The following is a 57,329-nucleotide window of genomic DNA, read 5'->3' on the forward strand; positions in this document are numbered from 1 at the left end:
TTGCCTCTTAAACGACGAGCAATTTCAGTAGCAAGACGACCTAAAACTTTGTCGCTAGCATCGACTACATACCAGTCACGTTTGACTTCGTGTGTCTTGGCGCTAAATGTCTTCATTAAATAACTCCGTACCGCCTTATTGGTAATCTTTCAATCTTGGACGGGCGATTTTAACCAAAACCGTGCTAACCTACAAGTAAAATGCAATAAATTCTTGCGAGGTTTTACAATTTGGCTGAAAGATATACGTTTAATTGGGGATTAGCAAGCGTTCAACTGAATGACCAGCAATTAAATGGTTGTCTATAATTTCATCAATATCAGCTGTTGTTGCATAGTTATACCAAACCCCTTCTGGATAAATCACGATACAGGGTCCGACACTACATCGACCAAGACACGCAGATTTACTTACTCTTATTTTGCCAGGACCATGCAAGCCCAGCTCTAATAATTTTGTTTTCATGTAATCAAAAAACAACTCTCCGCCTGTGTTCGCACAACATTGCTTACCAGCAGCTTTCTGATTAGTGCATAAAAAAACATGCTTTGTATAATGGGTCAAAAGACTACTTACCTCGCTCCTCAATTTTAGTTTTTAATTTGAGCCCTGGTTTAAAGGTAACAACACGACGTGCTACTACCGGAATTTCTTCCCCTGTCTTGGGGTTCCTACCTGGTCTCTGTGGCTTGTCACGTAAGGTAAAATTACCAAATCCAGATAATTTAACATGCTGGCCATTTTCAAGAGCATGCCTTAGTGTTTCATAAAACTCTTCAACCATTTCTTTTGCATCAGGTCTGGTCAATTTTAACTCATCACATAAAGTTTCTGCAATCACGGCCTTACTTAGTGCATTCACGATTAGTCCCTCAATATAATGGCAAATTTTTCTTCCAGTTTCTTGATTATAGCACTGATTATCTCATTGATCTCATTATCGACCATTGTTCGTTTATCATCCTGCAAAGTAAGTGCAATTGCCAGACTTTTTTTACCTGCTGGAATTGTCTCTCCAGTATACACATCAAAGACATCAAAAGATTTTAGTAAAGCCTCATTAACGGTTTGCCGAACTAATTGCTCTATCTGTGCGGCACTCACTTCATTATTAACCAGCAACGATAAGTCACGACGGATCTGAGGGAATTTTGAAATTTGCTGATAACGTACTGCCTCTGTGTTAATCAGCGCACCCAATCGAAGCTCGAAAAGCACTACCTCGTCCGGACTATCCAGCGCATCTGCTATACGTGGATGCAACACACCACACCATCCCGCTTCCTGATTAGCAACCATAATCCGGGCTGACTTCCCTGGATGAAGTGCAGGATGTACATCAGCAATAAAATGGACTTCTGGTAATTGCAACGCAGCAAACAGTGCTTGCAAATCACCTTTTGCATCATAAAAATCAAACTTGGCGGTTTTTTCGCTCCAATTCATTGCTCCTTGCTCGCCAGTCAGTAATCCAGCTATGCATGCATGCTCCTGCAAAGAACCTTGCTGTAAATCAAAAACCACTCCATTCTCAAATAGCTTAAGTGCTGTTTGCTGCCGATGTGTATTGTAGACCATCGCAGCAATCAATCCTGGCCACATGCCTACCCGCATTTGCGATAATTCAGAAGAAATAGGATTTAATAATTGCATGGTAAGGTTTTGGGGATACAGCTCTTGTTGCAACTCGGGATCAACAAAGCTGTAGCTAATTGTTTCATTGTAGCCACGTGCAATAAAAAACTGGCTGCAACGTGCAGCTAGCGATTCTAAAGGATTGATATTTCCGGCCTGGACCGTGGTATTCATCTTAGCGCCAGGTAATTTATCATAACCATGTAGACGAATTATTTCTTCAATCAAATCAACATCTAAACTAATATCAAAACGATGAGAGGGGATATTAATCTGCCATGCTTCAGCTGTTTTTCTATCAACATCCATGCCCAAGCCTTGTAGCATTCTAACCATTTCCTCTTCAGCAACGGCCAATCCTGTTAGTTGTTGCACCTTGGCTGGATTGAACAGTATCTTATTTTTTAAGGGTAAGGCGGCTAACTCAGAGGCAGACGATACAGGGCCAGCATTTCCACCAACAATATCCAGCAATAGATCAGTAGCACGCTCAAGAGCCAACAACTGCAATGCTGGATCAACCCCTCGTTCAAAGCGCTGGGATGAATCAGTACACAACCCATAACTGCGTGCTATACCAGCAATTATTATTGGACTGAAAAAGGCACTTTCAAGAAAAATATCCGTAGTATGCTCCTGAACCGCACTATCCTCACCCCCCATAATTCCAGCCATTGCCAAGGCTTTTTTATTGTCAGCAATCACCAATACCCTGTCATGCAAATTAATTTGTTGCCCATCCAGCAATTGCAATGTTTCGTTTGCTTTAGCAAAACGAACATTAATATTCCCATCAATAGATTGCAAATCAAAGGCATGCATTGGTTGACCGAGCTCTAGCATTACATAATTAGTAATGTCGACGACTGGGTGGATAGGACGTAACCCTGCCCGGCGCAAACGCTCAGCAATCCAAATCGGTGTATGTGCCTGAGGATTAATACCACGAATTACACGCCCATAATATTGTGGGCAGGCATCCGAGTTGAGCAGTTTAATCGTCAATTGCTCATCGGTAGTCGGTAAACTAGTCTTTTCGGGTAGCGGTTGTAGAGGTAATGAAGTTAAAACAGCCACCTCACGTGCAACACCCAAAACGCTAAAACAATCGGCGCGGTTAGGCGTTAAATCGATATCGAGTACTTGATCGTCAAGTGCAAGATAAGTACGTAAATCCGTCCCTAACGGAGCATCTTCATCCAACTCCATAATACCGTCAGAATTCTCGGCAAGCCCCAACTCCGTAACAGAACATAGCATACCTTGCGATAATTCTCCGCGAAGCATTGATTCTTTAATTACTAAGCCACCCGGTAAATTAGCCCCAATTTGTGCGAGTGCTACTTTCAAACCTTGGCGCACATTTGCCGCGCCACAAACTACTTTTAACGGTTTTCCAGCGCCAGTATTAATTTCGCACAAGGTCAGTTTATCTGCCTGGGGATGAGGAGTCGTATTTAAAACTTCTGCGACAATGACCCCCGTAAAAGCACCCGCAACTGGAGTCACTGCATCAACTTCCAAACCTGCCATGGTCAGAAGAGACGCTAATTGCTGTCCATTCAAAGAAGGGTTTACCCATTCACGTAACCACAATTCACTCACTTTCATTGTAAATACCCGCCTAATATCCGGAGATTATCCAGTAGACCAACATTATTATGTGTGGCTGCTAGAACTGTTTTAAAAAAGTTAAGTCGTTTTCAAACATCATGCGTAAATCATCAATTCCAAAATACAGCATAGCCAATCTATCCATTCCCATACCAAAAGCCCAGCCTTGATATTCATCTGGAGAAATATTAACCGCGGCAAGCACATTCGGATGTACCATACCGCAACCCAAAACTTCTAGCCAACCTGTGAATTTGCATGAACGGCAACCCTTACCAAAACATTGCGTACACTCGATATCCACCTCAGCAGAAGGCTCTGTGAAAGGAAAATAAGATGGTCTAAAGCGTAAAGCCAACTCTCGTCCAAAGAAATCAGCAAAAAAATCCTGTAACAACCCTTTTAAGCCATTGAGCGTAGCCTGTTTATCAATAAGCAAGCCTTCTACCTGATGAAACATCGGTGTATGGGTGACATCTGAATCGCAACGGTAAACTCGTCCTGGGGCAATCAACCTTAAAGGTGGTTTCCGCTCTTCCATTGTCCGAATTTGGACGGGTGAAGTATGAGTGCGCAACAAATGCCCATCCCCAAAATAAAAGGTATCGTGCATGGCACGGGCCGGATGGTGCCCGGGAATATTAAGTGCTTCAAAATTATAAAATTCAGTTTCAATTTCAGGACCAGTGACAATATCAAAGCCTAACCGACTAAAATAATCATTAATGCGTTGCTTTACCTGAGTTACTGGATGTAAAGAACCATGCTGATTGGTACGGCCCGGCAACGTTACATCAATTCGCTCAGCAGCCAATTTTCTCTGCAACTGCGCTTCTTTTAAATGCAACATCTTTTCTTCAATGAGAAGGCTTATCTCTCGTTTAGCCAAATTAACTAACTGACCTACCTTGGGTTTTTCTTCTGCGGATAAATTAGCTAACCCTTTGAGGATTTCGGTGAGCTGTCCCTTTTTGCCCAAATAGTCGACACGAATCGATTCAAGGGCGGTAACGTCTTCTGCCTGAGCGATGGCATCAGCAGCTTGTTGCTGCAACGCAATGATATCTTGCATGATTAGAACCCACACGTAAAAAAGGAGGCCACAGCCTCCTTGTTAATTATCACGACAAAACTGATTAGGCAAGCGCAGCTTTCGCTTTTTCAGCTACAGCAGCAAAGGCGTGTTTATCGTATACAGCCATGTCAGCCAGAACTTTACGATCCAACTCGATACTCGCTTTTTTCAAGCCGGCAATCAAACGACTGTATGATAAACCACACTCACGAGCCTGTGCATTAATTCGAGTGATCCACAAAGCGCGGAACTGGCGTTTTTTCTGTCGACGATCCCGGTAAGCATATTGTCCAGCTTTGATAACCGCTTGTTTGGCCACACGGTAGGTGCGGCTACGGGCGCCGTAATAACCTTTCGCTTGATCTAAAATCTTCTTATGACGTGCTTTCGCCGTCACACCACGTTTAACTCTTGGCATTATTCATTCCTCCCCTTAACTACCGTGCAACATACGCTCAGCCAGACGCGCATCACATTGCTTCAATGTACCTGAAGCAACACGCAACTGACGTTTCTGTTTGCTGGTCTTTTTAGTCAGGATATGGTTTCTATAAGCGCCTCGACGCTTGATAATACCACTAGCTGTCTTACGGAAGCGTTTGTGCGCTCCACGATGCGACTTTAATTTTGGCATAGCATTGTACTCCGCATTTGTTCTGCTATTAATAACGATGCAGTGTAATCGATTAGCTCTTTATCTCACTTTGGGATGAATAATTGAGCCAAAATTTTACAACTACCTTATTTTTTCTTTGGTGCTAAAACCATCAGTAATTGGCGGCCTTCTCGTTTCGCTTGCTGCTCGATCACCGCATATTCAGCGGTATCCTGTTGCAAACGCTCCATGATTTTCATACCTATTTCCTGATGGGCCATTTCTCTACCACGAAATCGTAGTGTGATCTTGACCTTATCACCATGATTGAGGAAACGGACCAGGTTGCGTAGCTTGACCTGATAATCTCCCTCTTCCGTCGTCGGACGGAATTTTAACTCTTTGACTTGAAATTGCTTCTGCTTTTTCTTCGCTTCCGTTTGCTTTTTATTCAATTCAAAAAGAAATTTGCCATAATCCATAATGCGGCAAACGGGGGGGTTAGCTGTGGGCGAAATCTCCACCAAATCATAGCCACCTTCTTCCGCCGCTCGCAATGCTTCCCGCGTTGATACAACTCCCACCTGGTTGCCATCGACATCAATTAAGCGTACCTCAGGTACATTAATTTTTTCGTTAATTCGTGCGCGATCACTATCACGCTTATTCGATACGCTAATGGTTTAATCCTCCAAGTGGTTTATACGCGACCTTTTGCGCCAACTTCCTGACGCATGGTATCACAAATTGTATCAATATTCATCACACCCAAATCCACACCTTCTCTTGTGCGTACCGCGACAGAATTATTTTCAACTTCTTTATCGCCAATAATCAGCAAGTAAGGTACTTTTTGTAAAGTATGCTCGCGGATTTTAAAGCCAATCTTCTCATTTCTCAAGTCAAAATTTGCACGAAAGCCCTGCTTTTGTAAAATAGTTGTCACTTTAGCGGCAAAATCATGCTGTTTATCACTAATTGTCAATACGGCAACTTGCGTAGGTGCCAACCATAAGGGGAACCGACCCGCATAATGCTCGATTAAAATTCCCATAAACCGCTCAAATGACCCCAGAATAGCACGATGTAACATGACCGGTGTTTGTCGACTACCATCTTCTGCAACATATTGGGCATCAAGTCTGTCGGGCATAGAAAAATCGACCTGTATAGTACCGCACTGCCAAATACGCCCTAAACAATCAGCTAGCGAGCATTCAATCTTCGGCCCATAGAAGGCACCTTCCCCCGGAGCATCAACCCATTCAATCCCTCTACTCTGCATAGCAAGCTTTAATGCTTCCTCTGCCTTATCCCAAACCGCATCACTGCCTACCCGCTTTTCTGGGCGCAAGGCTAAACGGTATTTTATCTCTTTAAAACCAAAATCAGTATAGACTGATTGTACTAACTCAAGCATCATTGCTACTTCAGACTGAATTTGCTCTTCTGTACAAAAAATATGTGCATCGTCCTGTACCATGTTGCGCACACGCATTAAGCCATGCAAAGAGCCAGAAGGCTCACAGCGGTGACAGTTACCAAATTCAGAAAAACGCAATGGCAAATCACGGTAAGACCTCAGTCCTTGATTATAAACCTGTACATGGCAAGGACAGTTCATTGGTTTTACAGCATATTGGCGATTTTCTGTTTCTGTAACAAACATCTCATCGCGAAAATTATCCCAATGCCCTGATTTTTCCCACAAAACCTTATCAACCAACTGCGGTGTTTTAATTTCTTGATAACCAAAATCATACAAACGACTACGCATATATTGTTCAAGTAATTGATAAACAATCCATCCTTTAGGGTGCCAAAAAACCATACCAGGGGCAATTTCCTGAAAATGGAATAAATCCAAAGCCTTGCCTAATTTTCGATGATCACGTTTTTCAGCTTCTTCTAAACGATGCAAATAATCCGCTAACGCTTTTTTATCTATCCAAGCCGTACCATAAATACGTTGTAACATTTCATTACGCGCATCTCCTCGCCAATAAGCTCCTGCTACTTTAGTTAGCTTAAATGCTTTCAAATATGAAGTAGAAGGCACATGAGGACCACGGCAGAGATCTTCGAAATCGCCTTGTTTGTATAAGGAAAGCACTTCTCCCTCAGGAATATCGGCAATAATTTTAGCTTTATACTCCTCACCAATATTGCGGAAATAAGCGATTGCTTCATCACGTGGCAATACTCGACGGGTAATTGGATAATCCGCTTTGGCCAATTCTTCCATTTTCGCTTCTATACGTTCCAGATCTTCTGGAGTAAACGGTCTTTGAAAAGCAAAATCGTAATAAAACCCATCATCAATAACAGGTCCAATAGTAACTTGCGCGCTGGGAAATAAGAGTTTAACTGCCTGAGCCAATAAATGAGCTGTTGAATGACGGATCACTTCGAGGCTTTCTTCCTGCTGTTTTTCGGTAATAATCACTAAGGAGCAATCATCACGCATAAGGTAACTAGTATCGACCAACCGACCATCAACTCGTCCCGCAAGTGCAGCTTTTGCCAATCCAGGACTAATACTTTGAGCGACATCATAAACCGTTACAGGCTGTTCGAAATGTTTGACACTTCCATCAGGCAATTTAACGTTTGGCATTTTGTTATCCTTCCATCCATCAGGCAGGTAAAGTTTCAATCATAATTGCAATAACAACTGGTAGCTAGAGAATAATTTCAACGACAAAAAAAAACCCTGCGGGGCAGGGTTAAGTTGGTAGGCACGAGTGGGATCGAACCACCGACCACCACCATGTCAAGGTGGTGCTCTACCACTGAGCTACGTGCCTATTATTCGTTCTATACCGAGAATGGCGTTGATTATATAAAAGCTATGATTACAAAGCAAATAATTTTAATACTTACTGAATTTACTAGAAATTCAACGCTCTTCGTTAAAATTTGAATTTAATTTGGTCATTTAGTTAGATAAATTTCTCATTAAATCAAATTTGACCTCGATCTCGATGTTTTCTGTAAGTCTGACTTGTTAAGAGGAGGAAGGCTTGAATGGAACTGCTGATTATTCAAGCCATATTCAGGATGCGAGGTTAGCCGCCATGGCTAGACCACTTTAATAAAACATTGCCCTACTTTGTTCCATCACGTAGAGCAAAATTCCCTGTTTGGACACTATTGAAACAACTCCTTGTTTCTCATTCTATTATTACAGAACAATATAAAATTGCAACCATTAATTTCTAAAAGAAATATTTAGTTTCGTTTTGTTGCAAATTTGCAGGAAATCTTAGCCTTTGCTACACTGCGGCAATTCGGTTCCTCAGAAAGCGCGTTCATGGAAAAAGTCGATTTAACTAAACAATTTGCCTATCGCCTACGTGATGCCATGATTGCTGCCGGGTTTAATTCACAACGCTCTACATCAGGAGTATGTATTCATAAACTAGCGGAGATCACCGGATATTCACTGCAGATCTGCCGTAAATATTTACGGGGTGAAGCAATTCCAGAACCGACCAAACTTGTTGAGATTTCTTCGAAACTTAATGTTTCGCCTGGTTGGTTACTCTTCGGTGATCATCACCACGGCTCTCCACAGCCGGAAGATAGAATTACAATTAATAGGAATTTATTACATTATGTTTTTACTCAAGTAGGTGAACTATATACTAATTGCCTACTTGGGGATGAGCTTCCTGATTTCTTGCTGGAATTGATCAATGACGTTGGTCAAATCAATGCGACTGAAGAGCAATCAAAAAAAATCATTGATTTGGCTCTTTCCTCTATTAAACGATTTAGTCACTAGCATGGAGCAATTTAAGTATTAGTTATGGATATTCACAACGAGATAAGACCACATTCGCAACTACTAAAATTATTGTTTGCCTTTAAAAACAAAGTAGGGGCTGTATTCAAAGATATCCTCGGCATACATGAAATTAATCATATTGCCATCACTCGTGTTGGTATTGAACAAGAGATAGTCATTTTCTCTTCCACGCCAGCACTTGAATTTAATCTGTTTAGTAGCGGGCTCTGGCATTATGATCAAACCTATCATCCCGCCTGGTTTCGCTTAGGGGTACAAACTAGCTGGCAATCATTATATAGCCCGACTCGTTATGATGAACTTTATTATCTGAAACAGATCAAACATCATTATCCAATCGGCTCTTCTCTCGCAATCTGCCAGGACAATGTCTTTTACATTTATTCATTGGCCAGCAAACAATCTTGCTCCCAAACACAAGAAATTTTTACCAACCAATACGATGACTTTCGTAAAATTGGTTTATACTGCACTAATCAGCTGCAGGATCTTTTTAGAACTTGTGATAACTTGGCAAGCCTGTCTGAGCCCCAAGAACTTAAACAGCTAACACCTATGGACTCTCTGGTTTAGTCTTTATATTCTTCCTATCCATGCGGGCGTCAGGGATAGGCCTGATATTCTTGGGCATGACATCTCACAGGTCAAACAAAGTTGATTTTCTAATAGCAAATTAGGAAATGAGTAACGATTAATTATTTGCTTATATAGGAACAAAAACCAGGAATCAGGAAGAAATTTGTCATCACTGAGCCCTCAAAACTGGATTTAGAGGGCTAGCCGAAAGGTAGAAACTCTCAACGCTTTTTAAACCACCACTGTCTCTTGTAGTGTATCAGCCATATTAGCGTCAGCCTGACTGTGTTGATCAAGTATATGGCAATAGGTTTGACGTTTAACGGGATCTGTTTCTTTTGCACAACGTTCCTGAAAAGTATCGAGAACGCCGTTATCTGCGCTACCAGCAAATGAGAAAAAAGGAATTAAACAACTTATTGCTACTGCTGCTAATTTTTTCATCAATGACCCTTTTAATTGGTTAAGTTAGACTTAAAACACTTAAAGAGAGCACTACCTTATTTCAACACAAGACTAGTGTGCACTAAAATCTATTAAATTTAAATTTTTATTTTAGTTTTCTTCAAATGTCTCTATTAGCTTTTCCATTTTTATCTTTAGAAACAAAAGATTGCCCATAAATCTGTTACAAAAATCCTTGAGAGTCTGATAAAAACTTCTCATTGCAACCAATCATTCTTTCTATTGACGACGCGCATTGTAACACAAGAAACATCTTTTTCTCAAATCTTTCTTGTTTATTAAAAGCATTATTTGATTAAATTAAGGACACCCCTCTTGATTACCCTGCTTGCCTCGGGTGATGAGTGATAAAAGAAAAATCAAAAAATTAGACGAAAAATCATTCCATTAATATAAAAAAAGTTTAAAATTTTATTTTTTTGCACTGGATCCGACTCTTATGTATAAGCGACTTCTATTTTTATTATTCTTTACTCAAGCGGCAATAGCAGGACCATGGTTCACAGGTCCTTTGCTTGCGCCTGCCGGAAAAACGATTCCCGCAGGCCATTTCAATTTTGAACCCTATGCTTTTTATAGTGGCTATCCGAACGGATTTCGAAACATCGAAGTCATCCCTATTATCACGGCAGGAATCAATGATTTTTTAGATTTGCAAACATCCTTACCTTACGACTACAGTTGGGATCATGGACAACATGGAAATGATATCGGTGATTACAGTTTAGGTTTGGGTATCCAGGTTTTACGGCAAAAAGAAAATTCCTGGCTGCCCGATTTACGACTTGTCTTACAGGAAGTATTTCCTACAGGGCGCTTTGATAACTTAAACCCGCGAAAATTGGGCACGGATCAAACTGGTCTCGGCGCTTATCAAACATTTATTGGCTTGAATTTCCAACGGTTGACTCAATTCACAAACGAACATTATTTGCGTACGCGCTTGGGTTTAGTTGCAGCAAGATTCAGTGATGTCAAAGTCCGTGGAGTCAGCGTTTTTGGGGGCACCCCCTCAACGGAGGGTCGAGTCAACCTGGAAAACAGTTATGCGGTTGATTTAGCTGCTGAATATACATTGACTCAAAACTGGGTTCCTGTTTTTGAAGTATTGTATGTCCATAGTCCAGCAACCAATTTTGATGGTAATCCTGGATTCACCCCCGGAGGTACTGTTGCAGGCGTTGGCGGGAGAGCCGGCGATCAGGTTTCCTTTGCGCCAGCAATTGAGTATAACTTTACCTCAAATCTCGGTGTTATCGGCGGGGTCTGGTTTTCTATCACTGGTCCGCATGCGGCTAAATTTGTTTCGGGAGCAGTTGCGCTGAACTATTATATGTAATTGCCTCTCAATGGGTTTTTAAACATCAAGCGTTTACTCTTTCCATAGATGAGCGCTTGGCCCTCTGTCATAGTTACTAACTTAATCGATGTAAAACAAAGTGTAATCAGGTTGAAATTTATAAAGCAACTCTGGTTGAGCAAGGTGAGCAGGCTCTCCTGATTTTACAAAAAAACAAAATGTCCCTACTATAGAAATTTATAGACTCATCTCTAAGGATGGATGATGTTTCCATGGGCCCTTTTTTTTTTAGTAATGACTCTGCTAACTGCTTTATTCAGTTATAAAGGAACACCTTCTACCGCTACCTACATAACAAAAATTTTATTTTTCCTATTTCTACTCATTTTCCTGGTATTGATAGTCATGAGTGCTTTTGATTCGGCCCCACCGCTATCATTAGATCCTAATGGCAAAATGATTCCTTAAATGAAAGATGACTCACTCCATGGAGAACAAAATCAAAGCAATCATGGCAAACACCATTCCCAAGGTTTGTTTTAGTGACAAGCCCTGCTTTAAAAAAAGTATCGATAACAGTAATGTAATAACAGGATACATGGAAGTAATCAAAACAACAGGCATTGCTGGTCCCTTACGTAAGGCAATAATAAAAAAAATGCAAGCAACACCACTGGCAACCCCATTAAGAAGACCATAAAGACCTCCTTTCACAGATAGTTCCGGTTTGAAATTCAGCAATACAAGAGCAAGGACACCAGATACCAAAACTCCCAGACTGGAATAAAAAGTAATAGAAAGTGGATTAATAAAATTTGCCGCCCGGGCGCCCCAATACCCCCAAGCACCATAAAGACAAAGGGCAATAAGCGATGGATAATACCAAGAACCAATAGTCATCATAAATTTCGCTTTTACAAATCGCTAAACAGCCGATTTTCAATTCCAAAGACAAAGGCTGAGCATAACCGGGCAAGCAATAAAATAAAATCACTAGCGATAAAAATCTGGCAATTTATTTTCATACTTTTCAATTTACCTAAAAAATGAACCAGGATGATATTTTGCCAGCTTGAGTCGAAAAGCATTGGTTTACACTCATCGCAGCAGAGTTTACACGGTAGTATATGAAGGAAGTCATGCTTTTCGGCCAAGAGTAATACGCTCTAGCGTACCATCCATACTCATTTTCACAGGTTCGGTTTTGACTACCCCAGGCAGGATTATTGGAATTAAAGACAAATCAAGGTGGGTTTCATTTAAAAAACAAGTGTTTTCTTTACTAACCAAAAACTCTTTATCAATTAGATTCATTAAGAGGCTCTTAAAGGAAATAATTTGGCTTGCATCATGGGTGAAAAATTTACAATTTTCATATTCACGTTTTATTTCCTCAAGTAATTCATCGATAGTCTTGCCAGGATAGTGAGCCACTACTACAGCCAAAATAAGGACCTCAATACTAGCCAAACTATGCTGAAATCGATTTGGACTAAAAAGCCTATTTTCAGAAAGATCATTTCTCGAACTCATTATGGAAAACTGCAATACCAAAGTGCGTTCGAACCGTTTATTTTTTTTTAATATGGCAAAAAACATATCCGCTTGTGCTTCAGTGAAATATAACATGGCATTCCTGTAATTAATTTGAATCTCAAGCAATCTATGGCTATACAGTATAAATTTAGCAACGACTCTTAATTATTCGTTTTCTGCACCACAATAAACTGCCTATAAATTTTATTCGCGATACGTCTTAAAGGTACATGATTTGTATTGACCAATATAATGATAGAAATTTGCTCATCAATATGGCGAACCATCCAGCTACTATAACCCCGTATCGCACCATTCTTTTGGGCGACAAGCTTATTTCCAAAATAAGATACTTGCCAACCTAAAGCCCATGACCATCCTTTACGGCCAGAAGGCTTACCATCCTGTAAAAAAACTGGACTCCACATTTCCTGATAACTTGCTGATTGTAATAATTTTCCCTTTGTCATGGCTGCATCCCATTTCGCCATGTCGCTAATGGATGACACAATACCACCTGAGCCCCACATTTGCGACCAAGGTGTTCGATTTGAATTGGGAACTACCTTGTTATTGATTACCCGGTATCCAGCAGCTAAACCTGGAGGACTTAAGGTAGCAGGAAATCCTGTTTGCTGCATATTTAGTGGAGTAAATATGTTTTCCGCTAAAAAATCGCTCAGACTCCGCTTACTAACTTTCTCAATGACACGACTCAACAAAATATAACCAAAATTGTTGTATTTAAAATTAGTACCCGGCGAAAATTGCATGGGTTTATTAGCCAGTTTTTGCCAAATACGGAACCAAGGCAAATGAGATCCTTGATGTTGTGGAATACCACTGGTATGTGAAAGCAATTGCCGAATTGTTACAGCCTGCCATTGCTTAGGCGCACGCGGAAGGTATTTTAACACTGAATCGTCAAGATTAATTTTACCTTGTTGCACCAGGAGCATCACTGCAAATGCAGTGATTGATTTGGATACCGAGCCAATACCAAATAGTGTATCTGTTTTTACTGGCAGCCCTTGCAAATCAGCATAACCATACCCCTTCATCAATACGGGCTCACCTTTGTATAAGACTGCAAGGGCCAAACCAGGAATATGGTACTGTTGCATATCAGCTGCTACTAGCTGGTCAACGTTTTGCTCCAATAGGACTGAGTTTGGCACAGCTGCATTCGAAAAAAATGGCCAGACGGAAAATAAAACCAAAACAATAGCAATCACGCTTAATTTCTTATTATCCATGATCTTTGCCATAAAATATGGTCACACATCCCTCTGTTCAAAGATAGAAAAAACGGCAAATTATCCTGTCAATAAGATATCTGGTTCATTTGCCATAACTCTGCACAATTTTATTACTGGAAATTCTATTAAAATAAACCAGGTTTAAGCATTAAAAGGCCTTTTGCAATTTAGTAATTTTGTCAATATTATCATCAAAAACTTGACGTAATGATTCCAAATTTTCCTGATTTATGGCATTAAACTCTTCATCACTTAATTCCTCAGAAACAGTCATATTAACCAGTGTTCTGATGCTTTCTAGTGCTTGGCTTACTTCATCCTCCAAGATCAATAAATGTTTTTTACGATTCTCAATTACCTCGTCACTTTTTTCCAAAGCCATCGCTTCTTTTTTTACCCGGATCTCTGCCAATAAACCTTTAAGCTTTTGATCTAACCGTAAAATACTGTCATGCATTTCCTTGTCGACTGCATTAATAAATTTGGATGGTGCGGGTTGTTCGTCAATCATTATCCTCTCTCCAAAACTCTAAGGGGTTATTTATTATAAGCCTAGCGCATACGTTCTATTTCGCCAGTCAGATAAACAGTGTTATGATTGCATCTTTTTGACGCAATGCAAAACTATGTTATTACATTACCTATTTATCATGGGCATTTGTGTGGAAGCAATCACTGGTGCCATCGCTGCAGGTCGAAAAAAAATGGATTTTTTTGGAGTCATGTTGATTGCCTGTATTACTGCTCTCGGCGGCGGAACCGTACGCGACGCTCTTTTTAATACTCATCCGCTTACTTGGGTCGCTCATCCTGAATACCTATTATACACTTCAGCCTGTGCTTTTTTAACTATTTTTATTGCCCATTCCCTGGTTCGGATTATGAAGGTTTTCCTTATACTCGACGCACTAGGTTTATCAACTTTTGTGATCATCGGTACGCAGAAAATTCTTGCTAGCGGCCTTTCTCCAAGCATCGCCATCATTAGCGGCCTGATTACAGGTATTTGTGGTGGAATGTTACGCGACATATTGTGCAATGATATCCCGCTTGTGCTGCGTAAAGAACTGTATGCGGTTATTGCTTTGGCTGGAGCCTTACTATTTATTATTCTGGCTCATTTTCATGTGGCCCATGAGCTCAATGTTATCATTACATTAATTGCTATTTTCTCCGCTCGTCTACTGGCTATTTTCTTTCACATTGAAATGCCCAAGTTTGACTACTCAGAAAGTCTGCGCAAACGGCGGCGAAAATAATTCACCGCCGTTTGAGCAGTTTGCCATTCAAATTTCGCTAATTTCATGAATAACAACATCTTCCAAAGGCACATCTGCATGCCCCATGCGTTGTCCTGTCTTAACTTTCACAATAGAATCAACAACATCCATCCCGTCAATCACCTCACCAAAGACACAATAACCATACCCTTGTGGATGCTCCCCACTAAAATTCAAGAAGGCATTATCGGCGACATTAATAAAAAATTGCGCTGTTGCCGAATGAGGATCCATCGTTCTAGCCATAGCGATGGTGCCTCGTTTATTCGCTTTGGCTGATTTAGCTTCGTTAGCAATCGATGCGTCTGTTGGCTTCTGCGTCATCTCAGCAGTCAACCCCCCGCCTTGAATCATAAAACCATCAATTACACGATGAAAGATCGTATCATTGTAAAAACCCTTACGAACATAGTTGCGAAAATTTTCGGCAGTTTTAGGGGTATTTTCTTCATCCAACTGTATACGAATATCGCCTTTTGAAGTAGAAATTAAAATCATTATGTCTCCTATTATCTCTTAAAGATTATGACGCAAGTATTAGGTCGCGCATTTTAGCACAAACATCATGCATTACATGGATATTATGTATACTTGCCAATGCGGTGAACAAATTAGCCTTTTGTTTAGAAAGATGATGTAAAAAAGCGCGCGAGTGATTCCTGCAAGTGTAACACAAACAGCTTGCCATCACCGGTGATGTATCGTCTGCAAAACAGGCTTTCTTAATCTGAATACGCTCATTCTCATAACTACTGACAAATCTTAACCACTGCCCCTCGGGAAGAAGTTCACCACAATACAGAGCGCCGTGACGAGCATTACGGGTTGGTGCCACACAATCAAACATATCAATCCCTTCAGCAACAACATCCAATAAATCTTGCGGCGACATACCTACTCCCATGGTATAGCGCGGCTTATTCTCAGGCAGGTACTCCCTGACCCAACGAATTATTTCCACAGTAGTGGGCATATCAAAACCTACCGTTTCTCCACCAATCGCAATACCATCTGTATGCATGGAAGAGACAAAATCAGCACTTTCCCGTCGCAGCTCTTCGTAGATACCCCCTTGCACAATACCAAACAAAGCCTGGCTTGCACCATAACGAGAATTCGGGTATTGCTGATGATAGGCTATCGACTGTTTAAGCCAACGGTGTGTACGCACCATTATCCTCTGTACTTCTTCACGAGAACAACTGTCGGGGGTGCATTGATCAAAAGCCATAATGATATCAGCACCGATAATTTTTTGTGTTTCCAAAGACATTTCAGGAGTCATATGAATCAAACGCTGTGTACCTGGCAATTTGAAATGCGCTCCCTCTTCATCGATAGTACAAATCTCTTTATTCTTTGATAAAGAAAAAACTTGAAAGCCCCCACTATCTGTTAGCATGGGGCCTTGCCAACCCATAAAGCGATGCATCCCTCCCGCTTGCTCAATGATCTCCATGCCAGGAGCACAAAGCATATGGTAAGTATTGCCACCCAGGATTATCTGACTTCCCGCCTCTTGTAATTCGCGCGGGGTCATATTATTCACACCAGCTCGAGTGCCAACAGGCATAAATACTGGTGTTACAAAATCACCGTGGGGAGTATTAACACGTGTAACCCGTGCTTTGTTGAAAGGATAATTCTTAAGAACCTCGCAATGGAACTTATTCGTCATAGCTTGTTTTATCGATTGTAATGGTGTGCGATGATAGCCAAGTGGCCTCATATTTACCAGTATTTACTGGTCCTCTCGGCATTAAATCGCTGGTAAAAATACTTTATTGCCCACCTGACGGACTATTATTCGCGTTTCATAGTTTACCAGTTTGATAGTGTTTGGATTCACCGCATTGCAGTTAAACATACGCCATAGTATGAGCACGACCTAGCGTCAAGCTGTAAATACTATGGCAGTTAACATAATTTAATTTTCTAATCGGCGGATGATAAAAAAAGCGGCTACCAGCATAAATAAAAAATAAAATGCCGACCAGGCAGGCATGGAGAGGCCAAGCCAAGTCCAATTAACCTCAGCACAATCCCCTGCGCCCCAAAAAAGAGCATGTAAAACATCGCTCCAGGGAAAATACCGCACTAAGACTCCTAAATCAGGCATACAAGCCGGAGCTTGGCCGGCAGGCAAGGCTTGCAGCCACAGTTGGCGGCCAGCAAAAAATACACCGCCCAAAGCAAAAATAATTTGCAAAACAGCGATGATTTTACGCGGCTTAATCCGCTCTGCATAAATCCCTATCAGACCTAATATAAACAATAAAAAAACACACAGGCGTTGCATGAGGCACAAAGGGCAAGGCTGCAAATTCTTCACATATTGAAAATAAAAAGAACTTATAAGGATAAAAAAACTTAACCCTGCCAATAAAATTTGTCCCTGTCGATAAATAACTTTATTCATGTTCTGATGTCATATATTGAATAGCTTGCTTAAGATCGTCTTCGCTGCATTCTTGGCAGGTTCCCTTCGGGGGCATGGCGTTCAGTCCTTTAATAGATGAAGCAACAAGCCCATCCAATTTCTTTTGTTCAATTCGTGGTTTCCAATCCGCTGCAACTCGAAATTTAGGTGCACCCGCCACACCATCACGGTGACAAACCGAACAATATTTTTCATAAGTAGCCTGTCCAGGAGCCTCTTTGGCAGAACTGGCTTCTGCTTTAACAGGTTTTGCAGTGGAAGTAGGTGCGGGCTCTTGTCCTTCTACACGTACCTGGCCAATCGGTTTAATTCTTTGTTCAATTTGTTGGCGGTCAAAATCATCGCTAGCGTAAGCACTCAACGCTATAGCAATGAGCGAGATTGCAAAACTAAGACGCATAGGGATTACCTTTTCATACCTGAATATAAAAATCATACCGACAAGAAGATAGTATTTCCAGCCTGTCTTCACATTGTTCGACTATCTGCTATAGTTTTTTACCTCAATAACCAATTAGTCTTTCTTTCATAACGAGAGCATTGATGCAACAGACAAGACTTAGCAAACAACTGGGTATCCACTTTCCTCTTATTCAAGCACCAATGGCGGGAGGCGCGACAACACCATCCTTAGTTGCCGCCGTCTGTAATGCCGGGGCACTTGGTTCTCTTGGTGCAGGCTATCTAACCGCCAACGAACTTAGAGAGAGTATTCTAAAAATTCGTACTTTGACTGATAAACCATTTGCAGTAAATCTGTTCATTCCTGAAATAGCTGTAGCCAGCGAAAAACAAATTCAACAAGCTTGTAAAGTGATTACTAATGCATGCGCAGAACTTAAGCACAAAGTTAAACCCGTGAATCTTCCTTATACCCCTTCTTTCGAGGAGCAAATGAAAGTTATTGTGCAAGAAAGAATACCTATTTTCAGCTTTACTTTCGGCATACTTGCTCCACACTGGGTCACCCAATTAAAAAAAAATAATACTATCTTAATTGGAACTGCAACAACGGTCGAAGAAGCTTTGCTTCTCGAAAAATCTGGTATTGATATCCTGGTTGTGCAAGGTAAAGAGGCAGGTGGTCATCGCGGTACTTTCCTTGGTAAAGCCGAAGATGCTTTGCTTGAGCTTAGAGAACTATTATCTTTATTAAAGGCACAGGTAAAAATACCGGTTATTGCTGCAGGCGGTATCATGAATAATAAGCATATAGCTGAGATTCTCGCCCTTGGGGCTATGGGCATACAAATGGGAACCGCTTTTTTAACCTGCCTGGAATCAGGTATCCATCCAAAATATAAAGAAATTCTATTAACTTGTCGGAAAGACAATACTGTCCTCACCAGGGCATTTTCAGGGAAATTTGCTCGCGGCATAAGAAACAAATTTACCGAACGCTTAACAAACCAAGAGAACGCCATTCTTGCCTATCCAATACAAAATGCCTTAACAAGGAGCATGCGTGTTGAAGCAGCAAAACAAAATTGTACGGATTTTATGGCTTTATGGGCAGGACAAGCAGTTCATTTATGTCAAGAGAAACCTGCTGCTGACTTAATAAGAGAATTAACCAATGAAGTTATTGAATTTAACCAATAGTAATCTCCTTTCTTTTCCTAAGGAAATTATAGAATATGACCAGTTAGAAACACTTTATCTCGATCAAAATTGTATAAGGCACTTACCTGATAATATTTCTCAGCTCACCAGGCTTAAAAAAATAAGTCTCTATGATAACGATTTAAACGATTTACCCTCTTCTTTCTTTGCGATGGAAAACTTAGAGGCGGTGAATCTAAGTGCTAATAAAATTGTCTCTTTTTCAGAAAATATTTCGCAACTAAAAAATTTGCAAATTTGGGATATACAGCACAACCAATTAACCGAAATCCCTGAATCACTCGCTAATTTGAGCAAGCTAAGTTTTCTTTATTTAGGTGGTAATCAACTTCAAACACTGCCAAAAACTTTTGGAAACTTAAAAAATCTCCTCTATCTAAATTTAACTTATAATCAATTTACTTCGCTTCCCGATTCCCTGGGAAAATTAAGTAATCTTATTGAATTACGCCTATATAAGAATCAACTTCAAAGCTTACCTGATACTTTAAGCAAGTTAGCAAAATTGAAAGAATTGTATGTCATGGACAATCAACTAACCCAACTACCTTTATCCATCGGTAAACTAACCAATTTACGAAAATTAATGTTGGAAAATAATCAATTAAATTCGCTCCCTGCAAGCATTGGTGATCTTAAAAAACTCACTGATCTAGATCTGCGCAATAATCAAATAACTCATCTGCCCGAATCAATCGGTCAACTTAAAGCACTACGGTTCCTTGATTTGCGGGGCAATCAACTATCCGAACTTCCAGTCACGCTCCAGAAATTGAGCAAGCTTGAAAAACTTGATTTGCGATTGAATAAATCCCTGCTTTTGCCTGATTGGCTACCTAAATTAGCACAACAAGGATGTACTATTTTTGTATAACCAACTGAAATTGCTTAAAAAAAAACCAAAATTAAACGTTTGCTTTTCCTCTAAAATCTCGCTATGGTATGGGGCACTTTCTAGCTTGATGGTTAGCGCCTGCAAATGCAAGAAACGCCTGATTGCTTTGATTTCTCTCGATTATCCTCTGAGGAAATCGCCCGTTTGCTGCAGCAATTTAATCTACGCTTGACCGTTGAAGAAGCGCTCACTATCCAGAACCGCTTGTTAAAACGCCCCCCTACTTACGCCGAGTGCGTGTTATGGTCGATACAGGGTTCTGAACATTGCTCATACAAAAGCAGTCGCAAGTATCTGAATCAGTTTGTTACAACTGCCCCTCATGTCATTCTCGGACCCAAAGAAGATGCTGGAATTGTTGCTGTAGCTACCGATCATCAGGGCTTACGTTACGGAATTGTCGTGAGTCATGAATCACATAATCATCCTTCACAACTAGTTCCTTTTGAAGGGGCAGCAACAGGCGTAGGAGGCAATGTTCGAGATGTCTGCTGTATGGGTGCTGAAGTGATCGCCGTTGCAGACAGCTTGCGCTTTGGTGATATCAATCGTGCTAAAACGAAATGGATCCAAAAAGGCGTTGTCCAGGGTATTGCAGGTTATGCCAATCCCCTTGGTATTCCTAACCTTGCTGGCGATTTGTATTACGATGAGGCCTACAATGAAAATTGCCTGGTAACTCTTGTTACTTTAGGTGTCGTCCGAGAAGATCAAATAATCCACTCTTATGCCCCTGCCAATGCAGAAGATTATTATTTTGTCCTGATTGGCAAGCCCACCGATAACAGCGGTTTTGGCGGCGCTGCTTTTGCCTCTGCGACACTCAGTGCAGAACAGGAAGAGCAAAATAAAGGGGCGGTGCAAGAACCCAATGCTTTTTTACAACGTCACCTTCTTAAAGCCAATTATGCTTTTTTTAACTTGCTACGAGAACAAAACATGCTTGGCCGTGTTGGCTTTAAGGATCTTGGCGCCGGGGGAATAGCTTGTGCCAGTGTGGAGTTAGCAGAGGCCGGCGGCTATGGAGCAGAAATAGAGCTTGACTCGGTACCAACCAGCATGGCCAATTTATTACCTGCAGTAATCCTGTGTTCTGAGACCCAGGAGCGTTTCATGTGGGTAGTCCCCAAAGAGTTAGTTACCCCATTGTTGACCCACTATAATGAACGTTTTGCGCTTCCCGAAATCTGTAATGGCGCACAGGCCACAGTAATTGGTCAATTAAGAAATGATGGTTTATATGTTGTTAAATACAAAAATAAAAAGATTGTCTCTGCTCAGGCCAAAGATATCACCCAAGGCATTCTCTATGATCGCCCCTATTGCGCAAAAAATCAGATATGTACAGAACCAGAGCCCTTCGCAAACGACGACTTGAATGAGATTCTTCTACGTCTTTTGGCTCATGAAAATATTGCTTCTCGCGCAGCTGTGTTTGAAACTTATGATAAACAGGTACAAGGCCGCACAATTATAGAACCAGGCTGGGCTGATGCCGGCCTGATTGCACCTTTTAATGAAGATAAATACCCGGAGGAAATCCGTCTTACCGGTGTTGCCTTATCCATCGATCACAATCCTCGTTATAACAAAATTGACGCTTATTGGGGAGCAATTAATGCCGTGCTGGAATCAGTGCGTAACATTGTTGCAATAGGAGCTTGGCCACTTGCACTGACCGATTGCTTATGTTTTGGCAATCCAGAAGACCCAGTCCAAATGGGTGAGTTTGTGGACTCAGTACGAGGAATTGTCGCTGCCTGCAAGGCAGTCACCATGAGAGAAGCACCTGATGTGAGTCTGCCTATTATTTCCGGTAATGTTTCTTTATATAATGAATCTGCGCAAGGCTCTATTCCACCCAGTCCTATCATTAGTTGTATTGGATCGATGCCTGATTTCTCCAAAGCACTTAATTATGCTTTAAAACGCGCGGGTTCCGTTCTGCTACTATTAGGTGAGCGCAAGGATGAATGTGGTGGCAGTATTTATTATCAACTTCACCAGCAGCTTGGCAGCCAACTTCCTAAACCCGATCTAACTTCCTTCGCCAATGAAATTGCAGCAGTCTATTCAGCTATCCAGCGTGGTTTGATTTTATCCGCTCATGATATTTCCGAAGGGGGAATAGCCGTCGCACTGGCAGAAATGAGTTTTAAAAATAAAATTGGTGTGAATGTCTTTATTCCTGGTGATTTACCAACTAACAAAAAGTTATTCTCTGAAAGCGGTGGCTTTATCCTTGAGGTATCACCAGACCATTTAAGTGAATTGGAACAATTATTCGGTTCTTATCCTATTTCATATACAGCTATTGGAGAAACCACCGCAGTTCCTGTTCTGGCTTTCAATTCAGCGATTAATTTGCCTATTAGCATCGCCAGTAATGCCTGGGAAAATGGCTTAAGAGAGAGGTTAATCTAAATGTCTAGCATTGATTATAAAATGGCTGGAGTTGATGTAGAAGCTGGTAACGAAGCGGTTCGTCGCATTAAACAAGCAGTAGAAAGTACTTTCTCCCCACAAGTATTAACTGGGATAGGCAGTTTCGGAGCCTTGTATGATTTGAAGTACCTCATGCAGCATTATGATCACCCTGTTCTGGTACAAAGCATTGATGGGGTTGGTACAAAAATGATGGTCGCCAAAATGATGCAGAAATTTGACACTATCGGTATTGATCTTGTCAGTGCGACAACCAATGACATTCTGGTGATGGGAGCCAAACCCCTCACTTTGCTTGACTACATTGCCAATGATAAATTAAAACCACTCATTGTAGAGCAAATTGTCAAAGGCATTGCGTCTGCTTGCCGCAACGAAGGTATTTCTCTTGTCGGCGGTGAAACAGCAGAAATGCCTGGCACCTATCTTCCTGGTGAGTTTGACCTGGTTGGTGTCGTCACCGGTGTAGTTGAAAAAGACAAGGCTATATTAGGAAAAGACATCTGTGCAGGCGATCTTGTGCTGGCGTTTCCTTCCAGTGGTTTACATACCAATGGTTATTCTCTTGCGAGAAAATTGCTTTTTGATATTGCGGGCTATAACGTTGAATCCCGGTTCCAGGATTTTACTCACACCATCGGCGAAGAATTATTAATCCCTCATCTCAATTACACGCAACCCATTTTGAAAATTCTGGAGAAGAACCTACCCATAAAGGGGATGGCGCATATTACAGGCGGCGGTTTATTAGAAAATATTCCTCGTATTTTACCGTCCGATTGCAGTGTAGAAATCATCAAGAAACAAATTCCTGAGCAACCTCTATTTAATCTTTTGCGCAAACTCGGCAACCTGGATGATAACCAGATGTACCGCACCTTTAATATGGGTGCGGGCTTGGTTTTATTTTTAGCCCCGGAAGTCTTGAGTTCTGTACAGGAAGTCTTACTCGACTTTCCATCATTCCCCCTTTACGAGATAGGCCATGTAGTAAAAGGTGATAGAAAGGTGCAGCTATTATGATTCGCATAGGATTAATCCAATTTCCAGGCTCCAATTGTGAACGGGAAACAGCTTTAGCGATAAAACGCGCAGGTATGGAGCCAATCGACTTTTTATGGAATGAGTCTCTGACAAAACTGCACAGTATGGATGGTTACGTCCTCGTTGGTGGTTTTTCTTACGAAGATCGCTCGCGTGCCGGAATTATTGCCGCTTTATCGCCTCTCATGCAGGAAATAAAACATCAAAGTGAACAGGGTAAACCTGTATTAGGCATTTGCAATGGCGCACAAATACTGGTTGAATCAGGTCTAGTACCAGACTTGGATACCAACGATACTCTGGCACTAACAGATAATAAACGAATTGTCGATGGTAAAATAATAGGAACAGGGTTTTACAACGCCTGGATTAACCTGCGACTTGCTACTCGTTATCAGGATAATGCTTTCACTTCCCATCTCACCGCCAGCGATCGAATCCATTTACCTACTGCCAATGGTGAAGGACGTTTTATTATACCGGAAGCCTTATTAGAAAAATTAGAAGAAGAGGGTTTAATTCTCTTTCAATACTGTGATGAACAGGGGGAGTTAATTGACAATTTCCCTATTAACCCTAATGGTTCTGTAAAAAATATTGCTGCCATTTGCAACAAAACAGGAAATGTTATGGCAATCATGCCCCATCCTGAACGCACAATCCACGGCGATCCCATTTTTACTTCCATGCGTGCTTATATTGAAACCAAAAAGGAACAAACACCAGTCAGCAGAAAGGTATCAGCACAGACCTCCGTCGAATTAAAGTCTTTTAACAAAATTCCTGGCAGTTATCAGTGCCTGGTTAAATTAATTATTACTGACAATCAAGCTTTAACTGTACAACAAACACTAAGGCAATTAGGTTTTCCTGTCATTGTTCAGCGCTTCGTGCATTGGGAAATTGATTGCGACTCACAAGATATGATTGAGCAAATAAAAAAGAGTGACGTTTTATATTGTCCTCGTAAAGAACAATTAGCCACACTCGGTGAACTTGAGCAAACGCAGAGTCCAACCTACCTTGTACGTGCAAAAGATGATCTGACAGGGCAGCAAGCCTTACAAACCCTGACAAGCCACTACTCTGTAAAAGGAGTAAAGAAAATTAGCTACGGTGTGGTATGGCAGTTCAAGAGTGATACAGCCAACATCAATGAATTAATCAACTCTATTTTGTTAACAAACATAATTAGGAATCAATATGCACATGAATGCTATCAATATGACTACCAATTATTGTGATGAAATTCAGGCAGCATTACCCTTTTGCCTTAGCAAGACAAACCTACCTTTCGGTAAAAAAAATCAAGGTAAAGTACGGGATTTTTATGATCTTGGCGGACATATTCTATTAATTACCACCGATAGACTAACTGCCTTTGACAGACATCTTGCTCTGATTCCTTATAAAGGAGCCGTATTAAACCTAACTTCCGCCTGGTGGTTTGAGCAAACCAGGCATCTTATTCCAAATCATATTATTGCGGTACCAGATCCCAATGTGGTTGTCGCCAAAAAATGTACTGTTTTTCCAATTGAATTTGTCGTCCGAGGCTATATTACCGGCACCACAGAAACGTCATTATGGACACAATACCAACGGGGTGTTCGCGACTATTGTGGTCATTCCTTTCCTGAAGGCCTACAAAAAAATCAGCGCTTACAAGAACCCGTCCTAACACCCACAACAAAAGAAGCTCATCATGATCGACCAATATCCCCTGCTGAGATTGTCGCGGAAGGATGGATGAGTGAAGAAGATTGGGCCGAAGCCTCCACATTAGCGCTAAAGCTATACCAAGCTGGCGTTGAAAGGGCTGAAAAGCATGGTTTGATTCTAGTCGATACCAAATATGAATTCGGCCGTGATAAGGAAGGCAATATCATGGTAGTTGACGAAATTCATACCCCTGATTCAAGTCGTTATTGGTTAGCAAATAATTATCAAGCCCGTATCGCGGCAGGCTTAGAGCCAGAAAACATCGACAAGGAATTTGTGCGCCTATGGTTTGCCAAACACTGCGACCCCTACAACGATAAAGTTTTACCGCAAGCGCCACGCGAATTAATCGCTGAGCTATCGGCACGCTATATTCAGCTCTATGAAATGATTACCAGTCAAGAATTTGATTTCAGTGAATTTGATGAACCTGCGGAGCAACGCATAAAACGAAATATTTCCCACTATTTAAGGTAAGAGCATGTGCGGCATAGTCGGCATTTACAGTCATGAGCCAGTGGCCTCCGAACTCTATGACAGTCTTATTCATCTACAGCATAGAGGACAAGACGCTGCAGGTATTCTGACGTGTGAGCAACGTTTTTATAGTCAAAGTGGTTTGGGGCTAGTACAGGAAATTTTTACTTCTGAAAAGGTTCTTGCACTGAGAGGAAATATAGGCATCGGCCACACACGTTATCCTACAGCAGGCGGCTATACTGCCTCAGACATTCAACCCTTGTGGATTGGAAGCCCGCGCGGCATTGCACTTGCCCATAATGGCAACCTGTCTAATTACCAGGAATTGGCCGATGAAATTCGCTTAAAACAATATCGCCACCTTAATTCCTCATTAGATTCCGAAGCGTTATTGCTGATGTTTGCTGACCAATTAGTTAATGAAGACTCCAAGAAAAAAGAGGATGACGATAATTTCTTTGAGCTTCTCTGCAAGGCGGTTGACTATATTTTTAATCATGTTGAGGGTGCCTACTCTATCGTGAGTACGGTCATTGGAAAAGGATTGGTTGCGTTTCGCGATCCTCATGGCGTTCGGCCACTTGTATGGGGGACACGCACAAGATCCGATGATACCAAAGACATCATTTTTGCCTCAGAAACGACTCCTTTTTATGCACTTGGCTTTAAACCGGAAGGAGATATTCAACCAGGCGAAGTAGCGTATGTTAATCAAGCGGGCAAATTATATCGTCGAGTAATAAAAACTGCTGAATTTCGGCCCTGTGTTTTTGAATACGTTTATTTTGCTCGTCCGGATTCAACTCTGAATAATGTTAGTGTCTATCGTGCGCGCTTGCGAATGGGTCAAAACCTGGCTCTCCAATGGAAAAAACAGTACCCCAAGATCCTGCCAGATGTTGTTATTCCAGCACCGTTCACTGCTAATACAGCAGCCTTGTCTTTTGCCCATGAATTAGGCGTGCGGTATTCAGAAGGCTTATATAAAAATCCGTTTATAGGCCGTACTTTTATTATGCCTAATCAAAGTACCCGCAAACGCAATATCCGTTATAAGCTAACACCACAACGAACTGAAATCGCCAATAAAAATGTATTGATTGTTGACGACAGTATTGTCCGAGGTACCACATCACGTGAAATTGTAAAAATGGTGAGAGAATTTGGCGCTAAAAAAATTTATTTTGCCTCAACATCACCCGCCATCAAAAACCCCTGTTTTAACGGTATTGATATACCCTCTCGTCAGGAACTAATAGCTGCTCATTTAACAGACGAAGAAATAGCCAAATACCTTGGGGTTGACGTGTTAATGTATCAGTCTCAGCCTGATCTGATCGAGGCCGTAACCCGTCGTGGTCGCCATCAAATCAAACAACCTTGCATGTCATGTATGGATGGTAATTATTTCTGCAATACGATAAATACTCAAAAAATGATCCAGCTTGAGCAGCAGCGAAAAATGAATCGCCTGGAGCTAGAAGAAACGGAGATTTAAGACAATGAAGATCCTTGTTATTGGTTCAGGAGCACGTGAACACGCGATAATCAACGCTCTTTATCGCTCACCACAAAAGACACAATTGTATTGCTATGGTAGCTTTGTTAATCCAGCCATCAAACCACTCACAGCTGATTATTGTACAGGTGATATCACCGCTTGCGCTGATGTCTTAGCCCAGGCAAGACAATGGAAAATTGAGTTAGCTATTGTTGGCCCCGAGGCACCACTGGAAAAAGGGATGGCTGATACGCTATGGCAAGCAGGTATTCCAACGGTTGGCCCTAAAAAAGCGCTCGCACAAATTGAAACAAGTAAGGAATTTGCTCGCGATCTGATGCAGCAATACCATATTGCAGGCTTACCTCGTTACCAAAAATTCTCCAGTCTCGCCAATCTTGATAGTTTTCTTCATGAACTGGGCGAAGGCAACTATGTTATTAAGGCAAATGGGTTAATGAGTGGTAAAGGCGTCAAAGTAGCAGGAGAACAATTACACTCGTTTGCCGAAGCTAACGTTTTTTGCCAGGATATTATAGCTAAAAATCAAACCTTCATTGTGGAAGAAAAACTCCTCGGTCAAGAGTTTTCCTTCATGTGCTTTGCCGATGGTGAAAGCCTGGTTCCAATGCCTTTAGTCCAGGATCATAAACGTGCTTATGATGGGGATAAAGGCCCTAATACAGGGGGAATGGGAAGTTATTCCGATTCTAATCATCGCTTACCTTTTTTAACAGAACATGAGATTAACCAGGCCTTTGCCATTAACCAGGCCGTTTTTCAAGCTTTATCACGCGAATTCGACGAAAAGTACATCGGTATTTTATACGGCAGTTTTATTGCAACTAAAGAAGGTATATTCGTTATTGAATTTAATGCCCGCTTTGGTGATCCGGAAGCTTTAAATGTACTATCCATTTTAGAAACAGATTTTTTGGCAATTTGCCAGGCAATGATAAGCGGGAAACTCAACGAAACAGAAATCAAATTTTCACCTCAGGCTACGGTTTGTAAATACGCGGTGCCTCAAGGTTATCCAGATAATCCTATTAAAGATTTTGTTGTTGATTTCAGTAAAATACAACAACAGGGAAATTTGTACCTGGCCTCTGTTAACCAAGTTGATAACCAAATTTTTGCTGCAGGTGCAAGGACAGCAGCTTATGTTGGCATTGCAGATACTATTTTTACTGCAGAAATGCATGCTGAAAATGAAATTTCTCGCATTGATGGCCCTTTGTTTCACCGCCAGGATATTGGTACTCAACCATTAATCCAGTATCGTATTGACGATATGGCAAGGCGCCGGAATTTATGATCCGTTTAGCCATCCTGGGTTCAACACGTGGCAGCAATCTCGATGCACTTGTGACTGCAATCGCTAAAGGGCAACTGAGTGCCGCAATCACTTTAGTGCTCAGTAATAAAATTGAAGCAGGAATTCTAGCCAGAGCTAAAAATTTCGGTATTAAATCGATATTTGTCAATCCAGAAGGTTTAAGTCGCGAAAATTTTGACCATCATTTATCGTCGCTACTTCATCAACATCATATTGATCTGGTTGTTTTAATGGGCTATATGCGCATCTTATCTGCCTCATTTGTTTTAAACTGGCACAATCGAATTATTAATGTCCACCCCTCCCTGTTGCCTGCTCATGCAGGACTTATGGATCTGGCAGTACATCAGGCTGTCTTGGAATCAGCTGACCACTTAACAGGCTGCACAGTTCATTTTGTTACTGAGCAAGTCGATGCAGGCCCCATTATTTTGCAGAAAACCTGTCCTGTTTTACCAAATGACACCCCAGAATGTTTAAAAGCCCGCGTACAGCAGCTCGAAGGCCAGGCTCTCGTTGAAGCAATTGCCTTGCAAAAAAACTACACACATGCTAAGGTCTGCAGCTGACTCACGCCACTTAACTAGCTTGTGGAGAATGTGAGCCTGCTGCAATTGCCAGCTACGAATCCCCATTTTTATACTTTGGCACTGGATGACGTTTATTTAGGAAATAACCCATGCATTCGAGTCGTTCCTGGTACCCGCTCTGCTTTTTTTCTTTAAGCCTGTTGTTGATATTCATCATTTTGCCTCTCACTCGCCAGGGAATGTTCATGGATGGTGTTATTTACGCAGCCATCGCTAAAAACTTAAGTCTCGGCTATGGGAGTTTGTGGCAACCTTACTACTCTCAAACTGATTTTCCTTTATTTTATGAACACCCTCCTCTGGTTTTTTATTTCCAGTCGTTATTTTTTAGACTTTTTGGCCAGGGCTTCGGTGTTGAGCAATTTTATTCATTTTTAATGGCACTAGGGCAGTTTGCTTTAATTTCCTGGTATTGGTTAAAAAATAAAAATACGAGTTTCCTGACATTGGGATTACTATTGTTTTTGTGGTTGTTGATTCCTTTAAACCATATCTATACCAATAATATGCTGGAAAGCACCCTGACCTTATTTACCACCTTCGCAAGTTTAGTCTTATTGGCTAACACAAAATCAAAATCAGCTTTCTTTCTCCAATACCTGATTAGTGCTATAGCCATTCTAGTCGCTTTTTTTTGTAATGGACCTACTGCATTTTTCCCTCTTGCAGTGCCTTTACTTAACAAACTGATCCATGAACAACAAGCTATTGTTAAAGGTATAAAAGAAACCATTTTTTTAATCGCTCTTGTAGTCCTGTTACTGGGTAGTTTTTATTTATTGGTGCCTGCAGCACTGATTAATACACAAAAATATTTTTCCCAACAACTCTTGGCCTCAATTACTGGTACACGTGAATTAAATTATGTTGGCTTAAACCACTTACATATTGTTGTCCTTTTTTACAAACCTTACCGCTTGGTGACTCTTTTTGCTCTTTTATCTTTGGCTATTGCCGCAAAAATTGAGGGGCAAGGTCTTATTAAAAAATTTAAATCGAGTTTACAGGAAAAAAGAGCCTGGTTCTTTTTCGCCTTGGCATTGGTTTCATCCTTGCCAGTTGGTATCAGCCATCGACAAGCACTGAACTACATTATGCAATCAGCACCCTTTTTTACCTTGGCAATGATGTATTTCTGTTTTGAGTCTGTTAAAACAATTGCTGATTATTGTAAAAGTAAACCTTGGTTTTTTAAGACACTAACAAGCTTGAGTTGCCTGATTTTTGTCGCTTGTATTGCTATAGTTTTAAATCTTGCTTCAGGGTTTAACCGTCATAAAGCCATGCTGGAAGATCTCAATTATCTAATCAATTACTGCAAAAATGATGAAATCATATCAGTAAGCCCTACCCTTTATTATAAATGGTATACTGGAGCCTACCTTGCACGTAACTCAATGATTAGTGTAACCCCACAAGCTGGCAAACCATTGTACCTTACCTTGAAGACCAAACCTGTTCCTGATAATTATCACCTAATCAAGTTACCGTTGTCGTACTATCATCTGGCACGTCACGATTGAGTACTTTAGGCTCAGGCCATACATGACGAGAATAGGCAAAATAATTTATAAGAGAAGCCAAACCAATACCCACCCCGATAATAAGATTCTCTTGCAAAAAACCACTGCCTAAATAATTGATTCCAAATTTAAGCCAATAGCTCTGCAGATAAATCATAACCACCGAATAAAGACCAAATCCAAGCAGGCGCTTCATTTCAAAAAACTTGCTAAGCTTCAAACTGCTCTTAAAAGTAAAGTTACGATTTAAAATAAAATTATGGATAATCGCCGCTAATACAGCGAGTTGTGATGCATTGAAAGCCGGCAGGTATTTGCGAAATAAATTATACGCGACGAATTGAACTGTCATACCCATCAAACCAACCAGACACATTTTTAAATAACGTTTGAGTTCATAATAACGTAAGGTAAAAACAACATGTAAAGCATCGATAATGCTGTTCTTAGGTAATTTACTCTCTCCATTTTCTCTATCAATAAATTCTATAGGATATTCACAAATTTTGGCTTTACTTTTGTGCAACAACCAAAGAAGTTGTAGTTTATAAGCATAATGATTAGAAAGAAAACGTTGAGGAAGTGCGTTAATCAAACTTTGTCGGCGCGTTGCCCGAAAGCCACTAGTGAAATCTTTATATTTGAGCGTAAGTACTGTTCTTGCAACATAGTTACCCAATACAGAAAACACCTTACGATGCCATTCCCAGTTTTTTGGAATACTCCCCCCAGGCACATAACGACTACCAACCACAACATCAAAATCCTTTATTTTTTCCAGCATAGGCTTGATGTATTTAGGTTGATGAGAAAGATCTGCATCGAACTCAAAGACAATATCAGCATTCATCACTGTCAAAGCATATCTCATGGCTTGTAAATAAGCTGATCCCAGACCAGATTTTTCCTGCTCCGTTTTTAGATGCAATTTTGGATAATCATCTTGTAAGGAGCTTACAATTTTTTGAGTCTGATCTGTTGAGTTGCTATCAAAAATTAAGATATGAACATCAAAATTCTCAATCGCTTCCACAGCAGCAAATACTTGCATAATGGTGTTCTTAATAACGAACATTTCATTATATGTCGGAATTATTATAACAACTTTTTCTTTTCCTAATTGACCAGTTTGGGTTGGCTCGAGGATTAGGTGGTTATTGAAGTCCATCATCAAATCGTATATCTCTGATCTTGTGATATTTGGCTATAATAGTACTCGTCGACTTGCAAAAAATAAAGCGAACATCGACTCCTTTTAGAATCATTACTCTGAAAGTCTCACGCACAGTCAGTTTTTCTCGTAGGTTTGTTCTAAGCATCGTTCGAAGTTATCGATTGACTCTAGTTGATTCTACTATAAACTCTTGGCAAACATCCCCTTCTCGCGAGAAGCATGAGATGTTTAATGGATTGACGTTATAGTATTAATTTCTTGTAGCATTGCGCATTGAATAACAACTAGCCAGGAATGATTATGTCAAAAACACTAGTATCTATTTTAATGGGATCAAAATCAGATTGGTCAATTATGGAAGAAGCCAGTCTCATGCTTGAAAAATTTGATGTTCCTCACGAAGTGCGAGTCCTTTCAGCACATCGTACTCCTGATGCTCTATTTACTTACATTCAATCAGCTGAACAAAATGGGATCGAAGTGATTATTGCCGCTGCCGGTGGGGCTGCGCATTTACCAGGTGTTATTGCAGCCAAAACCCTGTTACCAGTCTTGGGCGTTCCCATGCCTTCATCAACATTTACCAATGGCCTGGATGCTCTTTTATCAATTGTCCAAATGCCTGCTGGAATTCCTGTTGGCACGCTTGCTGTCGGAAAAGCTGGTGCAATTAATTCTGCTGTTTTGGCTACCACAATCCTTGGTAACAAATACCCTCAATACCGAACTCTCATACAACAATATCGCGCCAACCAGGCAAAAAAAATACTGGAAGATTCTGCAATTAGATAATAACTGGTTAAATAATTGCCCATTACCTGAGTTCAACCCGGACAATGAATTTATTTCCCGGGTTGAATTACTATCTTTGGCCCCCTTGCCAGCCTCACTTCTCTCTTCTGTTGCTTGAATCGATTAAATAAAAATAAATAGATTAGGGGGTTAGCAAAAAGAGGCAGGAAATAATATGCTCTATTTATAAATTCCAGTCCTCGGAAAACGTGATGATCGATTTAAGTAAACTTGAAGAACGATTATGCGCCATCGAAATGCGCCTGACCCTTATTGAGAATCATTTAAGTAACACCACAGAATCTCCATGGGCCGAGGCGACAACGATAAAACCAACGCTACCACCTATACAGCCTAAAGAATCGCTGCCGGCAGCTAAACCAGGAAATTGGCTTGGCCTTATTGCCGTAGTTTGTTTCGTATTAGCAGCAGGGTTTATTTTGAAACTCTCCATTGAATCAGGTTGGTTAACTGCAGAAAAACAGATTGGTCTTGCCGCCTTATTTGGTTTTGCTTTGATTGGTGCAGGTTATCAACTCTTGGAATCTGATCGTAAATATGCCAGTTTGTTACCCGCTGCCGGTATTATTATTCTTTATTGCACTGTCTTTGCTGCCTATGGACTTTATTCACTGGCTTCATTTCAAACAGCTTTGGCAATGACCATTCTTATTTCATCAATCTGTATTTGGCTTTACATAAAGGTTAAGCATGATATTTATGCAATTATCGCAGCCATTGGTGCTTATACAACACCAGGTATTCTAGGCCTCCATGTAACAACTGTTTTTTCTCTTTACTATTTCATCGTCTGCTCACTAACCTTTGCAACCATTTCAATCTGGGTACAATCACGCCTTCTAACTATGATTGCAGCCTATTTATCGATTCTGGTTACCTCACTAGTTGGATTTAATCTCAATAATGATCTATTGATTGCGTTCATACTGGCGCTGCATTTCATTATTTTCTCAGTAGGAACTTATTTTTATACCCGTCTCACTAATCAGCAACTCTCAGAAAAGGAGGCCTGGAGTTTCTTTCCAGTGCTGATTATATTTTACGCCATGGAATATTATTTTATTGATCGAATTGAGCCCGTACTTGCACCTTGGATCTCATTAGGTTTTGCCGGTCTACTTATAGGGTTGTACCTTTATGCCAAAAAATGGGTTTCCAGTCTTAACAGCGAGTCCGTCATTGTTGCTTTTACTACTGTCGTTTGTTTTCACTCAATCTATCTTGAACTCTTACCTCTAGAACTCCGTCCTTGGCTCTTTGTATTAATAATACTTGGCTGTGCCTTGCTCCCAGTGAACCATTTAACAAAGAAAAAACCACATTATTCTCTAATACCTACCGTTGCAGTGCTGATTATTTTAGCCATGGAGTACCTTGCAATGCTTGCTCATTTGATGGCTGATTTTAATCTTGCCTGGTTCATTGTGGCTACAGCGTCCTTTTTTAGCATTTGGGTATTGCTAATAAAACAGCGCGCCAGTATTGCTCGCAAAGAAGAATATGGATATCTATTGTTAGGGCTGGCGCATTTGCTCGCGATCTCAGGGCTTTATCAATTAACCACTGACTATAATTCACTTGCGGTCTCCGCTTCCTGGCTTTTCTATGCTATTTGTGTGATGAGCATCGCTTATTTTCGGAAAGATAAAATGATGGCTAAATCGGCTCTCTTTGTTTTAGGGTTTGCCGCAGGAAAAGCGCTTATTTACGATGCCTCGGCAACACCAACAATTATTCGTATTTTATGCCTTATGCTTACCGGAGTAGTTCTATATGGATCTGGATTGGTTATCAGAAAAATTGCCGAGTGGAAAAATTGACAAGATGCTATCGTCAGAGCAAAAGAGCTACGGAAAAATTGACGGTACCCTAAGATCTTGTTGTAACTTACTGGGAATACTCATAATCTTTATCCGGTTATTTTGCACTAAGAATCAAATACATAATTGGAATCGATAGTCGATGGCTAAATACGATACTCAAGATGCATCACCTAAGACTGAAAAAGCTGCTTTACCAAAAACACAAGATGGATTCCCTGGGTTTATCAATACAGTCCTGCAGCGCTATTTTAAAATACGGGTGCAGCAATCTTGGAAAGGCACTCATATTCTAAAAGGCAAAATACCCACGGTGAACGCCTTAAGCCTCGCTAGTAATGATTATTTAAGTATTAGTCATCATCCACAACTCATTAATGCTCAAATCCAGGCTATGCAGCAACATGGTAATGGTTCCATGCAATCACCCGTTTTTTTAAGCGATGACAGCTTGCTTACTGCTTCCGAACAACAATTTGCGACCTTAACTAATTATCCCGCCGCCCTGCTCTCACAATCAGGTTGGTGCGCTAATATGGGTTTGATTCAAGCACTAGCCTCACGTAATCTACCGGTTTACCTCGATTTTTACACCCATATGTCCTTTTGGGAGGGTGCCAAGGCAGCAAACGCAAGGCCAATCCCTTTTAGGCATAATTCGGTACAGTCACTGCGTAACCGCCTGGAGCGTTATGGATCAGGAATCATTGCGGTAGACTCTATTTATAGCACCCTGGGCACGCTAAGTCCCTTAGGTGACTATGTACGACTTGCTAAAGAATTTGATTGCTTATTAGTTGTCGATGAGTCTCACTCTTTAGGGATAAATGGCCTCAATGGCAGCGGCCTGGTTGCAGAACTGGGTCTTTCTAATCAGGTTGATGTAATTACTGCAAGTCTTGCCAAAGCAATATCAGGACGTGGAGGTGTTATCGTTGCAAATCGGAATTTGATCGAACTGGTTCGCTACACTGCCTTACCCACTATTTTTAGTTCCGCACTAGCCCCACACGATTTGGCAGGTTTTAACGCCTCACTTGCCATTATCGCTAAAGAAAAATGGCGGAGAGCGAAGTTGCATGATAACGCAGCATTTTTACGTAACGCCTTGCTAAAAAATGGGTTTAATTTAGGGGGCAGCAATTCACAAATCATTCCACTTATTACTGGCAGCGAAGCAAATACAATTTGGCTGCGTAATAAACTTGAAGAAGCAGATATTCACGGAGCAGTCTTTTGTGCTCCAGCAACCCCAAAAAATAAAGCATTGATTCGCTTATCAGTCAGCGCTAATCATCAGCCAGAACAGCTAGCCAAAGTGGTAGATTGCTTACTGCAATTAAATAGAGAAGAGCGAGACTTGCCGCTTTTTACGGGCTTCCAGGATTTAATTTAAAATTTTTATACTGAAAGTAACTCTTCAGCATCAAGTTCTTCTAAATGAGAATGATAAGATAGAACTTTCTCCTGTCGCACATCAAACAATACCGGACCTTGTACATAGGCGTAAAAATAAACTTCATTTGAAACAAAGCGCTGAGCTGGCACCAAACAAGTCGACCAGTCATCCCATTGTGGTGCTTGAGTATTTGCCTGCCAAAAACAAGGAATCTTTTCACCTGTTGCCAATTGATCCAAGACCTCCTCACTGGCACCATTATCTAATGCTAAATCATAGTGTAACCGCATGTCTGACTCATTTTTAACAATGAGGAAGCTTACATTAGCATCATCATCAAGCAATAAGAAACTGCCTGAATTATCAGCTAGATAATATTCAACAGCTCCTTTCTCCTGACGAAGTTGGCGAAAAAAATCGGCAAATTTTTTATCATGTAAACAACTTGGGGAAGTAACTGACAGCATCCTCACGACTATATCCGACATGGCTTGAAAATAGTGCAACTGTAAATCATAAATACTTTTAGTGATTAACTCTGCGACATTTGGATCACTTTTTTGAATATAACGATCGATTAAACCTTCATTGAAAGCCTCTATCGCAAGCTTCTCATCAGCCTGCCCCGTTAAAAGAATTTTTTTGATATTAGTATTCTCAATACGGCGGCAGAATTCCACTCCGTCCATTTCGGGCATCGCATAATCAACGACTACTACTGAAATTTCCGAGAAACGACGAGAATTGTATATTTCAGCATGAATAGCGGCCAAATCCAAATTCACTGTATGGTTTGTCAGAGGGCAATTTTTAGCCTCCGTATATTCACTCAAACAGCGCTGACTTAACAAATCTAATTCACACCTTTTTTTGTAAATACAGTCCAGGGCGTCAAAGGGAGAATCAAACACTCGATAGGCTAAGCCTTCATCCAACTGCAACACAAAATTCAGTAAAAAATCGCGACTATCATCAATAAACAATGCGGTGCTTGGAAAATAGCAGGTAGGGATCGAGAACGGTGGCATAGCTCCTCCTGAGCAAACGCTCTTAGTACACTGTAAGTCCTAAATCATCCTGTTTTTCAGTGCCGGCAAAACCCTTAACCATTCTGGTGAAACAAGAATAAGGATTACAACTTGCATATAAGCTAACACAATTGTCTTGTTTTCCCAAAACAAAAATTAGATATTAAATTAGTCATTATGACTAACTTTAACTACAACATCCCTCTATGGCAGTGCAGGGAAAGTTAAAGCAAATTGTGTATATTTCCCTTCTTGTGCCTCACAGCGAATATCACCACCAAAACGATTCATAACCAACTTGCAAAAAGATAACCCTATTCCTGTACCCATAAAAGTTGTTGTATAAAAATGGTTAAACAAACGAGCAAGTTGTTGTGAAGACATCCCTTTGGCCGAATCCTTAAAAAAAAGGGTATTTACTTTATCGCCCGTCTCGGTCCATATAAAAATATCTCCTTTTTGCGTAGTTGCAATGACATACAAGGCATTCTTGAGGAGGTTAAAAAGTACATGTTGCATCAATAATTTTGAACCGGTAAAAACAAAGTCCCCCTGCCAAGTTATTAATGAACGCTCATGATTTGATTTAAAAGGGTATCTTGCCATCGCTTCGGTTAGGCAATCAGCCATTGAGCAAGGTTCTAATGTACAATTCTGTAAGGAGTTTTCTCGGCCGGCCTTAACCAGCAACATATCTATAATTGTATTGGCATAATCAATTTCGTTAATTATACGCTCACCCACATCCTCTAATTGTTGTAACCTCATTTCCCGGATCGTAGTAGTCAACAACTCTTGTTCTTTGGCAACATGATAAGCTTGAAATAATTGAGGCATATAATAAGTCAGGGCTTTTGCACCACTTTTAATGCCTAACAAGGGCGTTCGTAATTCATGGGCGATCATGCCAGCCGCTGCGGCCATACCAGCCAATCGCTGCTGTTGTAACATAGCGGTTTTATAATTTACTGTTGAACCAACAATAATTACAAAGAGTAATACCAAGGTCATTTCAATATGTTCTTCACCAAAATAGAGCTCCGGCGACATAAAGTAATAACAAACCAAGGCAAGCCCCCATCCCAAAACCAACAGCACCGAAAGACTGAATAAATCAACTAGCAAGACCAGCAAAAATACGCTGCATAATAAAGACATTGCCGAGATGGCATTAGCATGATTCATTAAAAATGAATAAGCAAAAAAAAAGGATAGCGTATAAAGAATCGTCAAAAACCAATACCAGGGCATATAGGGTTTGCTTGCTGCTGGCCAATAGGGAGTCAACATTAAACCCAAGCCCAGTAAACTGCCTACTAGACGTAACCCCAAGGTTTCATAGGGCTGTGGAAACCATACGGTCCAAATCCAGTAAAACAATGGGAACCCAAAAAAAGCAATTGCTCCTACGGCGATCAACTGGTGTGCAGCATTAAATAAACTACGCTGCATCGATTGATCAAGATAGTTCACTATTTTTTTCAAATTTTTCATCGCTGCATGCATTGCCCTTAAAATAAATTCAGAATTGAACACTAGGGAACCAATGTCAAGATACCACGGGCTATCAGATGTCGCTAACTTGAGTAACTATGGCTCGAAAATCAAACCATAATCCCCAAGCTAATGGAAATGTAAATAACTCCTGCATTAATCTTATGGGAAGAATGATATTATGCTTTTTCATTATTCTTTATTTGTAAATCAGTATGGCTATTGAAACTTTACGTATTGCGACAAGAAAGAGTCCCTTGGCTTTATGGCAGGCCAATCATATCGCTAGTCTACTTAAGCAGTATTGGCCACTACTCGAGATAGAGCTCGTCCCAATGGTAACGTCGGGTGATAAATTTTTGAAAGACAAATTACTGGTTACCGGCGGTAAAGGCCTCTTTGTTAAAGAGCTTGAAGAAGCACTCTTAGCTGGGGAAGCTGATATTGCCGTTCACTCGATGAAGGATGTGCCGGCAACATTCCCTGAAGGGCTCGCTCTCGCAACCATTTGTAAACGGCATAACCCACTGGATGCTTTTATTGCAAAACGACATAAGAGACTACAAGAGTTACCCGCAGGCAGCGTCATTGGTACATCTAGTCTGCGTCGCCAATCACAGCTTTTAGCGCTTCGTTCTGATTTGGAAATAAAGGTATTACGAGGCAATATCAATACCCGTTTAAACAAATTGGAAGAGGGGGAATATGACGCCATTATCCTGGCAGTAGCAGGTCTTGAGCGCATGGAGATGCAAACGTCAATTACCGAGATTTTAAGTGATGAGCTTATGTTGCCAGCCTGTGGCCAAGGCGCTCTAGGAATAGAATGCCGTGCTGAAGATAGCGACATAAAAAAACTTTTGACGCCGCTTAATGATCCACTTTCAGCACTTTGCGTATACAGCGAACGCCACGTTAATGCCTTACTAGGTGGTAATTGCCACGTCCCCTTGGCTGTTTTTTGCACTGTGCAATCTAATCAACAATTGCTTTTACGTGCCAAAGTCTTAACTATAGATGGCCAAACAGTCATTCAAGACCGTCAATCTGGCCCACAATCACAAGCAATCGCTATAGCTGATACCTGTGCAAAAGCCTTATTGGCTAAGGGAGCAGGTAAACTTCTTTCCCTCTCATCATGACGTATTCTTTGCATAATTTACGTGTTCTCAATACTCGGCCTCTTGGGCAAGCAAACGAGTTGAGTCGCGCCATTATTGATGCGGGAGGGATAGCCATTGAATGCCCCGCTTTAAAAATTGAAGCAAATAACCAGCATTGGCTATCCTCCTTACCCAATTTAGCGGCAGCTGAGTATGCCATCTTCATTAGTGCTAATGCTGTCGAACATTGCTTCACCACCCTGGAACAACAACGAATTGCCTGGCCTGCTACAGTGAAGTTAATCGCTGTCGGACAAGGAACTGCTTCTGCCTTAAAGAAATATGGTTTTCCTATTCATCTAATTCCTTCTCATGCAGACAGCGAACATCTCTTGGCACTTGCTGAACTACAAACGGTCAGTAAGAAGAAGATTCTGTTATTCAAAGGAGAAGGCGGCAGACCATTAATTGCAGAAACCCTAAAGAGCCGCGGGGCAGAGATCTATAGTTTTGATGTTTATAAACGAGTAAAACCCGAGATTAATCAGCAACATTTATATTCATTGTGGCACAATGACGTTGTCGATATTATACTGTTTACAAGCCAGCAAGCGATGCATAATATTTTTGCCTTGTTTGGTGAGGGCGCCCGTGCTTGGCTTTGTAGCAAACCTTGCCTGGTTATCAGTGAACGCTTGGCAAAATCAGCATCATTATTAGGAATAAAAACTATTCTGATAAGCAGCCCGGAAACAATCTTAAAAACATTGCACCAATACAATCAAGGATTAATTCATGGCCAACAGCAATGAAGCGCAGAATAAAACTTCAAAAACAGCGCCTAAAACAACCACCACCCATAATGATAAAATAAATCACTCCATTCAGCCCCCAATTAATAAAATTGAAGAGAAACCGGCTAAAACAACTGCTTCCTTTGTCCCGGTTTTGAGTTTGATCATGGCAGGCATTGCTCTCGCTAGTGGTTTATATGCTGCTTATACCAGCCAACAACTACATCAAACGGCCAGTCAACAAACTCAAATGCTAAATAGTGAAATCAATGAGTTAAAACGAAATCAATTAGAAGCAAAAACTCATTTTGCTGAAGCAGCACAAACCAGTAGTCAAACACAAGAAAAAATACAAACACAGGTACAAGAATTAAGCAAAAACTTGCATATTGCCATGCAGCAACGCCTTTACCAAAAACAAGATTGGGTTTTATTAAAAGCACGTTATTATTTAGAGCTGGCACAGATTAATGGTCACTGGAGCAATGACCAACAGGCTACTATTGCACTGCTGCAACAGGCAGATACCCTGTTAGCAACTGTATCTAATCACCAACTATTTACCGTACGGCAAGCGATTGCACGAGAAATTACCCAGTTACAAGCACTTCCCAAAATTGATACAGCAGGCCTCTTAAGCCAACTGGATGCCGCACAGAGTATTATTTCCGATTTACCAATCAAACAAGCATTTAATCAAGCTTCTACAGCGCATACAAAAAACATCGACAACTCGTCCCCTACTACCTGGCGAGAAAGATTTCACGACAGTATGAGTTTACTTGAAAAGCTGGTGGTTGTTCGTCATCACGATGAAGAGATTAATTCTTTGCTGTCTCCTGTCCATCAGGCAGTATTACGCGAAAGTATTCGCCTCAATTTACAAGAGGCGCAATGGGCGATATTGCAAAACAATGCCCAAGTATATCAATTGGCGTTAACTCAAGCCATAAAAGATGTGAAACGTACCTTTGATGAAAGCGCTGAGAGTACACAAGCCCTAATCAAAAAATTGCAAGACTTATCCCAAGAAAACCTTGCCCCAACTAAACCCGTCATTAAAGAATCGCTGCCTTTGCTAAATCAGCTGATTGAATCCAACTCTCAAACCACCAAGGCCGCTGTATCGGAAGGAGAAAATATACAATGATTCGCGTGTTAATGATTTTCCTGCTCTTACTCGCGTCCGTATACCTCGGTATTCAGCTTAGTCGCGATCCTGGCTACCTACTTGTTGCCATTAATCATTGGACAGTTGAAACGACCCTTTTAGTTGCCATTTTAGCCTTGATTATTAGCTTTGTTTTATTTCATGCAATCCTGTTGGTAATGGCTAAACTCGGTAAAGGTCCTGCTGCTTTCCGTCATTGGCAAACAAAACGTCGGGTACAAAAAGCACGGGCTAAAACAAGACAAGGATTAATCGAGTTCAGTGAGGGCTATTGGGCGCAAGCCAAAAATCATTTAATCAAAGCCTTACCGGATACTGACTCCCCATTGCTTAATTATCTCACTGCAGCTCGTGCCGCACAGGAGATGGGAGATAATCAATTACGCGATGATTATCTTCGGGAAGCCCAACAATCGATGCCTGAAGCTAAAATAGCAGTCGAATTAACCCAGGCTCAATTACAGCTTGCTAACAAACAATGGGAACAAGCCTTAGCGACACTACGCCATTTACAAGATATGGCGCCCCACCACCCCTATGTGCTGAAATTGCTGATGCATCTCTATCAAGAGGTTAAGGACTGGCCGCAATTAATTGCACTTTTACCTGAATTAAAGAAAAATCAGGTTATTACTGGCCAAGCCTTTGAAATCCTAAGAAAACAAACTTACTTGCAGTCTATCTCTGAACTTGCCAAGTATTCGCAAGTTGAAGCTCTGACAAAAATGATAGCATCTCTACCCAAAGCACTAGCCAATGACCCTGTATTAATGGCCGAATATTGCCAGTTTTTATTGACGCAGAATGACCAGATGCAAGCAGAGTCAATTTTACGCCGCTGTTTGCGCAAAGAGTATCATGAAGAACTTATTTCTCTTTATGGGCAGGTGAAAGGCGATGATCAACAATTAGCTTTTGCTGAGTCTTTACTCAAAAAAGCACCCCACTCTGCAGCACTCTATCTTTGTCTTGGGCGTCTAAGCCTCAACAGTCATTTATGGGGAAAGGCAAAGAATTATTTTGAAAAAAGTCTCGAACTTAGCCCAACAGCGGAAGCTTATGCTGAATTGGGTAAATTATTGGAAAAGCTGAATGACCAGAGTGGCGCTTGCTCATCTTATCGACAAGGATTAGCGCTTGCGATCAACAGAAAAACAGATGGGGAGTTAGTAACAAGAACCAGCTAATTGGGTGAATTGCTTTTATAAGCTATTTTTGAAATTTTTTGACAAAATAAAAACTAACTGTAAAATTTTATGCGGAAAAAAGTTTTTTCTTACTCTATTTTCAGAAAAATACCGTATCACTTTCAAGAGATAAGAGATTTCTTCTCGACCCAATTAAAATTTTTTCTACTAAACTAAGGTATTATTAAAAATTGATGTGAATTAAAATGCCTATTGCTCATCTGTTACTGGCCCTTTTAGTTGCTATAATTTGGGGCGTGAATTTTCTTTTCGTGAAATTAGCTCTTGTAGAAATTTCACCACTTTTTCTTTGCGCACTGCGATTCCTGTTAGCCAGTGTTCCAGCCATTTTCTTTATAAAACCACCGGCCATACCTTTCAGACTAGTTGCTTTATACGGCCTGGTTATGTTTGCTTTACAATTTGCCTTACTCTTTATAGGAATGAATGTGGGTATGACACCCGGTATGGCTTCGCTAATTATTCAAGTACAAGTATTTTTTAGCATGTTCTTTGCAGCAGCTTTGTTAGGTGAGCAACCCGGTCTGTGGCAAATTGGAGGCGCTTTAGTTTCGTTCATGGGTATCGGTTTAGTTGCAATGCATGTCGATAAAAATATCTCACTCCTAGGCTTTTTGTTTATTCTTGCTGCAGCTGCAACTTGGGGATTAGGCAATCTTATTACCAAAAAAATCAAAGATATTAATATGATGGCTCTTGTTATTTGGGGAAGTTTTGTTGCCTTCGTCCCCATGCTAATCCTCGCTCTCTTGGTTGAAGGACCGGACAAACTTATTTATAGCTATCAACATTTAACCGGGCTGGGCCTTAGCTCATTGTTCTACATTGTCTATATCTCAACCTGGATCGGTTATGGGGTATGGAACTGGTTATTAAGTCGTTATGCTATTGGCGCTATTGTCCCATTCACTTTGTTAGTACCAGTCGTAGGCATATTAAGTTCTGTCTTAATTTTGGGAGAACCCTTCCAACTTTGGAAACTAACTGCAGGACTACTCGTTATTACCGGGCTTTGCATCAACGTCCTAAGCACTCGTTTTAGGATGGTAAAAGTACCGCAAGAGCTCGCTAGAAATTAACGCTTGGGATTGCCTGTCTATTCCCGCCTTTATAAAAGATTGATATAGCCGATTGGAATATCGCAGATATCAATATATCAAAAAATTTAGCACCCTTTGGTATAGGCAGCTAAAACTTTGCCATATCTTTTTAAATTATTTTCGGCAGGGGAGTTATAAACACGCTTACTTTGAGCTATTCCGGCATCAGCAAGAAACTTAGCAAAATATATCCCTGTAGGCAGAGGCTCAATAATAGGGATATTAATCCCTTTACGCTTTAAACGTTGATTAATAGCATCACGATAAGCAATAAGCCGTCCAGAGCCAAAAATCAGTACATCAGCTTGCTTGCTAGTGACCGCATCATAGCACTGCTCTACTAACGCACTAATGGTAGCCTCTGAGCGATAATCCGTATTCGGATCGAGCTGCACGCCTTGTATACAGGCTAGCCTATCATGCAGCCCATAAACTCTAGCTAAATTTTCCTGGATGGGTGTTAATTCCTCTGTAGTGTTTATGATGGCAAATTTATTGCCCATCATTGCTGCAACATGCATGGTTGTTTGAGGAAGACTAACTACAGGAATAGAAACCGCTTCGCGTAGCGCGCGCAAGGCTATATCAGCCATCAGATCGATAACAATTGCATCGGCTTTCTCTTTTTCAGCCGCAAGAACCTCAGCAATCAGCCCAGGAGCGATTAGCGCCATATCAAACTCATGGCGCATAGCATCGACCTCCATGTCGACATAGCGAATACTCAATTGCAACTCACTACTTTGATAAGGCTGCAACATCTCCTCATTTAATACTGTCGTATTATAACCGGGTAGAATCACATGTACCTGTGTCATTATTCTCTCCCTGTGATTAAGATAATAGCGCTATCATCTTCCTAACATTCGCGTAAACGTTCGCTATATTACGCGCCTCCAATTTTTCAAAAACCAATTGAGGTAATACACGTTGAATTAAAAAATCGTACAGGCAATATTTAAAGCCAAGTTGCCATTCTTCTTCAGCAATTCTCGTCTTAGTTGCTTCAGCTAATTGCAACCGATGTTGGTCAAGATAATGTAGCAATAATTTAGCATCAAAATTGGCAGGTAAAACATAAGATAAAAACTCTACAGCATCTCGTTGGGGTAAATGAATCGTTGCAATTTCCCAATCATAGACATAGATTTGTCTATGATTTTCACTAAAGGCTACATTTTTAGGAACGCAGTCATTTTGTACCAAGGTCTTTTTCATCGTATCGATTTGCGCGCGCCAAATCGGAATTTCTTGTATTAGCCGAGCATGAAAAGCATAATCCTCAACCTGTAAAAAGGGTAGTTGAGCTCGTTTTACAGCATCGGCCAAAGCTAACCAATAAGGCATAAACTGCTGCATCTTTGCCGCATCCAGCCTATTTCCAAAACCAGGGATTTTCATCAATTCTGCTTCTTTTTGATACCAAACTGCATGCATCTTGGCGAGTGCTGCACTAAGGCTTTCAATAGCCTGCTGATTCCACTTCACTACATTAAAGGGATCTAACGATAACCATTCTTCGTCAAGATACTGCAAAACAAGCACACAGGCATCACCATTTCCGCTGACATAAGTTCCGTAAGAGAACGGTAAGTATTGTTGAAAAGCTGGATAAGCATGTTGCATCGCATAGATAGCTGCCTCCTTACGATTAACATAGGCAAATTCCAACTGAGACAAATAATCATATACCGGATGTGTAGTACGAATCCCACATTGAAAAAAGGCAACGCTTATTGCTTTTAAATAATCTTCTTCACTGATCTTCGATTTTGCGATAACAACAATTTGCTGCTGCTTACCCTGGCTTTCGAATAAAAGATTATAGCGTTGTACACCAATGGGATGAGAACCACGTTTAGGGTGTTTTAGTGCAAGCGCCATTTTTTCACTGGCAGAAGGTGCATAGTCTGCTTCATGAATAATTAAAGTCGGATCATTGAGCTGTTTCCGCAAACAAAATTGAAAAAACTGTTTGGTGAAAACAAGACCTACTTCCGTTGTCTTGACATAGGTACTGTCCATAACAATCCTTTCCTTAAATGCCTAAAAACTATTAACGCAACGTTGGAGTACAGGCATCTTCACAAAAACGTAAGCTACGTTCAACTTGAATCGTTGCATGGTGAATATTGTGTTTTTCTTTCAGCATACACACCAACTTTTGCCGTGCTTCATCACTTAATGGCAATTCAGGCATAAAAAGATGCACAGATAAGGCATTCTCTTGTGTACTTATTGCCCAGATATGTAGATCATGTACTTCAACCACTCCAGCCTCCGCCTGCAATGATTCGCGAACACTCGACCAAGAGATCCCTCGCGGAACCCCATCAATAATCAGACGAAAACTATCGCTAAAAAGGGACCATGTACCTTTGATAATAAACAAAGCAATCAGCAAACCTACGATCGGATCTATCCATAACCAATTGGTCCAATAAAGAATAGCTGCTGACACCACTACGCCCACAGAAATTAAAGCATCGTAAAATAAATGCAAGAAAGCCGCACGAATGTTTAAATCATCAGCCCCACGTAAAAACAGTAACGCCGTTGCTCCGTTAACGACGATACCTATACCAGCCACAATCATCACTGAGAGTGCCTGTATTTCAGTAGGTGAAAACAACTTATACATCGCCTCCGTAGCAATGATTCCACAGGTAAAGACTAATAGTACGCCATTCGCCAGTGCAGCTAATATTGATGTTTTCTTCATCCCATATGTTGTAGAAGCCGTCGGCATACGCTTCAATAATCCGTGGGCTACCCAGGCTAAAATTAAACTTAGCACATCACCAAGATTGTGAATGGCATCTGCTAATAAACTCGTTGAATTAGCGATATAAGAAAAAATAATCTGGAAAATAACAAATAATCCATTGGCAATAATAGCGATCAAAAAAGCACGATTAAAATGTGGAGCACCATGATGATGGCCATGCGAGTGCTCATGCGAATGCCCCTCTTTCTCATCGTCATGCTGATGAAAAATCATAGCTGCTCCTTTAATTTTCTGCTGGTTCTACTGAAGAATTATCGTCTTGATTAGTATAATAATTTATTCCAATTTTAATCCGCTCACGACTATTTTGCTTACGCCAGGCATTTGTATCTCGTAAAGAATAAACACAACCACAATATTCTTGTTTATAAAAATTTTCGCGCTTGGCTATTTCGTACATTCTTTCCGAGCCGCCATTTTTTCGCCAATTATAAGTCCAGTATTCGAGATGAGGATAACGGCTGGCAGCGCGAGTTCCTGCGCCATTAATTTGTTCCATGTCCTTCCAACGAGAAATACCAAGCGAGCTACTTATCACCGGAAATCCATGCTCATGAGCATAAAGGGCCGTACGTTCGAAACGCATATCAAAACAAGCGGTACACCGTTTTCCCCGCTCAGGCTCCCATTCAAGCCCCTTAATCCTTGCAAACCAATTGTCCTTATCATAATCCGCATCAATAAAAGGAATATTATGTTTCTTTGCAAACTGAATATTCTCTTCTTTTCTAATTTCATATTCCTGCACAGGATGAATATTGGGATTATAGAAAAAAATAGAAAAATTAATTTTTGAAAATAACAAAGCCTCCATCACTTCACCCGAACAGGGCGCACAGCAGGAGTGCAATAATAATTTGTCAGCACCATTAGGAAGAACTAATTGTTCACGATTGATCATGATTACTACTCGATAAATTAATAAAATGCTCACGATAATAGACAAGTTCAGCAATTGAATCCTTAATGTCATCAAGTGCCAAATGCTTTGATTCTTTCACAACACCACTTAATAATTGCGGTCGCCAACGCTTAACTAACTCTTTTAAGGTACTCACATCAAGATTGCGATAATGGAAAAAGGCTGCCAACGCAGGCATGTATTTATATAAAAACCGTCTATCTTGGCAAATACTGTTGCCGCACATAGGAGACTTACCCTTATCCAAGTATTGTTTAAGGAAAGCGATTGTTTGTGCTTCTGCCTCAGCTTCTGTCGTTCTAGTCTCCTGTACTCGTTTAACCAACCCTGATTGGTTGTGTTGTTTAGTATTCCATTCGTCCATCCCTGCAATTAAAGAAGGAGCCTGATGAATAGCGAGAACAGGGCCTTCTGCTAGAATAGTAAGATTCGCATCAGTGACAATAGTAGCTATTTCAATGATGCGATCCTTTTCTGGCTCAAGGCCGGTCATTTCTAAGTCTATCCAAATCAGATTATTATTGTTTTTCATGTGTTTTTCCAAGAATTCAAAATTAAATCGGCGCAGGCAACTCGCCGTTGATGTAACGCCTCTTTAATGGCCTCTCCGTGATATCCCTGCTCAATCAAACTTTGAGCAGAAATTTTACTGCACTCTTGCAATAAGTAACGCCAGTTTTTCCCTTGCTTATAATCAATTTTTCGGCCACAACCCTGAGCATCAGCTTCACAGACAAGCAATAATTTCTCAAAAAGTTGAGGGCGGCGAAAAGCATCCGTCTGCTCAAAAATTTTAATTATTGTTTTCGCGTTCAACTCAAATAGACGATGAATAGTTAAATGAAAGCGCGATACCATGACCGCAAATTTACGGTAATCCGCAGGCATTCGCAAACGTTCGCACAAGTCTTCAATAATTGGAATCCCCCGTTCCTCATGTCGATGGTGTTTTGGCCATTCAGCCATAGGAGTTATGGCTTTCCCTAAATCATGCATAACAGCTGCGAAACGCACCATCGGCTCACTCGATAGTTCAACGGCAGCACTCAATACCATCAAGGTATGTACACCGCTATCGACCTCAGGATGGTAATCCCTCCTATTAGGTACGCCAAAAAGTGCATCTACCTCTGGTAATACTATTTTTAACGCAGCACATGCCCTTAAAGTTGTAATAAATAGTTCTGGATTTTTTTCCGTTAAACTGCGTGACCACTCTTGCCAAACACGCTCGGCAACTAAATGACCCAATTCACCACGCCTTACCATTGCATACATCAGAGCACGCGTATCATTCGCCACTTTAAAGCCTAAATGATGGTAACGAGCCGCAAAACGAGCTACTCTCAAAACCCTAACCGGATCTTCCGCGAAAGCGGGTGAAACATGTCTTAAAAGTTTTGCCTCTAAATCAGCTTGCCCATGATAAGGATCAATTAGCTGGCCACTTTTATCTTGTGCCATCGCATTAATTGTCAAATCTCGTCGCTGCAAGTCCTCTTCCAAAGTAACAGTCTGTGAAAAATTACACTCGAAACCATAATACCCAGGAGCCGATTTTCGTTCTGTTCGAGCCAAAGCATATTCTTCACGGGTTGTAGGATGGAGAAAAACTGGAAAATCCTTACCTACTTGCTGATAACCTTGTTGCTTCAATTGTTCTGGAGTCGCTCCAACAATAACCCAATCACGTTCTTTAACTGGATATCCCAATAATTGGTCACGAACAGCCCCTCCCACTAAATAAACTTTCATTAATATCTGTTTGCCTTCATACTGTACATGTTTAAGATCCTGACAATTATAGACTATGTTTAAAGCATGAGTAAAAGACGAATTAACAAACAACAAGCAGCGCGCATTGAAAAAATGCAAGCCGAGTATCGTCAAAAAACTGATATGCCAGGCAAAGAGGGTTTAGTCCTTTCCCGTTTTGGCCGCCATGCTGAAATCGAAGATAGTCAGGGACATCGTATCCATTGCTCTATTCGTCCTAATTTAGATTCTTTAGTTGCCGGTGATCGTATCATCTGGCAAGTTGAGGGCCATGATCAAGGTGTGGTTGTAAGCCGTTATCCACGTCAATCCACGCTGGGTCGCCCGGACAAACGAGGACTATTCAAACCAGTTGCTGCTAATATCAGTCAAGTCATTGTTGTTACCGCAGCGAAACCCGAACTAACATGGCCTCTATTGGATAGTTACCTGATTATGGCTGAACATTTAGCCTTAGAGGTTTGTATTGTTTTAAACAAAATCGATCTCCCCTGCGAAACTATTCAGCAAGAACTATTGACTTGCTATAAACCACTTGGCTATCCCATTGTGTTTACTAGTAAATCGGATACTCAGGGTTATGAGTTATTGAAAAAAACACTTCAACATCATACCAGTGTCTTTGTTGGACAATCAGGTGTAGGTAAATCCTCTCTTATTGCCGGGCTTTTACCACACGAAAATAACATTCAAACTGCAGAAATTTCAGCGAGTTCAGAATTGGGTTGTCACACAACAAGCAATTCACGTCTCTATCATTTACCTAGCGGCGGCGCCCTAATTGACTCTCCTGGTGTACGTGAATTTGGCCTTTGGCATATGCCCATTAGCGAGATTACTCAAGGTTATCGCGAGTTCCAGCCTCTAATTACTCAATGCAAATTTCGCAATTGTAATCACAAAGATACACCGGGCTGTGCAATTAAAGCGGCACTTGATGCAGGAGAAATAACACAAAAACGCTACGAAAGCTTTGTTAAAATTACTGTGCAATTTGCTAAATAATTTAAGCAGGCAATGAGCCAGTCAACCAGGTGCCGTTTATATTTCACCAACTGAGTAGTAAGCCTTGATATTCGAGCAACGAAGTACAGAAAATCAAGGCCTAAGTCTAAGTACCAAAATAGTAGCGATGTTAATGGGCCCTTAAGCCAAAGCGAGCTCCAAATCAACATGCTCATCTTCTGCTATTATTCCTTTCTCTGCAGAGGGTTGTGAAATTATAGTTGTACTTAATTTTTGCAAATACTCTAACATGCTATCGGATTGCAATTTACTGACAGCTAACTTTTCAACTTTTTTCTGTAAAATGCCCACCAGGTTTTTTATGCCGCCTATAAACATTTCTTCTTTAAGTTTTTCAGTTAACTCATTGTAAAACAATTTAAAAGCCCCTGGATTAGCACCAAATAATCCAATCCTCCTTTTACAGCCTTCTCGCGCTCCACAGCTAGCCAGACGGTGTATCAAAAACTCCCGATTTACTTTTAAAAATTGCTCAGAACTAACAGGAGCAGATTCCTTTCTTAATTCCTCCAGCATCTTGGCCCTATCTTCAACAGGTAAAGCGACATTACCTAATAGCTTATTAAATTCAATATTAATACGAGCCCATTTTAACTGGGGATTTTTGGGCTGTAAGGAAGTTTGCACGATTTGCTCAAGGAAATTCTCAATTAACAGCCTTGACTTAAATTGTCTTTTTGATAGTAACGACCAGAGTACTGTAAACAATTGTTCTGGCTCAAAGCAAGTGTTATTCTCTTTGGCAAAGATTGATTGATTCTCTATACTCTTCCACCATTCCAATGTGTCATTATATCGTGTCCATGAGGTAAGAAAATCATTTGCCGCAGCCGCTTTCTTTACAATATTCTGCATAACCGAGGCATAAGTAAAACGACTCTGTTTTACATCTCCCTTTTCAAGGAAGGCAGCAAGGGTATTAAATAAATCGATGCAAGTAGAATCAGGGATATTGTTAGATTTATCCCAGATCCGTAGAGAAGTACTTGTAAACGGTAAATAGCTAAAGCCATGCGTCATTAATGACACCAAAATAATTGACAATCGTCGAGTCGCTTCTTGCTCATCTATCTCATCATATTCCCGATAAACTTTTTTGGCTGAAACACGGCGCAAAGAATCCATTTCAATCTTCTCGTCTTTTTCTATTTCTTTGCGAAACTCAGCTTGCGGATTATAATCTAAAACCAATTGCAGCAAATATTGTCCATAAACTGCGATACAGCCTCGATCATCATCATCGAATTTATGCTGAATCTTTTGTAGAATTGTTGCAACGGAAAGGCGTTTTGTACGAAAAGAAATTCGTTGTTTAAATAGTCTATCCAACTCTGTCTGCTCTAATCCTGCGATATACTCAAGAAATTTTGCATAAGCTTTATCAGCTGTATCGAGTTGAGTTGCACTAATATCATAGCCAAGCAATAGTCCCACTGGATTTAAAGTACCATTAACTAACTCTCTGATTGCCTCGACAGTTTTAACGCTGATACCAGGCTCTGGTTCTGTCTCCACTACGCGAACAAAATAATCCATATAGCGAGGAGCTGCAAAACCTAAACGCGCTAATTCCTTTTGGGTCAATGGGCATGGAGGATGCTCACTACACTGATAGAAAGTTCCGTTCGCTTTATGATGATCAATAAGATGTTGGGCAAGTATTAACTTCGTCCCATTATCAGAAAGAATAAGATGAGATAAGGGATAAATTGTAAATAGCTCTTGAGTAACCAGATCCTTATCCGACTTCAACGTTGGGATTAGCAACTTATAATAGTTAGGGTCTATGTACCCGGCACTTGCTAAATGGCGGGCTAAATATATCCAACTGCGGTTGGGCCTATCTTGTCTACGGGTATAATCATTTGGTGTATCGATGATACTTTTCCAACGTAAAGCATAAATTTGTTTTATCTGCTCAATTATCTCAGGTTTAATCTCATCTTCAACACGAAGACGCTGTACTAACTGATCTATCTCGGGTTTCAGTGGATCAGTTTCATTTAGCTCTAACGCTTGAAGCAATTCACACAATTGGCCCGCATCAAAGTAGCTTCCAATTTTCAAAGAGCTATAAAGCGGTTGCAGTTTCTCATGCTTGCCGACCAGGGTGGGGTCAAATTGACAAAGCCATTTCGCCACGGCAGCCAGCTTACCATGCAAATCCTCGGTGTTCTGCATGCAATCAAGCAGAATTTCAATCAAGTAACGTCTTTTTTTATCTCCTAAATCAATTGGTATTCCATACAAATGATTAATATCTTCTAAGGAACAAGCACTGAGGGCTATACTAAAATTTTTTAGACATTTTTGAAATTCTGTAAAATCCTTCGGTTCCTTGCCAGCTGCTTCATAATAGCTTTCAATAATATCAAGGAGACTGGGTAGTAGATGGGTAGGGCAATCGCCACGTCTTTGCCAATTAGGGGCTATCAGGCGAAGTACGTAATTCCAAAAGCTGGAATAATTTTCGTTTTTAAGTTGAAAGGCTAGATCCTCTCCTCTCTTACAACGAATTCGATACAATTCACTGAGGGTCAACGCTCGGGGCCTAAACTGTTTGGCCATGTCATAGGTAGCTAATTGCCCTTTGCCATGTTGCAAATGCTCTAAGAGCCCCAAAACTCTATGCCAAATACCATCATCACTGAGAAAAATTGCCCGAGTATCAGGCGCTTGCTCCAAGCGAGACAGTTTATCGGGGTCCACTTGATTTTTTAGCGTTGGAATTAATAGTAACAAATAAGGTATCTTCAATTCAGCCGCTAAATCTTTAGCAAACGAGATCCAGGCTGTGTTCACCCCTCCGGGGTAAAAAGTATAATCATCCTCTTTGTCAGCTATATTTTTCCACCGTCTTGCAAAACACCCCCTAATCCACGCAAGGTCATCCTCACTTAAGGGGCTATCTGGCTCCATAGGATCTAGTGGATCACTGGTGCCCTCTTCGGCTTTAGGATCAATCTGTCCAGAATATTTTTCTTGGAAATCTTTAAGAAGAGCCTTATCATCCTCACTTAGTTTATCTTTAATACTTTCTAGAGCATTAATAAATTCCTGAACGCGGCCGACTAACATGCTACTCTACTTCCCCGTAAAATGGTAATTAATACTACAACATTGATATCTAGCTAACTCTCAGTTCATAAAATGCAGAAAACATTATCTCGAGCGCAGATAGATTAACATGAATTCTACTGAGAAATCATTATTTATTGTCGATGAAATGTACAAATTAAATAACTAACTACTAAAAAAATTTTAATTTGGATGGCTATGTCAAAATTCACACAGAATTTTTTAATCTGCAAAAAAAAAGCGGCTGATTAGCCGCTTAGGAAAAAAGCCCTGGCGATGACCTACTTTCACATGGAGAAACTCCACACTATCATCGGCGCGGGTTTGTTTCACTTCTGAGTTCGAGATGGAGTCAGGTGGTTCCAAACCGCTATGGTCGCCAGGAAAACGGGTTTGCCTGTTCTGGATAAAGCAGGGTTAAGTGCTCAGCCAGCAGGCCGGTAAAGATTATGAGGTAACACAAACGCATTTGTCTTTCATTTTTGCCTATAACCTCAAAGCAATTCAGGTTATATGGTCAAGACAATCAGCCAATTAGTACGAGTTAGCTTCACGCATTACTGCGCTTCCACACCTCGCCTATCAACGTCGTAGTCTTCAACGGGCTTCATGGGAAAACTCATCTTGAGGGAGGCTTCCCGCTTAGATGCTTTCAGCGGTTATCCCGTCCGAACTTAGCTACCCGGCAATGCGACTGGCGTCACAACCGGAACACCAGAGGTTCGTCCACTCCGGTCCTCTCGTACTAGGAGCAGCTCCTCTCAATTTTCCTACGCCCACGGCAGATAGGGACCGAACTGTCTCACGACGTTCTAAACCCAGCTCGCGTACCACTTTAAATGGCGAACAGCCATACCCTTGGGACCTGCTTCAGCCCCAGGATGTGATGAGCCGACATCGAGGTGCCAAACACCGCCGTCGATATGAACTCTTGGGCGGTATCAGCCTGTTATCCCCGGAGTACCTTTTATCCGTTGAGCGATGGCCCTTCCATACAGAACCACCGGATCACTAAGACCTACTTTCGTACCTGCTCGACCCGTCAGTCTCGCAGTCAAGCACCCTTTTGCCTTTACACTCTTGGTACGATGTCCGACCGTACCGAGGGTACCTTTGTGCTCCTCCGTTACTCTTTGGGAGGAGACCGCCCCAGTCAAACTACCCATCATACACTGTCCTCAACCCAGATTATGGGCCCAAGTTAGAACCTCAATAATAACAGGGTGGTATTTCAAGGTTGGCTCCATGCAAACTAGCGTCTGCACTTCCTAGCCTCCCACCTATCCTACACAGTTATCATCAAAGTCCAGTGCAAAACTATAGTAAAGGTTCACGGGGTCTTTCCGTCTAGCCGCGGGTACACTGCATCTTCACAGCGATTTCAATTTCACTGAGTCTCGGGTGGAGACAGTGTGGCCATCGTTACGCCATTCGTGCAGGTCGGAACTTACCCGACAAGGAATTTCGCTACCTTAGGACCGTTATAGTTACGGCCGCCGTTTACCGGGGCTTCGATCAAGAGCTTCTCCGAAGATGACCCCATCAATTAACCTTCCGGCACCGGGCAGGCGTCACACCCTATACGTCTTCTTACGAATTTGCAGAGTGCTGTGTTTTTAATAAACAGTCGCAGCCACCTGGTCTCTGCGGCCCTCACCAGCTTCATTATGTAAAACAATTAACCGGCAAGGGCGTACCTTCTCCCGAAGTTACGGTACCATTTTGCCTAGTTCCTTCACCCGAGTTCTCTCAAGCGCCTTAGTATTCTCTACTTGTCCACCTGTGTCGGTTTGCGGTACGGTTTTCTATAAGTTATGGCTAGCAGCTTTTCCTGGAAGCCTGGCATTAATGACTTCTCTGCACCCCGAAGGGTCAGAACCACTTCGCACCTCCGCGTTAACGAGAAACCGGATTTGCCAAGTCTCTCCGCCTACATGCAAGTACCGGGACAACCAACGCCCGGCTCATCTAGCCTTCTTCGTCCCCACTTCACCACTTATAAAAAGTCCAGGAATATTAACCTGGTTCCCATCGACTACGCATTTCTGCCTCGCCTTAGGGGCCGACTCACCCTGCTCCGATTAACGTCGTGCAGGAAACCTGGGACTTCCGGCGAGAAGGTTTTTCACCTTCTTTATCGTTACTCATGTCAGCATTCGCACTTCTGATACCTCCAGCCCACTTCTCAATGAACCTTCATCAGCTTACAGAACGCTCCCCTACCACGTGTATTACTACACATCCGCAGCTTCGGTGTATGGTTTTAGCCCCGTTACATCTTCCGCGCAGGCCGACTCGACCAGTGAGCTATTACGCTTTCTTTAAAGGGTGGCTGCTTCTAAGCCAACCTCCTGGCTGTCTGTGCCTTCCCACATCGTTTCCCACTTAACCATAACTTGGGGACCTTAGCTGGCGGTCTGGGTTGTTTCCCTCTTCACGACGGACGTTAGCACCCGCCGTGTGTCTCCCGTGATTCAATTAGCCGGTATTCGGAGTTTGCATCGGTTTGGTAAGCCATGACAGCCCCCTAGCCGAAACAGTGCTCTACCCCCGGTAATCATTCACGAGGCGCTACCTAAATAGCTTTCGGGGAGAACCAGCTATCTCCGGGCTTGATTAGCCTTTCACTCCTAGCCACACGTCATCCGATAATTTTTCAACATTACCCGGTTCGGACCTCCAGTTGGTGTTACCCAACCTTCATCCTGCACATGGCTAGATCGCCCGGTTTCGGGTCTACTCCCAGCGACTCGCGCCCTATTCAGACTCGATTTCTCTACGGCTTCCTTATTCAGTTAACCTCGCCACTGAAAGTAACTCGCTGACCCATTATACAAAAGGTACGCAGTCACACGTCCGAAAACATGCTCCCACTGCTTGTACGCAAACGGTTTCAGGGTCTATTTCACTCCCCTCTCCGGGGTTCTTTTCAACTTTCCCTCACGGTACTGGTTCACTATCGGTCAGTAAGTAGTATTTAGCCTTGGATGATGGTCCACCCATCTTCAACCAGGATTACACGTGTCCCGGCCTACTTGTTCGTGTGCTTAGTTCCTCTTTCATGCTTCGTATACGGGACTATCACCCCCTTCGGTAAGCCTTCCCAGACTCTTCTACTCGCATAAAAAATAAATCACACCAGGCTCCTCCCCGTTCGCTCGCCGCTACTAGGAGAATCTCAATTGATTTCTGTTCCTTCGGGTACTTAGATGTTTCAGTTCCCCGAGTTCGCTTTCATACCCTATGTATTCAGGCATGAATGACTCTACTCACGTAAAGCCGGGTTCCCCCATTCGGACATCTTTGGGTCAGCGCTCGTTTCCAGCTCACCAAAGCTTTTCGCAGGATTCCACGTCCTTCTTCGCCTCTTACTGCCTAGGCATCCACCGTTTGCGCTTCTCTTCTTGACCATATAACCTGAGTCTCCTCAAAGTCATATAACAACAAAAGACAATACTAATTCGCTTGTGTTACCTCTATTTCTTTACCATATTGTTAATGAACGCCTGGATGTTCCAGATTGAAATGCTCTCAATAAAAAACACTTTAATCTGCATCATCTTATGAACGAGTGTTTGGTGGAGCCGGGGAGGATCGAACTCCCGACCCCCTGCGTGCAAGGCAGGTGCTCTCCCAGCTGAGCTACGACCCCTTTTTTTTGCTTCGGCTTTTTTCGTTACTCGGCGTTATCTTAACTCGCTCACTCAGTTACATACTGGCGTATGCGCCTTCGTTCTCTCATTAACATGCCTTGATTAACGAAAAACCCCTCGCAAAAACATTCTTTAGTGCGGTCTTTTTCGTTAACTCGTATCGATTAACGAATCATTCCTCACAAAAAACGTTTCTTAGCTTTTCTTGTCAACAACTGGATAATGCAAGTTCTC

General features: G+C 41.3%; 52 protein-coding genes, 2 tRNA genes and 2 rRNA genes (1 of these 56 running past the window's edge). 24 read left to right on the forward strand and 32 right to left on the reverse strand.

The genetic code is table 11. From position 1 onward, the window contains the following. From rplM to Lfee_RS13680, 10 genes are all read right to left on the reverse strand, one after another. Positions 1-116, reverse strand: partial view of a 50S ribosomal protein L13 gene (gene rplM / locus Lfee_RS13635; RefSeq protein WP_058447547.1) — the 5' portion only. The gene continues 319 nt to the left of window position 1, outside the view; 116 of the gene's 435 nt are visible here — the first part of the coding sequence; it begins with the start codon at positions 114-116; its stop codon lies beyond the left edge, outside the window. Between the two features lie 133 nt (positions 117-249). Beyond that, the gene (locus Lfee_RS13640) at positions 250-564 is read right to left on the reverse strand and encodes a (2Fe-2S) ferredoxin domain-containing protein (protein WP_058447548.1); all 315 of its coding nucleotides are present in this window, start codon (positions 562-564) and stop codon (positions 250-252) included. Between the two features lie 4 nt (positions 565-568). Next, positions 569-862 carry an integration host factor subunit alpha gene (locus Lfee_RS13645; protein ID WP_058447549.1) on the reverse strand — a complete coding sequence of 98 codons (294 nt, stop codon included), beginning with the start codon at positions 860-862 and terminating at the stop codon, positions 569-571. A 2-nt stretch (positions 863-864) separates the two neighbouring features. Further along, on the reverse strand, positions 865-3,246 hold the full coding sequence (pheT, locus tag Lfee_RS13650; protein ID WP_058447550.1) for a phenylalanine--tRNA ligase subunit beta: 2,382 nt from the start codon (positions 3,244-3,246) through the stop codon (positions 865-867). A gap of 61 nt (positions 3,247-3,307) precedes the next feature. Next, entirely contained in the window at positions 3,308-4,321 is a 1,014-nt protein-coding gene (gene pheS, locus Lfee_RS13655; RefSeq protein ID WP_058448031.1) for a phenylalanine--tRNA ligase subunit alpha, read from the reverse strand. Between the two features lie 64 nt (positions 4,322-4,385). Continuing rightward, positions 4,386-4,742, reverse strand: coding sequence for a 50S ribosomal protein L20 (gene rplT / locus Lfee_RS13660; protein WP_058447551.1), 357 nt, complete (start codon positions 4,740-4,742; stop codon positions 4,386-4,388). A gap of 15 nt (positions 4,743-4,757) precedes the next feature. Continuing rightward, on the reverse strand, positions 4,758-4,958 hold the full coding sequence (gene rpmI / locus Lfee_RS13665) for a 50S ribosomal protein L35 (RefSeq protein ID WP_019218047.1): 201 nt from the start codon (positions 4,956-4,958) through the stop codon (positions 4,758-4,760). Positions 4,959-5,065: 107 nt separating this feature from the next. Beyond that, positions 5,066-5,599: a translation initiation factor IF-3 gene (infC, locus tag Lfee_RS13670; protein ID WP_058447552.1), complete on the reverse strand. Its 534-nt coding sequence runs from the start codon at positions 5,597-5,599 to the stop codon at positions 5,066-5,068. Between the two features lie 20 nt (positions 5,600-5,619). Beyond that, the gene (gene thrS, locus Lfee_RS13675; RefSeq protein WP_058447553.1) at positions 5,620-7,536 is read right to left on the reverse strand and encodes a threonine--tRNA ligase; all 1,917 of its coding nucleotides are present in this window, start codon (positions 7,534-7,536) and stop codon (positions 5,620-5,622) included. A 115-nt stretch (positions 7,537-7,651) separates the two neighbouring features. Then, positions 7,652-7,726 (reverse strand) — tRNA-Val (locus Lfee_RS13680). A 506-nt stretch (positions 7,727-8,232) separates the two neighbouring features. Here Lfee_RS13680 and Lfee_RS13685 point away from each other — a divergent pair. Both Lfee_RS13685 and Lfee_RS13690 read left to right on the forward strand, forming a co-directional pair. Then, on the forward strand, positions 8,233-8,706 hold the full coding sequence (locus Lfee_RS13685; RefSeq protein ID WP_058447554.1) for a helix-turn-helix domain-containing protein: 474 nt from the start codon (positions 8,233-8,235) through the stop codon (positions 8,704-8,706). 24 nt (positions 8,707-8,730) lie between these two features. Next, complete coding sequence (locus Lfee_RS13690) at positions 8,731-9,303, forward strand: hypothetical protein (RefSeq protein WP_058447555.1); 573 nt, start codon at positions 8,731-8,733, stop codon at positions 9,301-9,303. A 234-nt stretch (positions 9,304-9,537) separates the two neighbouring features. Here the strand turns inward: Lfee_RS13690 and Lfee_RS13695 are convergent, their stop codons facing one another. Then, entirely contained in the window at positions 9,538-9,750 is a 213-nt protein-coding gene (locus Lfee_RS13695) for a hypothetical protein (RefSeq protein WP_058447556.1), read from the reverse strand. Between the two features lie 460 nt (positions 9,751-10,210). On the opposite strand from Lfee_RS13695, the gene Lfee_RS13700 reads away from it, so the two are divergent. Then, entirely contained in the window at positions 10,211-11,110 is a 900-nt protein-coding gene (locus Lfee_RS13700) for a hypothetical protein (RefSeq protein WP_058447557.1), read from the forward strand. A gap of 225 nt (positions 11,111-11,335) precedes the next feature. Then, positions 11,336-11,539 carry a DUF1328 family protein gene (locus Lfee_RS13705; RefSeq protein ID WP_058447558.1) on the forward strand — a complete coding sequence of 68 codons (204 nt, stop codon included), beginning with the start codon at positions 11,336-11,338 and terminating at the stop codon, positions 11,537-11,539. A 12-nt stretch (positions 11,540-11,551) separates the two neighbouring features. On the opposite strand, the gene Lfee_RS13710 is transcribed toward Lfee_RS13705, so the two are convergent. From Lfee_RS13710 to Lfee_RS13725, 4 genes are all read right to left on the reverse strand, one after another. Continuing rightward, the gene (locus Lfee_RS13710) at positions 11,552-11,971 is read right to left on the reverse strand and encodes an EamA family transporter (protein WP_058448032.1); all 420 of its coding nucleotides are present in this window, start codon (positions 11,969-11,971) and stop codon (positions 11,552-11,554) included. Positions 11,972-12,208: 237 nt separating this feature from the next. After that, complete coding sequence (locus tag Lfee_RS13715; protein ID WP_058447559.1) at positions 12,209-12,700, reverse strand: hypothetical protein; 492 nt, start codon at positions 12,698-12,700, stop codon at positions 12,209-12,211. 68 nt (positions 12,701-12,768) lie between these two features. After that, positions 12,769-13,863, reverse strand: coding sequence for a serine hydrolase domain-containing protein (locus Lfee_RS13720; RefSeq protein ID WP_058447560.1), 1,095 nt, complete (start codon positions 13,861-13,863; stop codon positions 12,769-12,771). Between the two features lie 151 nt (positions 13,864-14,014). After that, a complete protein-coding gene (locus Lfee_RS13725) occupies positions 14,015-14,377 on the reverse strand; it encodes a hypothetical protein (RefSeq protein WP_058447561.1) in 363 nt (120 codons plus the stop codon). A 115-nt stretch (positions 14,378-14,492) separates the two neighbouring features. Here Lfee_RS13725 and Lfee_RS13730 point away from each other — a divergent pair, with 115 nt between their 5' ends. After that, entirely contained in the window at positions 14,493-15,125 is a 633-nt protein-coding gene (locus tag Lfee_RS13730; protein WP_058447562.1) for a trimeric intracellular cation channel family protein, read from the forward strand. A gap of 27 nt (positions 15,126-15,152) precedes the next feature. On the opposite strand, the gene Lfee_RS13735 is transcribed toward Lfee_RS13730, so the two are convergent. The 4 genes from Lfee_RS13735 to Lfee_RS13750 form a co-directional block, all read right to left on the reverse strand. After that, entirely contained in the window at positions 15,153-15,644 is a 492-nt protein-coding gene (locus tag Lfee_RS13735) for a peptidylprolyl isomerase (RefSeq protein WP_058447563.1), read from the reverse strand. Positions 15,645-15,669: 25 nt separating this feature from the next. After that, the gene (gene tgt / locus Lfee_RS13740) at positions 15,670-16,824 is read right to left on the reverse strand and encodes a tRNA guanosine(34) transglycosylase Tgt (RefSeq protein WP_058448033.1); all 1,155 of its coding nucleotides are present in this window, start codon (positions 16,822-16,824) and stop codon (positions 15,670-15,672) included. A 249-nt stretch (positions 16,825-17,073) separates the two neighbouring features. Then, positions 17,074-17,565, reverse strand: coding sequence for a disulfide bond formation protein B (locus tag Lfee_RS13745; protein WP_058447564.1), 492 nt, complete (start codon positions 17,563-17,565; stop codon positions 17,074-17,076). Further along, positions 17,558-17,986, reverse strand: a complete 429-nt coding sequence (locus Lfee_RS13750; RefSeq protein ID WP_058447565.1) for a c-type cytochrome — start codon at positions 17,984-17,986, stop codon at positions 17,558-17,560. Before Lfee_RS13750 ends, Lfee_RS13745 begins: the two co-directional genes overlap by 8 nt. 143 nt (positions 17,987-18,129) lie before the next feature. Between Lfee_RS13750 and Lfee_RS13755 the strand changes: the two genes are divergently transcribed. The 10 genes from Lfee_RS13755 (at position 18,130) to Lfee_RS13800 (ending at position 30,748) form a co-directional block, all read left to right on the forward strand. Beyond that, a complete protein-coding gene (locus Lfee_RS13755; protein WP_058447566.1) occupies positions 18,130-19,188 on the forward strand; it encodes an NAD(P)H-dependent flavin oxidoreductase in 1,059 nt (352 codons plus the stop codon). Then, positions 19,163-20,083 carry a leucine-rich repeat domain-containing protein gene (locus Lfee_RS13760; RefSeq protein WP_058447567.1) on the forward strand — a complete coding sequence of 307 codons (921 nt, stop codon included), beginning with the start codon at positions 19,163-19,165 and terminating at the stop codon, positions 20,081-20,083. Before Lfee_RS13755 ends, Lfee_RS13760 begins: the two co-directional genes overlap by 26 nt. A 105-nt stretch (positions 20,084-20,188) precedes the next feature. Beyond that, positions 20,189-22,528, forward strand: a complete 2,340-nt coding sequence (gene purL / locus Lfee_RS13765) for a phosphoribosylformylglycinamidine synthase subunit PurL (RefSeq protein WP_058447568.1) — start codon at positions 20,189-20,191, stop codon at positions 22,526-22,528. Next, a complete protein-coding gene (gene purM, locus Lfee_RS13770; protein ID WP_058447569.1) occupies positions 22,529-23,572 on the forward strand; it encodes a phosphoribosylformylglycinamidine cyclo-ligase in 1,044 nt (347 codons plus the stop codon). Continuing rightward, positions 23,569-24,837 (forward strand): phosphoribosylformylglycinamidine synthase I, encoded by a 1,269-nt coding sequence (gene purQ / locus Lfee_RS13775; protein ID WP_058447570.1) that lies wholly within the window; start codon positions 23,569-23,571, stop codon positions 24,835-24,837. The genes purM and purQ overlap by 4 nt, the downstream gene beginning before the upstream one ends. Continuing rightward, entirely contained in the window at positions 24,797-25,792 is a 996-nt protein-coding gene (locus Lfee_RS13780; RefSeq protein ID WP_058447571.1) for a phosphoribosylaminoimidazolesuccinocarboxamide synthase, read from the forward strand. The genes purQ and Lfee_RS13780 overlap by 41 nt, the downstream gene beginning before the upstream one ends. A gap of 4 nt (positions 25,793-25,796) precedes the next feature. Further along, positions 25,797-27,293 carry an amidophosphoribosyltransferase gene (gene purF, locus Lfee_RS13785; protein ID WP_058447572.1) on the forward strand — a complete coding sequence of 499 codons (1,497 nt, stop codon included), beginning with the start codon at positions 25,797-25,799 and terminating at the stop codon, positions 27,291-27,293. A 4-nt stretch (positions 27,294-27,297) separates the two neighbouring features. Further along, positions 27,298-28,614 (forward strand): phosphoribosylamine--glycine ligase, encoded by a 1,317-nt coding sequence (gene purD, locus Lfee_RS13790; protein WP_058447573.1) that lies wholly within the window; start codon positions 27,298-27,300, stop codon positions 28,612-28,614. Further along, positions 28,611-29,204 carry a phosphoribosylglycinamide formyltransferase gene (gene purN / locus Lfee_RS13795; RefSeq protein ID WP_058447574.1) on the forward strand — a complete coding sequence of 198 codons (594 nt, stop codon included), beginning with the start codon at positions 28,611-28,613 and terminating at the stop codon, positions 29,202-29,204. The genes purD and purN overlap by 4 nt, the downstream gene beginning before the upstream one ends. Positions 29,205-29,314: 110 nt before the next feature. Then, positions 29,315-30,748, forward strand: coding sequence for a glycosyltransferase family 39 protein (locus Lfee_RS13800; protein WP_112854766.1), 1,434 nt, complete (start codon positions 29,315-29,317; stop codon positions 30,746-30,748). Here the strand turns inward: Lfee_RS13800 and Lfee_RS13805 are convergent. Further along, complete coding sequence (locus Lfee_RS13805) at positions 30,705-31,916, reverse strand: glycosyltransferase family 2 protein (RefSeq protein WP_082646682.1); 1,212 nt, start codon at positions 31,914-31,916, stop codon at positions 30,705-30,707. The two genes, Lfee_RS13800 and Lfee_RS13805, sit on opposite strands and share 44 nt — an antisense overlap. A gap of 306 nt (positions 31,917-32,222) precedes the next feature. Here Lfee_RS13805 and purE point away from each other — a divergent pair, with 306 nt between their 5' ends. The 3 genes from purE to cqsA all read left to right on the forward strand — a co-directional run bounded on the left by purE (position 32,223) and on the right by cqsA (position 35,951). Next, positions 32,223-32,714 carry a 5-(carboxyamino)imidazole ribonucleotide mutase gene (purE, locus tag Lfee_RS13810; RefSeq protein WP_058447577.1) on the forward strand — a complete coding sequence of 164 codons (492 nt, stop codon included), beginning with the start codon at positions 32,223-32,225 and terminating at the stop codon, positions 32,712-32,714. 212 nt (positions 32,715-32,926) lie between these two features. After that, positions 32,927-34,555 carry a DUF2339 domain-containing protein gene (locus Lfee_RS13815; protein WP_058447578.1) on the forward strand — a complete coding sequence of 543 codons (1,629 nt, stop codon included), beginning with the start codon at positions 32,927-32,929 and terminating at the stop codon, positions 34,553-34,555. Positions 34,556-34,697: 142 nt separating this feature from the next. Further along, positions 34,698-35,951, forward strand: a complete 1,254-nt coding sequence (gene cqsA / locus Lfee_RS13820) for an alpha-hydroxyketone-type quorum-sensing autoinducer synthase (protein ID WP_058447579.1) — start codon at positions 34,698-34,700, stop codon at positions 35,949-35,951. Positions 35,952-35,956: 5 nt separating this feature from the next. On the opposite strand, the gene Lfee_RS13825 is transcribed toward cqsA, so the two are convergent. Then, positions 35,957-36,982, reverse strand: a complete 1,026-nt coding sequence (locus Lfee_RS13825; protein ID WP_058447580.1) for a response regulator — start codon at positions 36,980-36,982, stop codon at positions 35,957-35,959. 204 nt (positions 36,983-37,186) lie between these two features. After that, positions 37,187-38,476, reverse strand: coding sequence for a sensor histidine kinase (locus tag Lfee_RS13830; RefSeq protein ID WP_058448034.1), 1,290 nt, complete (start codon positions 38,474-38,476; stop codon positions 37,187-37,189). 215 nt (positions 38,477-38,691) lie between these two features. On the opposite strand from Lfee_RS13830, the gene hemC reads away from it, so the two are divergent. From hemC to Lfee_RS13855, 5 genes are all read left to right on the forward strand, one after another. Then, positions 38,692-39,618 carry a hydroxymethylbilane synthase gene (hemC, locus tag Lfee_RS13835; protein WP_058447581.1) on the forward strand — a complete coding sequence of 309 codons (927 nt, stop codon included), beginning with the start codon at positions 38,692-38,694 and terminating at the stop codon, positions 39,616-39,618. Positions 39,619-39,626: 8 nt separating this feature from the next. Next, entirely contained in the window at positions 39,627-40,391 is a 765-nt protein-coding gene (locus Lfee_RS13840; protein ID WP_238584938.1) for a uroporphyrinogen-III synthase, read from the forward strand. Next, complete coding sequence (locus Lfee_RS13845; RefSeq protein ID WP_058447583.1) at positions 40,375-41,523, forward strand: uroporphyrinogen-III C-methyltransferase; 1,149 nt, start codon at positions 40,375-40,377, stop codon at positions 41,521-41,523. Before Lfee_RS13840 ends, Lfee_RS13845 begins: the two co-directional genes overlap by 17 nt. After that, positions 41,520-42,731 (forward strand): heme biosynthesis HemY N-terminal domain-containing protein, encoded by a 1,212-nt coding sequence (locus Lfee_RS13850; RefSeq protein ID WP_058447584.1) that lies wholly within the window; start codon positions 41,520-41,522, stop codon positions 42,729-42,731. Before Lfee_RS13845 ends, Lfee_RS13850 begins: the two co-directional genes overlap by 4 nt. Positions 42,732-42,937: 206 nt before the next feature. Further along, positions 42,938-43,831 (forward strand): EamA family transporter, encoded by an 894-nt coding sequence (locus Lfee_RS13855; RefSeq protein WP_058447585.1) that lies wholly within the window; start codon positions 42,938-42,940, stop codon positions 43,829-43,831. Between the two features lie 86 nt (positions 43,832-43,917). On the opposite strand, the gene Lfee_RS13860 is transcribed toward Lfee_RS13855, so the two are convergent. The 6 genes from Lfee_RS13860 to Lfee_RS13885 are packed head-to-tail and all read right to left on the reverse strand — an operon-like array spanning position 43,918 to position 49,317. After that, entirely contained in the window at positions 43,918-44,670 is a 753-nt protein-coding gene (locus tag Lfee_RS13860; RefSeq protein WP_058447586.1) for an aspartate/glutamate racemase family protein, read from the reverse strand. Positions 44,671-44,686: 16 nt separating this feature from the next. After that, the gene (locus Lfee_RS13865) at positions 44,687-45,877 is read right to left on the reverse strand and encodes an aminoglycoside phosphotransferase family protein (protein ID WP_058447587.1); all 1,191 of its coding nucleotides are present in this window, start codon (positions 45,875-45,877) and stop codon (positions 44,687-44,689) included. Between the two features lie 31 nt (positions 45,878-45,908). After that, the gene (locus tag Lfee_RS13870) at positions 45,909-46,853 is read right to left on the reverse strand and encodes a cation diffusion facilitator family transporter (RefSeq protein ID WP_058447588.1); all 945 of its coding nucleotides are present in this window, start codon (positions 46,851-46,853) and stop codon (positions 45,909-45,911) included. A gap of 10 nt (positions 46,854-46,863) precedes the next feature. Continuing rightward, positions 46,864-47,541: an epoxyqueuosine reductase QueH gene (locus tag Lfee_RS13875; protein ID WP_058447589.1), complete on the reverse strand. Its 678-nt coding sequence runs from the start codon at positions 47,539-47,541 to the stop codon at positions 46,864-46,866. Beyond that, on the reverse strand, positions 47,528-48,094 hold the full coding sequence (orn, locus tag Lfee_RS13880; protein WP_058447590.1) for an oligoribonuclease: 567 nt from the start codon (positions 48,092-48,094) through the stop codon (positions 47,528-47,530). The genes Lfee_RS13875 and orn overlap by 14 nt, the downstream gene beginning before the upstream one ends. Then, positions 48,091-49,317 (reverse strand): multifunctional CCA addition/repair protein, encoded by a 1,227-nt coding sequence (locus Lfee_RS13885; RefSeq protein ID WP_058447591.1) that lies wholly within the window; start codon positions 49,315-49,317, stop codon positions 48,091-48,093. Before Lfee_RS13885 ends, orn begins: the two co-directional genes overlap by 4 nt. Positions 49,318-49,383: 66 nt before the next feature. Between Lfee_RS13885 and rsgA the strand changes: the two genes are divergently transcribed. Continuing rightward, positions 49,384-50,343, forward strand: a complete 960-nt coding sequence (rsgA, locus tag Lfee_RS13890; protein ID WP_058447592.1) for a small ribosomal subunit biogenesis GTPase RsgA — start codon at positions 49,384-49,386, stop codon at positions 50,341-50,343. Positions 50,344-50,484: 141 nt separating this feature from the next. On the opposite strand, the gene Lfee_RS13895 is transcribed toward rsgA, so the two are convergent. The 4 genes from Lfee_RS13895 to Lfee_RS13910 form a co-directional block, all read right to left on the reverse strand. Continuing rightward, complete coding sequence (locus tag Lfee_RS13895; RefSeq protein WP_058447593.1) at positions 50,485-53,442, reverse strand: hypothetical protein; 2,958 nt, start codon at positions 53,440-53,442, stop codon at positions 50,485-50,487. Positions 53,443-53,710: 268 nt separating this feature from the next. Next, positions 53,711-53,826: ribosomal RNA gene (rrf, locus tag Lfee_RS13900) — 5S ribosomal RNA — on the reverse strand. A gap of 129 nt (positions 53,827-53,955) precedes the next feature. After that, a 23S ribosomal RNA gene (locus Lfee_RS13905) occupies positions 53,956-56,852 on the reverse strand. Between the two features lie 166 nt (positions 56,853-57,018). After that, a tRNA-Ala gene (locus Lfee_RS13910) sits at positions 57,019-57,094 on the reverse strand. Positions 57,095-57,329: the final 235 nt, after the last annotated feature.

The sequence above is a fragment of the Legionella feeleii genome (assembly GCF_001467625.1).
Lineage (GTDB): Bacteria > Pseudomonadota > Gammaproteobacteria > Legionellales > Legionellaceae > Tatlockia > Tatlockia feeleii.

Excerpts from the sequence above, each read along its gene's own strand:
- pheT (WP_058447550.1), bottom strand. The coding sequence starts at position 3,246 with ATGAAAGTGAGTGAATTGTGGTTACGTGAATGGGTAAACCCTTCTTTG.
- pheS (WP_058448031.1), bottom strand. The coding sequence starts at position 4,321 with ATGCAAGATATCATTGCGTTGCAGCAACAAGCTGCTGATGCCATCGCT.
- rplT (WP_058447551.1), bottom strand. The coding sequence starts at position 4,742 with ATGCCAAGAGTTAAACGTGGTGTGACGGCGAAAGCACGTCATAAGAAG.
- rpmI (WP_019218047.1), bottom strand. The coding sequence starts at position 4,958 with ATGCCAAAATTAAAGTCGCATCGTGGAGCGCACAAACGCTTCCGTAAG.
- thrS (WP_058447553.1), bottom strand. The coding sequence starts at position 7,536 with ATGCCAAACGTTAAATTGCCTGATGGAAGTGTCAAACATTTCGAACAG.
- Lfee_RS13685 (WP_058447554.1), top strand. The coding sequence starts at position 8,233 with ATGGAAAAAGTCGATTTAACTAAACAATTTGCCTATCGCCTACGTGAT.
- Lfee_RS13690 (WP_058447555.1), top strand. The coding sequence starts at position 8,731 with ATGGATATTCACAACGAGATAAGACCACATTCGCAACTACTAAAATTA.
- Lfee_RS13695 (WP_058447556.1), bottom strand. The coding sequence starts at position 9,750 with ATGAAAAAATTAGCAGCAGTAGCAATAAGTTGTTTAATTCCTTTTTTC.
- Lfee_RS13700 (WP_058447557.1), top strand. The coding sequence starts at position 10,211 with ATGTATAAGCGACTTCTATTTTTATTATTCTTTACTCAAGCGGCAATA.
- Lfee_RS13705 (WP_058447558.1), top strand. The coding sequence starts at position 11,336 with ATGTTTCCATGGGCCCTTTTTTTTTTAGTAATGACTCTGCTAACTGCT.
- Lfee_RS13710 (WP_058448032.1), bottom strand. The coding sequence starts at position 11,971 with ATGACTATTGGTTCTTGGTATTATCCATCGCTTATTGCCCTTTGTCTT.
- Lfee_RS13715 (WP_058447559.1), bottom strand. The coding sequence starts at position 12,700 with ATGTTATATTTCACTGAAGCACAAGCGGATATGTTTTTTGCCATATTA.
- Lfee_RS13720 (WP_058447560.1), bottom strand. The coding sequence starts at position 13,863 with ATGGATAATAAGAAATTAAGCGTGATTGCTATTGTTTTGGTTTTATTT.
- Lfee_RS13725 (WP_058447561.1), bottom strand. The coding sequence starts at position 14,377 with ATGATTGACGAACAACCCGCACCATCCAAATTTATTAATGCAGTCGAC.
- Lfee_RS13730 (WP_058447562.1), top strand. The coding sequence starts at position 14,493 with ATGTTATTACATTACCTATTTATCATGGGCATTTGTGTGGAAGCAATC.
- Lfee_RS13735 (WP_058447563.1), bottom strand. The coding sequence starts at position 15,644 with ATGATTTTAATTTCTACTTCAAAAGGCGATATTCGTATACAGTTGGAT.
- tgt (WP_058448033.1), bottom strand. The coding sequence starts at position 16,824 with ATGACGAATAAGTTCCATTGCGAGGTTCTTAAGAATTATCCTTTCAAC.
- Lfee_RS13745 (WP_058447564.1), bottom strand. The coding sequence starts at position 17,565 with ATGAATAAAGTTATTTATCGACAGGGACAAATTTTATTGGCAGGGTTA.
- Lfee_RS13750 (WP_058447565.1), bottom strand. The coding sequence starts at position 17,986 with ATGCGTCTTAGTTTTGCAATCTCGCTCATTGCTATAGCGTTGAGTGCT.
- Lfee_RS13755 (WP_058447566.1), top strand. The coding sequence starts at position 18,130 with ATGCAACAGACAAGACTTAGCAAACAACTGGGTATCCACTTTCCTCTT.
- Lfee_RS13760 (WP_058447567.1), top strand. The coding sequence starts at position 19,163 with ATGAAGTTATTGAATTTAACCAATAGTAATCTCCTTTCTTTTCCTAAG.
- purL (WP_058447568.1), top strand. The coding sequence starts at position 20,189 with ATGCAAGAAACGCCTGATTGCTTTGATTTCTCTCGATTATCCTCTGAG.
- purM (WP_058447569.1), top strand. The coding sequence starts at position 22,529 with ATGTCTAGCATTGATTATAAAATGGCTGGAGTTGATGTAGAAGCTGGT.
- purQ (WP_058447570.1), top strand. The coding sequence starts at position 23,569 with ATGATTCGCATAGGATTAATCCAATTTCCAGGCTCCAATTGTGAACGG.
- Lfee_RS13780 (WP_058447571.1), top strand. The coding sequence starts at position 24,797 with ATGCACATGAATGCTATCAATATGACTACCAATTATTGTGATGAAATT.
- purF (WP_058447572.1), top strand. The coding sequence starts at position 25,797 with ATGTGCGGCATAGTCGGCATTTACAGTCATGAGCCAGTGGCCTCCGAA.
- purD (WP_058447573.1), top strand. The coding sequence starts at position 27,298 with ATGAAGATCCTTGTTATTGGTTCAGGAGCACGTGAACACGCGATAATC.
- purN (WP_058447574.1), top strand. The coding sequence starts at position 28,611 with ATGATCCGTTTAGCCATCCTGGGTTCAACACGTGGCAGCAATCTCGAT.
- Lfee_RS13800 (WP_112854766.1), top strand. The coding sequence starts at position 29,315 with ATGCATTCGAGTCGTTCCTGGTACCCGCTCTGCTTTTTTTCTTTAAGC.
- Lfee_RS13805 (WP_082646682.1), bottom strand. The coding sequence starts at position 31,916 with ATGGACTTCAATAACCACCTAATCCTCGAGCCAACCCAAACTGGTCAA.
- purE (WP_058447577.1), top strand. The coding sequence starts at position 32,223 with ATGTCAAAAACACTAGTATCTATTTTAATGGGATCAAAATCAGATTGG.
- Lfee_RS13815 (WP_058447578.1), top strand. The coding sequence starts at position 32,927 with ATGATCGATTTAAGTAAACTTGAAGAACGATTATGCGCCATCGAAATG.
- cqsA (WP_058447579.1), top strand. The coding sequence starts at position 34,698 with ATGGCTAAATACGATACTCAAGATGCATCACCTAAGACTGAAAAAGCT.
- Lfee_RS13825 (WP_058447580.1), bottom strand. The coding sequence starts at position 36,982 with ATGCCACCGTTCTCGATCCCTACCTGCTATTTTCCAAGCACCGCATTG.
- Lfee_RS13830 (WP_058448034.1), bottom strand. The coding sequence starts at position 38,476 with ATGAAAAATTTGAAAAAAATAGTGAACTATCTTGATCAATCGATGCAG.
- hemC (WP_058447581.1), top strand. The coding sequence starts at position 38,692 with ATGGCTATTGAAACTTTACGTATTGCGACAAGAAAGAGTCCCTTGGCT.
- Lfee_RS13845 (WP_058447583.1), top strand. The coding sequence starts at position 40,375 with ATGGCCAACAGCAATGAAGCGCAGAATAAAACTTCAAAAACAGCGCCT.
- Lfee_RS13850 (WP_058447584.1), top strand. The coding sequence starts at position 41,520 with ATGATTCGCGTGTTAATGATTTTCCTGCTCTTACTCGCGTCCGTATAC.
- Lfee_RS13855 (WP_058447585.1), top strand. The coding sequence starts at position 42,938 with ATGCCTATTGCTCATCTGTTACTGGCCCTTTTAGTTGCTATAATTTGG.
- Lfee_RS13860 (WP_058447586.1), bottom strand. The coding sequence starts at position 44,670 with ATGACACAGGTACATGTGATTCTACCCGGTTATAATACGACAGTATTA.
- Lfee_RS13865 (WP_058447587.1), bottom strand. The coding sequence starts at position 45,877 with ATGGACAGTACCTATGTCAAGACAACGGAAGTAGGTCTTGTTTTCACC.
- Lfee_RS13870 (WP_058447588.1), bottom strand. The coding sequence starts at position 46,853 with ATGATTTTTCATCAGCATGACGATGAGAAAGAGGGGCATTCGCATGAG.
- Lfee_RS13875 (WP_058447589.1), bottom strand. The coding sequence starts at position 47,541 with ATGATCAATCGTGAACAATTAGTTCTTCCTAATGGTGCTGACAAATTA.
- orn (WP_058447590.1), bottom strand. The coding sequence starts at position 48,094 with ATGAAAAACAATAATAATCTGATTTGGATAGACTTAGAAATGACCGGC.
- Lfee_RS13885 (WP_058447591.1), bottom strand. The coding sequence starts at position 49,317 with ATGAAAGTTTATTTAGTGGGAGGGGCTGTTCGTGACCAATTATTGGGA.
- rsgA (WP_058447592.1), top strand. The coding sequence starts at position 49,384 with ATGAGTAAAAGACGAATTAACAAACAACAAGCAGCGCGCATTGAAAAA.
- Lfee_RS13895 (WP_058447593.1), bottom strand. The coding sequence starts at position 53,442 with ATGTTAGTCGGCCGCGTTCAGGAATTTATTAATGCTCTAGAAAGTATT.